Annotated in this window: 40 protein-coding genes and 1 other RNA gene (2 of these 41 running past the window's edge); 27 read left to right on the top strand and 14 right to left on the bottom strand. The window is 61.0% G+C overall.

The features are described from left to right. The 3 genes in view from KGJ62_03685 to serA are tightly spaced (at most 52 nt apart) and all read right to left on the bottom strand, a layout consistent with a single transcriptional unit that may run on beyond the window. Positions 1–254: the 5' end (the start) of an ATP-binding protein gene (locus KGJ62_03685; protein MDE2125669.1), read on the bottom strand. Its footprint begins 1012 nt before the window's first position; 254 of the gene's 1266 nt are visible here — the first part of the coding sequence; its start codon is at positions 252–254; the stop codon falls past the left edge of the window. A gap of 52 nt (positions 255–306) precedes the next feature. Then, positions 307–1167 (bottom strand): ABC transporter substrate-binding protein, encoded by an 861-nt coding sequence (locus tag KGJ62_03690; GenBank protein MDE2125670.1) that lies wholly within the window; start codon positions 1165–1167, stop codon positions 307–309. A gap of 9 nt (positions 1168–1176) precedes the next feature. Further along, complete coding sequence (gene serA / locus KGJ62_03695; protein ID MDE2125671.1) at positions 1177–2757, bottom strand: phosphoglycerate dehydrogenase; 1581 nt, start codon at positions 2755–2757, stop codon at positions 1177–1179. Between the two features lie 130 nt (positions 2758–2887). Here serA and KGJ62_03700 point away from each other — a divergent pair, with 130 nt between their 5' ends. Next, on the top strand, positions 2888–4114 hold the full coding sequence (locus KGJ62_03700; GenBank protein ID MDE2125672.1) for a glycerate kinase: 1227 nt from the start codon (positions 2888–2890) through the stop codon (positions 4112–4114). 7 nt (positions 4115–4121) lie between these two features. Here KGJ62_03700 and KGJ62_03705 read toward each other — a convergent pair whose 3' ends face one another. The 4 genes from KGJ62_03705 to KGJ62_03720 form a co-directional block, all read right to left on the bottom strand. Then, positions 4122–4559, bottom strand: coding sequence for a hypothetical protein (locus KGJ62_03705; protein MDE2125673.1), 438 nt, complete (start codon positions 4557–4559; stop codon positions 4122–4124). Between the two features lie 29 nt (positions 4560–4588). After that, positions 4589–4879 (bottom strand): YtxH domain-containing protein, encoded by a 291-nt coding sequence (locus KGJ62_03710; protein MDE2125674.1) that lies wholly within the window; start codon positions 4877–4879, stop codon positions 4589–4591. 110 nt (positions 4880–4989) lie between these two features. Further along, a complete protein-coding gene (locus tag KGJ62_03715) occupies positions 4990–5664 on the bottom strand; it encodes a VWA domain-containing protein (protein MDE2125675.1) in 675 nt (224 codons plus the stop codon). Beyond that, positions 5661–6770, bottom strand: a complete 1110-nt coding sequence (locus tag KGJ62_03720) for an A/G-specific adenine glycosylase (GenBank protein ID MDE2125676.1) — start codon at positions 6768–6770, stop codon at positions 5661–5663. Before KGJ62_03720 ends, KGJ62_03715 begins: the two co-directional genes overlap by 4 nt. A gap of 144 nt (positions 6771–6914) precedes the next feature. On the opposite strand from KGJ62_03720, the gene KGJ62_03725 reads away from it, so the two are divergent. Together KGJ62_03725 and KGJ62_03730 are read left to right on the top strand one after the other, a co-directional pair. Next, the gene (locus tag KGJ62_03725; protein MDE2125677.1) at positions 6915–7892 is read left to right on the top strand and encodes a hypothetical protein; all 978 of its coding nucleotides are present in this window, start codon (positions 6915–6917) and stop codon (positions 7890–7892) included. Continuing rightward, positions 7889–10267, top strand: a complete 2379-nt coding sequence (locus tag KGJ62_03730; GenBank protein ID MDE2125678.1) for a response regulator — start codon at positions 7889–7891, stop codon at positions 10265–10267. Before KGJ62_03725 ends, KGJ62_03730 begins: the two co-directional genes overlap by 4 nt. A 28-nt stretch (positions 10268–10295) precedes the next feature. Here the strand turns inward: KGJ62_03730 and KGJ62_03735 are convergent, their stop codons facing one another. Both KGJ62_03735 and KGJ62_03740 read right to left on the bottom strand, forming a co-directional pair. Further along, positions 10296–11255 (bottom strand): ornithine cyclodeaminase family protein, encoded by a 960-nt coding sequence (locus KGJ62_03735; GenBank protein ID MDE2125679.1) that lies wholly within the window; start codon positions 11253–11255, stop codon positions 10296–10298. Positions 11256–11260: 5 nt separating this feature from the next. Next, on the bottom strand, positions 11261–12097 hold the full coding sequence (locus tag KGJ62_03740; protein ID MDE2125680.1) for a LarC family nickel insertion protein: 837 nt from the start codon (positions 12095–12097) through the stop codon (positions 11261–11263). A gap of 52 nt (positions 12098–12149) precedes the next feature. Between KGJ62_03740 and KGJ62_03745 the strand changes: the two genes are divergently transcribed. Both KGJ62_03745 and KGJ62_03750 read left to right on the top strand, forming a co-directional pair. Then, the gene (locus KGJ62_03745; GenBank protein MDE2125681.1) at positions 12150–13472 is read left to right on the top strand and encodes a histidine--tRNA ligase; all 1323 of its coding nucleotides are present in this window, start codon (positions 12150–12152) and stop codon (positions 13470–13472) included. A gap of 1 nt (position 13473) precedes the next feature. After that, on the top strand, positions 13474–13860 hold the full coding sequence (locus KGJ62_03750; protein MDE2125682.1) for a hypothetical protein: 387 nt from the start codon (positions 13474–13476) through the stop codon (positions 13858–13860). 17 nt (positions 13861–13877) lie between these two features. Here the strand turns inward: KGJ62_03750 and hemW are convergent, their stop codons facing one another. After that, on the bottom strand, positions 13878–15035 hold the full coding sequence (gene hemW / locus KGJ62_03755; GenBank protein MDE2125683.1) for a radical SAM family heme chaperone HemW: 1158 nt from the start codon (positions 15033–15035) through the stop codon (positions 13878–13880). Between the two features lie 184 nt (positions 15036–15219). Between hemW and secD the strand changes: the two genes are divergently transcribed. The 9 genes from secD (at position 15220) to KGJ62_03800 (ending at position 38111) form a co-directional block, all read left to right on the top strand. Beyond that, positions 15220–17757 carry a protein translocase subunit SecD gene (secD, locus tag KGJ62_03760; protein MDE2125684.1) on the top strand — a complete coding sequence of 846 codons (2538 nt, stop codon included), beginning with the start codon at positions 15220–15222 and terminating at the stop codon, positions 17755–17757. A gap of 252 nt (positions 17758–18009) precedes the next feature. Beyond that, positions 18010–19662, top strand: a complete 1653-nt coding sequence (locus tag KGJ62_03765; GenBank protein MDE2125685.1) for a S1 RNA-binding domain-containing protein — start codon at positions 18010–18012, stop codon at positions 19660–19662. A gap of 8 nt (positions 19663–19670) precedes the next feature. Then, a complete protein-coding gene (gene coaE, locus KGJ62_03770; protein MDE2125686.1) occupies positions 19671–20333 on the top strand; it encodes a dephospho-CoA kinase in 663 nt (220 codons plus the stop codon). Between the two features lie 208 nt (positions 20334–20541). Next, on the top strand, positions 20542–26433 hold the full coding sequence (locus tag KGJ62_03775; protein ID MDE2125687.1) for a carboxypeptidase regulatory-like domain-containing protein: 5892 nt from the start codon (positions 20542–20544) through the stop codon (positions 26431–26433). Positions 26434–26510: 77 nt separating this feature from the next. Beyond that, positions 26511–28835 (top strand): hypothetical protein, encoded by a 2325-nt coding sequence (locus KGJ62_03780; GenBank protein MDE2125688.1) that lies wholly within the window; start codon positions 26511–26513, stop codon positions 28833–28835. Positions 28836–28960: 125 nt separating this feature from the next. Then, the gene (locus tag KGJ62_03785) at positions 28961–32098 is read left to right on the top strand and encodes a S8 family serine peptidase (protein ID MDE2125689.1); all 3138 of its coding nucleotides are present in this window, start codon (positions 28961–28963) and stop codon (positions 32096–32098) included. A 193-nt stretch (positions 32099–32291) separates the two neighbouring features. Next, entirely contained in the window at positions 32292–35357 is a 3066-nt protein-coding gene (locus tag KGJ62_03790; GenBank protein ID MDE2125690.1) for a hypothetical protein, read from the top strand. A 72-nt stretch (positions 35358–35429) separates the two neighbouring features. Next, a complete protein-coding gene (locus tag KGJ62_03795; GenBank protein MDE2125691.1) occupies positions 35430–36059 on the top strand; it encodes a hypothetical protein in 630 nt (209 codons plus the stop codon). A gap of 84 nt (positions 36060–36143) precedes the next feature. Continuing rightward, a complete protein-coding gene (locus tag KGJ62_03800) occupies positions 36144–38111 on the top strand; it encodes a hypothetical protein (GenBank protein ID MDE2125692.1) in 1968 nt (655 codons plus the stop codon). Here KGJ62_03800 and leuD read toward each other — a convergent pair. Genes leuD through KGJ62_03815 form a run of 3 tightly spaced genes read right to left on the bottom strand, consistent with a single transcriptional unit; the run spans position 38108 to position 40492 of the window. Beyond that, positions 38108–38752 carry a 3-isopropylmalate dehydratase small subunit gene (leuD, locus tag KGJ62_03805; protein ID MDE2125693.1) on the bottom strand — a complete coding sequence of 215 codons (645 nt, stop codon included), beginning with the start codon at positions 38750–38752 and terminating at the stop codon, positions 38108–38110. The genes KGJ62_03800 and leuD overlap by 4 nt on opposite strands. A gap of 48 nt (positions 38753–38800) precedes the next feature. Further along, positions 38801–40204: a 3-isopropylmalate dehydratase large subunit gene (gene leuC / locus KGJ62_03810; protein ID MDE2125694.1), complete on the bottom strand. Its 1404-nt coding sequence runs from the start codon at positions 40202–40204 to the stop codon at positions 38801–38803. Positions 40205–40261: 57 nt separating this feature from the next. After that, positions 40262–40492: a hypothetical protein gene (locus KGJ62_03815; protein ID MDE2125695.1), complete on the bottom strand. Its 231-nt coding sequence runs from the start codon at positions 40490–40492 to the stop codon at positions 40262–40264. A gap of 208 nt (positions 40493–40700) precedes the next feature. On the opposite strand from KGJ62_03815, the gene KGJ62_03820 reads away from it, so the two are divergent. The 11 genes from KGJ62_03820 to rpoD all read left to right on the top strand — a co-directional run bounded on the left by KGJ62_03820 (position 40701) and on the right by rpoD (position 53632). Continuing rightward, positions 40701–41885 (top strand): aminotransferase class I/II-fold pyridoxal phosphate-dependent enzyme, encoded by a 1185-nt coding sequence (locus KGJ62_03820; GenBank protein MDE2125696.1) that lies wholly within the window; start codon positions 40701–40703, stop codon positions 41883–41885. Further along, the gene (locus KGJ62_03825; GenBank protein ID MDE2125697.1) at positions 41882–43093 is read left to right on the top strand and encodes a hypothetical protein; all 1212 of its coding nucleotides are present in this window, start codon (positions 41882–41884) and stop codon (positions 43091–43093) included. Before KGJ62_03820 ends, KGJ62_03825 begins: the two co-directional genes overlap by 4 nt. 90 nt (positions 43094–43183) lie before the next feature. Beyond that, a complete protein-coding gene (gene shc / locus KGJ62_03830) occupies positions 43184–45250 on the top strand; it encodes a squalene--hopene cyclase (GenBank protein ID MDE2125698.1) in 2067 nt (688 codons plus the stop codon). A gap of 94 nt (positions 45251–45344) precedes the next feature. Further along, an RNA gene (ffs, locus tag KGJ62_03835) (signal recognition particle sRNA small type) lies at positions 45345–45445 on the top strand. A 90-nt stretch (positions 45446–45535) separates the two neighbouring features. Further along, positions 45536–47179: a DNA polymerase III subunit gamma/tau gene (gene dnaX / locus KGJ62_03840; GenBank protein MDE2125699.1), complete on the top strand. Its 1644-nt coding sequence runs from the start codon at positions 45536–45538 to the stop codon at positions 47177–47179. A gap of 10 nt (positions 47180–47189) precedes the next feature. Continuing rightward, a complete protein-coding gene (locus KGJ62_03845) occupies positions 47190–47552 on the top strand; it encodes a YbaB/EbfC family nucleoid-associated protein (protein ID MDE2125700.1) in 363 nt (120 codons plus the stop codon). A 29-nt stretch (positions 47553–47581) separates the two neighbouring features. Further along, on the top strand, positions 47582–48178 hold the full coding sequence (gene recR / locus KGJ62_03850) for a recombination mediator RecR (GenBank protein MDE2125701.1): 597 nt from the start codon (positions 47582–47584) through the stop codon (positions 48176–48178). 14 nt (positions 48179–48192) lie between these two features. Then, a complete protein-coding gene (gene pdxS, locus KGJ62_03855) occupies positions 48193–49089 on the top strand; it encodes a pyridoxal 5'-phosphate synthase lyase subunit PdxS (GenBank protein MDE2125702.1) in 897 nt (298 codons plus the stop codon). A gap of 12 nt (positions 49090–49101) precedes the next feature. After that, entirely contained in the window at positions 49102–50610 is a 1509-nt protein-coding gene (locus KGJ62_03860; protein MDE2125703.1) for a carboxypeptidase M32, read from the top strand. A 26-nt stretch (positions 50611–50636) separates the two neighbouring features. Further along, positions 50637–52520 carry a DNA primase gene (dnaG, locus tag KGJ62_03865; GenBank protein ID MDE2125704.1) on the top strand — a complete coding sequence of 628 codons (1884 nt, stop codon included), beginning with the start codon at positions 50637–50639 and terminating at the stop codon, positions 52518–52520. Positions 52521–52558: 38 nt separating this feature from the next. Continuing rightward, positions 52559–53632, top strand: a complete 1074-nt coding sequence (gene rpoD, locus KGJ62_03870; GenBank protein MDE2125705.1) for an RNA polymerase sigma factor RpoD — start codon at positions 52559–52561, stop codon at positions 53630–53632. 12 nt (positions 53633–53644) lie between these two features. Here rpoD and KGJ62_03875 read toward each other — a convergent pair whose 3' ends face one another. Beyond that, the gene (locus KGJ62_03875; GenBank protein MDE2125706.1) at positions 53645–54979 is read right to left on the bottom strand and encodes a DUF2088 domain-containing protein; all 1335 of its coding nucleotides are present in this window, start codon (positions 54977–54979) and stop codon (positions 53645–53647) included. 305 nt (positions 54980–55284) lie between these two features. On the opposite strand from KGJ62_03875, the gene KGJ62_03880 reads away from it, so the two are divergent. Beyond that, the gene (locus KGJ62_03880) at positions 55285–56346 is read left to right on the top strand and encodes a Gfo/Idh/MocA family oxidoreductase (GenBank protein MDE2125707.1); all 1062 of its coding nucleotides are present in this window, start codon (positions 55285–55287) and stop codon (positions 56344–56346) included. Between the two features lie 33 nt (positions 56347–56379). Beyond that, positions 56380–57671, top strand: partial view of a DUF1501 domain-containing protein gene (locus KGJ62_03885; protein ID MDE2125708.1) — the 5' portion only. Its footprint extends 154 nt past the window's final position; the window shows 1292 of its 1446 coding nt (coding positions 1–1292); the start codon lies at positions 56380–56382; the stop codon falls past the right edge of the window.

The following is a 57671-nucleotide window of genomic DNA, read 5'->3' on the forward strand; positions in this document are numbered from 1 at the left end:
CCATCGCGGGCGGTTTCATCAAATCCCAGCACATGCGCGCCATACGCAACCGCAAGGTCGGCCAGCGTGGGTTTCTCAGCTTCAGCCAGGTTCCAGAGTGCCCAGCCAAGCCGGAATCGTGCTTCAACGTTCTCGGCATCGGCAGCTACGGCCCCTCGGAAAAACTCAATGGCGCTATTCCAGTTGTACACGCGGGCGCGCTGCATGCCTTCGTGCAGCAGGTCTTCCAGCGGTACAGGTGGTAAATCGGCCATTATTGGTCGGTTGCAGATTGTAGCAGCCGCGCCGCATCCGCCAACGCCGGGTCTATTCCACGAACTCCACCATGCCAACAGGAGCCGAAATGCCCTTGTCGGCGCCCCGCTGAAGGAACAACTCAATACTGCGGCGGCCGGCGTCGCCCATCTCAAGCGTCCAGTCGTTTACATACATGCCTACAAACCGGTCGGCGGTGTCGGTGTCCATATCTCGCGCATATTGAAGCGCATGCTGCAGACCGGCTGCTCGATGCTGCAACGCGTATGAAATACTGGCCTTGAGCGCCCTGCTAACCTTCTCCTGCGTTTCGGCGCTCAGGTCCTTGCGGATCGCGTTCACGCCAAGCGGCAGCGGCAAACCGGTGTCATCCTTCCACCATCGGCCCAGGTCGGCGCTGCAGTGCAGACCAAGCCGACCGTGCGTCAGTTGTCCCTCATGGATCAACAGACCGGCCTCGTGCTCGCCGCTTGCCACCGCCTCCATGATCTGATCAAACGGCATCACCACGGCTTTGAACGGACCAGGCAGAAAGAGCGAAAGTGCGAGAAATGCCGATGTCATCCGACCCGGTATCGCGATGGTGAGGTTGCAAAGCTCTTCCGGTGAACATGGCTTGCGAGTAACGACGATCGGCCCGTAGCCGTCACCCATGCTGGCGCCGTGCGTCAGGATCGCGTAGCGGTCACTCACCTGCGTGTAGGCGTGTACCGATATCGCCGTACACTCGAGCCGGCCATCGCGCGCCCATTCGTTGAGCGTTTGAATATCTTGAAGCGTGTGGTGGAACTCCAGTCCCTCCGAATCCACAAGATGGTTTGCCAGCCCGTAAAACATGAAGGCGTCATCGGAATCCGGACTGTGGCCAAGTTGAATGAGAGTTGGTTGGGCCGATGCGGAGGAAGTGTGCATAGAGTCCTTCTACAGCGTTACGGACTGAGCCGTTTCAATGCCCGGCAGTTTTGATATGGCATCCAGTGTGCCGGCATCGACGGGACTATCCAGGACCAGCGCCATTAGCGCGGCTCCACCAACCCGTTCCCTTCCGAGGTGCATGCCGGCGATGTTGATGCCATGCTCACCCAGTAGCGTACCGATCCGGCCAACCACGCCGGGCCGGTCACCGTGCCGGGTCATAAGCACAGCGCCTTCTGCGCCGATATCCAGTGTGTACCCCTCTATACTCGTCACCCGTGGTTCGCCGTCGGCAACCCGGCCGGTTACGCGCCGGTTTGAACCGTTGAACTCCACGCGCACCTCAATCGACGCAGGCTCGGAACTGCGCCGGTGCGATGTTGAGAAGGCAATGCCCTGTGCCGCAAGCATGCCGGGTGCATTCACGGCATTCACCGGAACGTCGCCGTGGCCCTCCAGCAATCCCTCCGCGGCCGCACGCCCAAGCATCTCCGTTGGAAGATTGGCGAAGTCGCCAATGCATACCACCTGCATAGCGGTCGCAGAACTGCTTCCGGCAAGCTGGCGCTGCAGGCTGCCGAGCCGCTTGGCGAGTACGAGATAGGGCGTAAGTCGGTCCATATCCTGAGGAGAGACTGCCGGCAGGTTTACCGCGCTGCGCGCCGGCTGCCCCTGCAAAACGGCAGCGATCTGTTCGGCAATGTCGATGGCCACGCCGATCTGGGCCTCCTCCGTGGAGGCGCCGAGGTGTGGCGTCAACACGTTCTGTGGAAGCGCCAGCAGCGGGTTGCCGGCATCCACGGGCTCGCTGGTGAAAACATCGAAGCCGACGCCGGCAACCTTGCCACTCGCCACCGCCTCAGCGGCTGCGGCCTCGTCAATGATGCCGCCTCGGGCACAATTGATCAGCCTTACACCGGGTTTCATTCGGGCAATCTGCGCTGTACCCAGCATTCCGCGAGTTTCCGCCGTGAGCGGCACATGAACCGAGATGTAGTCGCTCTGCTGAATCAGGTCGTCCAGCGTCACCAGCTCGGCGCCAATGGCTGCCGCTGATTCGGCATTGCTGAACGGGTCAAAGGCGATGACGCGCGCCTCAAATGCCGCGACGCGCTGTGCCACCGCCTGGCCGATTTTGCCGAGACCGATAATTCCCACCGTCTTACCGAATATCTGGGCGCCCATGTACTTTTTGCGGTCCCAGCGGCCCGCCTTCATGCCGGCATCGGCCTGCGGTATGTTGCGGGCAAGCGCCAACATCATGCCAATCGCCATCTCCGCCGCTGCCAGTGTGTTGCCACCGGGCGAATTCACGACGACGACACCGCGCCGCGTGGCTTCCGCCACGTCGATGTTATCGACGCCGACACCGGCTCGGCCGATGATCCGCAGGCGCGGTGCGGCGGCTAGAATCGCCGCCGTAACCTTGGTTTCACTGCGAACCGCCAACGCGTCAAACTCACCGATCACCTGGATCAATTCGTCCGGTGTCATTCCAGTACGGACGAGCACGCTGCAGTCGGGTATAGCCCGCAACAGGTCGATACCCTGTTCCGAGATTGGGTCACTTACCAGCACGCTGGGCATAATGGATTCGTCGCTCCCCGGGCCGGCGGCGGTGCAACGGAACGGCGAACGACGCGAAGCGTGAAAACCAACCGTTTTAGCGCCTGGCCGCAGGCAAAGTGGGCTTGCAGGCGGAACTGAGATTACCAGAATGGCCGGCTCAGTGTCAACCAATGTGGATAGCCCTAATAACCTCACCGGTGAGCTCGCCATTCTTGCCTGCCCCAATGCATTCAAGGGCAGCCTCACTGCATTGGAGGCGGCACACGCGATCTGCTGCGGCAGCGAGGTCGCTCGCGAGCATGGAGCGCGAGTTACGTGCCGGATGCTGCCACTGGCCGATGGTGGCGACGGCACGCTCGACGTGCTGGTTGCCGCCTCACACGGCGAGGTTCGCTACTGCCGGGTTACCGGTCCACTCGGCGAGCCGGTTGAAGCACGCTGGGGGCGGCTCGCCGGCCGCCTTGCGGGCACAGCAGTTATCGAGAGTGCCGAAGCCGCGGGCTTGCGCCTGCTGCAGCCGAATCAATATCAACCGCTGCTCACCACAACGCGCGGTGTAGGTGAACTCATGCTGGACGCATTGGAGGCTGGGAGTCGTAGGCTCGTCGTGGGGATCGGTGGCACGGCGACAAATGATGGAGGCGCCGGGATGCTGCAGGCGCTGGGCGTTCACCTGCGCGATGGTCAGGGAAGCGAGCTTGTCGCAGGCGGTGCTGCTCTCGCACAACTGGACTCAATAGATACGTCCTCAATCCGCCTGCCGAGTCGCGTGGAGGTGGTGGTAGCGTCCGATGTTACAAATCCGCTCTGTGGGCCAGACGGCGCGAGCGCAGTCTACGGACCGCAGAAGGGCGCCACACCGGCTATGGTGGCTCAGCTAGACAGCGCGCTCATCCGCTTCGCGAGCATTGCCGAGGCTGCGCTCGGCATACCGATAGCCGCCAGACCGGGTGCCGGGGCGGCCGGCGGGATGGGCGCTGCCCTAATGGCCTTTTGCCACGCCAAACTGCAATGCGGTTCGGACCTGGTGCTTCAACTCGCAGGATTTGACGAAGCGGCTCGTACGAGCCAGGTCCTGATTTCCGGCGAAGGTCGCCTGGACGCGCAAACGGCGCAGGGCAAGTTGATCAGCGTTATCGCCCGCAGGGCCGCTGAGCTTCGGCTGCCCCTCTATGCATTGTGTGGCACGGTGGAAGCCGAAGCTGCCGCCCAGCTGCACGAGATCGGCGTTACCGACGCGGTCGCCCTCGCAGGACCGGCCACGTCCACGGAAGAAGCGATGGAGTCTGCCGGCCCCCTTCTGACTGCGGCTGCGGCGGCGCTGATACGCCGCCTTGCGTCGCCCCAGAGCACGAGCCGGCCGGCCGGCGCGTGACGTTGAGCTAGCCGCCCGCCTTCTTTACGTTGGGATTTGGTTTGACGTTGACTTCCGGTAACACCTTGCGAAGATGCCGTACCCAAATTTGCGCTAACTGAAGCGGAGTGCTGGTATTGAACTTGGCCGTTCGCTCATCCAGAGTCACCAGGAGCCGGTCCTTGACCATGATCTTCGCATTGTTCTTGTCGATCGAGACCGCCTGAATATCATCGGGCCGCAGGTTCGGATCGCTAAGTATCGGCACCAGACGGTCGGCGATGGCGCTGGCACGCTGCTCAACAGTCATACCGGCCGCAGGAAAGCGGATGGTGAACAGATGCTCGCCGCCAACCGATACGTCGCCATCGCCCTGAGCGGCGGCCGACAGCGGCGAAAGAAGCGCGGCACACCCCAGCACACCAGCAAAGACTGTAAATCCGCGAACACAACCTCGCCAGGTCATCAGCACTCTCCCTCGGTTTCTGGAATTGCTCAATCGGAATCTGCCGCAGGCTCGGCGCCACCCGCGGCGCCGTTTGTACCACGCTTCTTGACCATGGTCTGGGCACGCTCACTCACTGAGGAAACCGTTTCACGCGCCCGCTGGCCGGCTGCCTGGGCGACGTTCGAGGCGCGGTCACGCGCTGTGGTTGCCTTTTCACCAAGAATACGGCGTGTCTCCGTGCCTTCCTGAGGTGCGTACAGCAGCGCGATGGCCGCGCCCGTAGCGGCGCCCAACAAGAAGAAAACCAGATTGCCTCCGGCGGATGAATCGCTGCTCATTGTAATCTCCCTCGCCATTGGTCAGCACGACGCCGACTGCGACTGGCGGTCACTGTGCATTGAGCATACCTTTCACCGCACAGCAACTGCTATTCGTTCCATAAACCGTCCTAGACTGCTGCCCATCCAGGAGGCGGAAGCGCAATCTGGTCGTCGCTGGTTTGGCTCTGCGACACGCGCTTCATACTCGCTGAGAGCCACTGAAACATCTCCACAAAGTTCAGGCCGCTCAACTTTACCGGTGGCCTGGGCGATATGGCCGCAAGGCGTACCATATTCGCACCCTCCACTCCCACGGCGAAGAATGCGATACGCTTGTTACCGACCGCATCGTGCAGGCGACGCTCAGCGGCGGATACATCCGCATCCGATTCGCCCTGCGGCTCACCGTCGGTGATCATAAACACCCAGGGGCGGTAGTAGGCGATCCCGTTGGCCTTGTACTCCTCTTTGCGCGCTTCGATCAGGTCGAGCGATTTTTCAATCGCCGCTCCCATGTGGGTCAGGCCACTGGCTGCCAATTGCGGCGGATCAAACGCGTCCACGGTCACGAAATCCTCTTCGACGCGCACCGCGTCATTGAAGGTCACAAGGGCGGTTTCGACCCGACGGCTGGCGAGGGCATCGCCGGAAAGGTGAGCCTTGTAGGCCACCAGGCCCTCGTTCAGCGCAGCAATGGCCGCACCTTGCATCGATCCCGAAACATCCAGCAGCAAAACGCACGGGCACCGTGGCTCGGGGTTTTCGGCGAACTCTACAGAATCCAGTTGCCCGTGAGTGATCATCTCGCCATACCTTCTTTACTACGGTTCGGCGACGCCATTGAGGCCGCAAGTTCCAACAGTCGCTTCTGCGGTGCAGGAAGCGCGCGCGACGTGGCGTCCGCCAGTGGAATCCACTCGGAGGAACGCGGAGATACCGGTGCCCCCCGGCGCATTTCGGACTGCTGCAGTGCTACACCGGTCAGAGTGATGCGACAGTTCATTACGCTGTGCTTTATCGTGCCAAACGTCCTCACCGGCTGCGCTCGAATTCCCGTCAGCTCCAATACGGCGCGCGCAGCGGCATCATACGGGGATTCGCCAGCCTCCTGCACCGCCCGTGGTAACTCCCACATTCCGCCCCACAGACCATCTTCCGGGCGGCACACCAGCAGCGCTCGGCCCGCTTCATCCTGCAAAAGCCCGGCCGCGTGCATCTGGTGCGATGTCTTCTGCCGCCGGCCTACCGTCGGATAGTGTGCGGTCTGTCCCGCAAGATGGGCCCGGCAGTATTCGCTCACCACGCATGAGGTGCAGACCGGATTCTTCGGACGGCACACTCGCGCTCCAAATACCATAAGCGCTACATTGAACTGGCCCGGATTCTCATCCGGCACCAAGTCTGCAGCCAACCGCCAAAGCTCACGTGCGGTCCTGGGCGTTTTGGGATCGCCATCCACAGCGTACAGACGGCACAGCGCTCTCGCCGCGTTTGCATCCACGGCGGCCGCCTGAACACCGAAAGCTTGCGAGGCTACCGCACCGGCGGTATATGCGCCGACACCGGGGAGGCGACGAAGAGCCGCGAGGTCTTCGGGAAGTCTGCCGCCATACTCCCGCCAAACCTGGCCTGCCGCCGCATGCAGCTTCCGAGCACGCGCATAGTAGCCAAGACCGGACCACACTGCGAGCACCTCTTGAACCGGCGCTGTAGCCAGGGCGTCAACGGTGGGAAATCGCGCCATGAAGCGCTCGTGGTACGGCAGAGCAGTTTGCATCTGCGTTTGCTGAAGCATGACTTCGGATACCCAGATGGCATAAGCGCTCATCCCGGCAAACGGAGACTTGAGGCCGGATGCATCGTACCAGGCCGTCAAGCGCCTGGATATGGCAGTTGCGGATTGTATCATGTGCCAATTGGGTGTCGAGTTGGCAGCGACACTACGATCAGGTCGTCCGGTCAGGCAAATGCAGCGTGTTAGCGGGTTTACTGTACCGGATTCTGCGCGGTCCCGGCTGATCGTGTTGACCTATAAACCACCAAACAGAAAAGCATGACGGCACCTGCGTCTTCATCTGCAGTTACGGTTCTTGCCCTCCAGCAACTTCCCGACGTTGGCGACCAGACGATCTCGCATGTGCTGCGATTGATGGCACAACGGGGCTGTGCCTGGGATGCACTATGCCGAGTGTCGCCGGACGACCTCGTGCGCGAGTGGCGCCTTAAACCGGCCGCAGCTGCCCGGCTTGTATCTGGAGGCGAAGCGTTGGATGCCGCCGCGCGGGCTTTGTGGCGGCGCTTGACGTTGGCCGGCGGCCGCATCGTGACCTGCACGGATGCCACCTGGCCCGACCGAATTGTGCGCTGTTACGAGGAGTCGCCACCGGCCGCGCTCACGCTCGTCGGTCGCGAAGCGCTCCTGGCGCCCTCCGCCGCCGACAGATTTACATTCGGTGTTGCGGTATCGAGCGCCGTGCCGGGATCCTCAACCCGGGCCGCGCAGGCTGGCACGCTGCAGCGCTGTGATGAAGCGACTTCAGCGCTTGCGCGCCTTGGAGGCGTTGTGGTTACAGGGCACAATCGACTACCGTACCAACGGGCGGCACTGGCAGCCCAGCGTATACGAACCCCGGTGGTTTACGTGATCGATAAAGGCTTGACGAACGCCCTCGGACCCGAGCTCAACCATCCGCTCTTTCCTGCTGCCCGTATACGCGATGCCGAGTTTCAGGCGAATATAGATCTTGCGCTCTCTCCCTTCGCTCCGAGTGCGCCGTTTGTGAAGGATAACAATCGCCGGCGCGATCGAGTGCTGTTTGCCCTCTGCGACCTGGTGGTGGCGGGCGACGTAAAGGAGGACGGCAACATGCTGGAAGCATGTCTATCGGCGCACAGGCAGCGGCGCTGTGTTGTGGTGCTGGACGGCGGTGGGGGCGGGAACCGCCGCCTGCGCGAAGCAGGCTGCTTACGCCAACCCGACTCGGATCTCGGCTGGCGGCAAATTGTCAGCACGTGTGTGTCTGCATCATGAGTTCCGCCGACGTCAAGCGCTCGCACGATGCCGCAACCGCTCCCGCGAAGCCCGGCCGTGCGATAGGTACGCCGCTATCCAGTTTTGAACTGGATGCAGCGACTGCCGCAGCGATGGACGAACTCGCGGATGCCCTCGGCCTGGATCGCCTCATTGCGCTTTCGGTGGTTGACAGGGAGCGGGTTCTGCTGTGCGCCAGAGCCGTCGGCATCCCGGATTCTTCGGTGATGGGCATGCGGATCGAGCTCGCAGATGCGCCTGGCCTGGAAGCCGTTGAACGCTCTGGGGAAATCGTTACCTGGCAAGATGCGGAGAGGATTCCAGCGCCGTTGAATCGCTGGCTGAATGGCGAGAGTGTTGTGATACCACTCCGCCTGGGTGGTCGGTCGCGAAGCTTGCTGGTCGGGCAGCTGCGCCACGGTATCTCGTCTCGGTCGGAGCGGTGGCTGGCTCGCGCTCGGACGGAAGCTCGTTTCGCCACCATGCTGGTCGAATTGGTCCGCACCGCGGCCGCATACCGGTCGGAAGTCGATCTCCGCCAGAATACGCGCGAAATTGCGGCGCACATTCTGGAAGGTCGCGGCCTACCGGACGTAGCGTCATTGGTTATAGATGCTATATGTAAACAGCTTGCCGTGTCAAACGCTGTCTTTCTGCTTCGTCGCGATGACGGGACGTTTGAACCGATCCGCAGTATTGGTGTCGTCGACGCCATCGCAGAGCCGTTGGGGCAGTTCATACTGGGTCCCACTTCCGGCTCGCGCGAAGTCGCCACGCGCCTGCCGGTGCGTGTCCACGAAGTGGCCACCGACACGCGGGTGCCGGCCGCGCTTCGTACGCAGATGGAAGCGGAGAGCCTCCAGTCGCTGTTGGCGCTGGTGATGCACGTCGGAAGTACGGTCAATGGCGTCGTTGCGGTGTTCTCTGAAACGAGCCGTGTCTTCACACCCGCCGAACTGACCACGTTTCAGATTTTTGTCGATCAGGCGACCCTGGCAGTAGAGTTCGCGCAACTGCTGAGCCGGCAGCGTGAACTGGCAACCATGGCTGAGCGCAGCCGGCTGGCGCGCGAAATGCACGACACAGTCGCGCAGTCGATAATTGGCGTCCTCACGCATTTGCAGACACTTCGGACAGACTGCACGCAATTGCATTCTGAGCCACCCGCAGCTCTGTTGACGGCGATACGAGAGGCACAGAAGGCGCTGGCAGAAACCCGTCGCGCCATCCAGGGCCTGCAGCCGCAGGAACTGGAACAGATGGACCTGACGCACGCCATTCAGGCTGCAACTCGCGGCTTTGAACAGCGGACCAGCATGCCGGTACTCATGAACGTTGATGGCCGCGAACCGGATTTGCGGCCCGAAGTTAGAAGTACGCTACTGCGCATATGCCAGGAGAGCCTGGCGAACATTCAGCAGCACGCACACGCGCGGCGTGTACGGCTTCGTCTGGAGTTCGGCGCAGCAGGAGCGCATCTTACCATCGAGGATGATGGCGTAGGCTTCGATCCGGAAGGGAATGCGCCGGGCGAACGAGAGCCCGGCTACGGCCTGGAAGGTATGGCGGAGCGTGCCAGGCTGACAGGTGGCACCTTGCAGGTAGAGAGCAGGCCCGGCTGGGGGACACGAGTCACCTGCGTTATCCCGTACCGCAATACCCCGTCGGTGCCGCTGCGTGGTGCGCAGCATCCTCAAACACGAAACGATGTGACGAGCCACGAAACGCACCCGGCTGGCGCAGTGGTGCGCGTCATTGTTGTCGATGACCACACCGTAACCCGTGAAGGGATCCGGTCGCTCATCGAGACGAGCGGAGATATCGAGGTAATTGCCGAGGCGGAGAACGGCCTCGAGGCTGTCGGCCTGGCCGAGGAGCTTGAACCCGACCTGGTGCTGATGGACCTTCAGATGCCGGTGATGGACGGTATCGAAGCTACACGTCGTATTCGGGCGCTGAATCCAAACCTCCCAGTCGTGATTCTAAGCACTTTTGCAGGAGAAGCCCGTATACGTGACGCGTTAGCGGCCGGCGCCATCGGCTACCTGCTGAAGGATTCCGAGCCCGAAGAGCTCGTCTCGGCGATTCGCGCCGCCGTCCAGCGCGAAGTGGTGCTGTCGCCGGAGCTCGCCAGCCGGATCGCCAGCCAATCGGAGCCGGAGATACTTCTCAATCCCCGTGAGACCGAGATTCTGTCTGAACTGGCAAAGGGCGCTCGCAACAAGGAGATCGCCGGCCACCTCTTTATCGCCCCCAGCACCGTGGAGTACCATCTGAGTAACCTGTTTGCAAAGCTCGGCGTAACCAACCGGACCGAGGCCGTACGGGTTGGCATGCAGCGCCGTCTGCTGGCCCCGCCGGAAGCGGACGGATAGCCTGGGCCGCCCACGGCAAAACAGGTTATTACGGTGGCGCGATCTCGGTGCCGAGTCCGCGCTGCCGGGCCATTTTGAACGCCAGCGTAGCTGCGGCCGTATCCTCCAGCGCAACTCCGCACGATTTGAACAGAGTTATATCAGTTTGGTTCAGGCGGCCGGTCTGCTTGCCGCTGACAACATCTGCCAGCTCGCTTACCGTGTCCCAGCGCAGAATGCCACGCTCCGCGGGCTCAAGCAGGTCGCCGGCCTCGAGTTTCGCCTGCTCGACCGAATCTACCGTCACGTTGTCGCATCGCCTTACAGCTTCCAGGTCCAACTCACGCCTCGAGAGTATGTTGCTGCCAACTGCGTTGATATGTTGCCCGGGTTTCAGCCATGCTCCAAACAGAACGGGATCCCGCGCGCTTGTGGCTGTAATCAGCACATCGGCGGCGCTTACAGCCTCCTCCGCATTCAATCCCACTCGTACCGGCAGGTCAAGCTGGCGCTCCATTCTCAGAGCGAAGTCGGCCGCGCGTTCGGCGGAACGCCCAATGCAGACCACCGAGTCCACGCGGCACGTGCAGCACACCGCGGCCAGTTGCGTGCTCGCCTGAGCGCCGCATCCGAAAATGGCAAGGCGGAGGGAGTCGCTCTGCGGCGCCATCGCAGCTGTTGCGATGCCTGTAGCGGCTCCTGTTCTGAGCCGACCCAGCAGGTCCGCCTCCATGAGGCTGAGCAGCTCCCCGGTTTCGCTGCTGTACAGTAGAACCAGAAAACGCACACCGTCGCGAAATGCCGTATAGCACTTTTGGCAAAACATGCCGGTTTGCAGATCAACCGCTGCCATCTGATGATAGGTGCCACGCGGCATGCGGAGGCGCCGCCGCGGCTGGCAGATGGTCTGTCCGGCCGCCGCGTGGTGCACCGCATCACGGACGGCTGTCACAACGTCCGGCATCGTCAACACCGATCCAACGTCAGCCTCGGTAAGATAGAGGGCCATTAGCGTCAGTGGTCCACAGCGGGCGCATCGCCGGCGTGCTGGCCGGATCCGTGGGGCCGCTTCCTCGAGGTCGGACCGCCGCCGGAGGGAACTCGTTGCTCCACGGCCACCTCCTCGCCGATCATCATTCGCAGCAGGTTCGGTATCCAGGTGTCGCGCTGGCCGGCGCCATAGCCCGTGAGCTCCAGCCGGAATACAGGTGGTGGCTGTGCCCCGCCCAGAGGGTCACGTACGGCGAATTCTGCCAATACGGCTGCTCCGGTTGGCGTCACGAGCTCCATTCGTCGTTCATCGGGCCGCAGGACGAAGCCCGCCAGCAACTCCAGCGCGGCCGGTGCGGGAGAGGGCATAGTGCCGTGCGCACACTCTATCCAGCCCCGGTTCATCGGGATATCGGTAACGTACAAGCGCTCGATGCCTAGCAGGTCGAAGCCAATGCATGCGCCGGTGATGTCGATAATTGCATCAACAGCGCCGACCTCGTGAAAGTGAATATCGTCTACCGTGGCGCCGTGAATTCGCGCCTCCGCGCCGGCGAGCCGTCGAAAGGTACTCACTGCACGCGCCACCGTTTTCACCGGCAGAGAGCTGGATGCAAGAATCGATTCGATATCGCTTAACCGCCGACCGTGGCCTTCGTCGCGCTCCTCCAGCAAAACGCCGGCGCGCACACCGGAGATCCCTTCCTTCAGAACATGCTCGCAGTGGAGTGACCAGCCTGGTACGTTCAATTGACGCAACTGTGCCTCCAGTGCGTGCTGTTCCACACCGCAATGGAGCAGCGCGCCCAGTAGCATGTCTCCGCTCACGCCACTAAAGCAGTCAAGTACGCCGATCCGCATTCACATGCCTCCTGCCGGGTCTCCCGCACCGTGGTGTACAATAGTACCGCCCATGCGCTATACCGCCCCGCCGTACATGAACGACGTGCTGCCGCACGAGCCGGTTCGTGAGCCATGGCTGCATACGGCCCGGTGGCGTGCTGCCGAATCGCGGTTTCGGGCAATCTGCCAGCAGTGGGGCTACCGCGAGATCCGTACGCCCATTGTTGAGCAGACCGAGCTCTTTACGCGCAGTATTGGTGGCGAAACCGATATTGTAAGCAAGGAGATGTTCTCCTTTGAAGATCGCGGCGGCCGGGGACTGACGCTCAAGCCGGAAGGCACTGCGGGCGTTGTGCGCGCCGCGCTGGAGCATGGCTTGCTGAATGTCGCGCCGGTGACCCGCCTGTGGTACATCTCGCCGGCATTCCGGTACGAACGCGGTCAGCGGGGCAGGTATCGCCAGCACCATCAGTTGGGCGTTGAGGTATTTGGTGCCGGCGGCCCGGAGATCGATGCGGAAGTCATTCTGCTCGCTTTGGCGTTTTATGCAAGTGTCGGCATTCCCACCCTGCCGGTGCGCATCAATTCGCTGGGTACACCGGAGTCCCGCGCAATCTATCGGGAAGCGCTTCGCGACTTCATCCGGCCAAACCTCGACAAACTCAGCGAAGAGGGTCGCAGGCGTTTTGAAGTAAATCCGCTTCGGATGCTCGATACAAAGAGCGCCGGCGACCTGGAGCTTCTTCAGGGCGCGCCTGCCCTGCTGGATTGTCTGGACGCCGGCAGTCGAGACCACTTCGATGAACTCCAGGCGTTACTGCGCGCAGAACAAACGCCATTCATTGTGGATCCGCATCTGGTGCGCGGCTTCGACTACTATACGCGCACCGCATTTGAGATAGCCGGCGAAGGGCTGGGCGCACAGAATGCTCTCGGCGGAGGAGGGCGCTACGACGGACTGGTTCAGGAGTGTGGCGGGCCGCAAACGCCGGCGATCGGGTTTGGTTTGGGGCTCGAGCGCTTGTTGATCTCGCTCAATCAACTTGATATTTCGCTCCCGGTGGAAGACGAAAACATCGATGCCTTCATCGTAGTGCTAAGCGAGTCACAGGAGGTCTGGCGCGCTGCCTTTGGATTGCAGCAGGCAATTCGGCGCGCCGGGTTGGCCGCAGGAATGTGTTACCACGCCCGCAAGTTCAAGGCACAAATGAAGGCGGCTGACCTTGCCGGCGCCCGCTATACGGTACTGTTGGGTGACGACGAGTTCCGTCGCGGTACCGTAGCGATAAGGAAGCAAGAGACACATCAGCAAGCCGATATTGCGACACATGAGGCCGTTACGGAACTCAAACGGCTGCTGAGCAAACCGGGCAGCCAAACGGAGGGCAGCTGAAATGAGCCTGCATGTCCACCTCGGGTTCGTCACCTCGCAATCACGCGACTACTTTTCAGAAAAGTGGCTCTATCGTCTGCCTGGTTGCAACGTGCTGGTGGACGGCGGCGATCCTCCGGCGGCCGGTGATGAAGGCGATGCCGAGCGCTCCATGACCCTGGATGTGTCGTCGCCCACCGCCGCCAGGGCATTGTGCCACGCACTGCTCTCCGCAGTGCAGCACGCTAAGGCGACGGTCTCAATCGACTGGGTGGCCGCCGGCGGCGAGCCGCAACAGGTGCGCATCACCAGCCAGAACACCTCAGACGGAGACATTGCCGCTACCCGGCTTTCCGCCGCTCTGCACGCAGCTAAACCTGCCACATCGAATCCGGAGTCGCCGAAGTGACCTGGCGCGAGGCACTGCTACACAAACTCGAGTGCGACCACGTTCGCCAGCATGATGCCCTGCGGTGTTGGAAGCAGACGCGTCCCGACCTGCCTGGCCAACCCGCGTGAAACGATGCGGTTGATTCCGTCGCGGTAGACCAGGCGTGGATCCACTCCGAACCGCTGCGTCAGGTCGGCAAGGTCCACCCCATCCACGGTCCGCAGCCCCACCATCAACGTCTCGCCCAATGCGCGTTCTGGTGGCAGCATCTCACTCTCCGAGATGATGCCGATTCCGCTCCGTGTCGCCTCCACGTAGTGGCGGACGCGCGGCTCACGCTTGAGTCGGCGCCCGCGGATGTAACCGACGGCGCCGGGGCCGAAGCCCATATACTCACCGTTGTTCCAATAGGTCATATTGTGCCGGCACCTGTGCCTACTTTTCGCGAAGTTGCTCACTTCATACTGCAGCAGACCGGCGTCGTTCAGGCGGTCTCGCGCCATTTCGTACATTTCGGCGTCACAATCCTCATCGGGCAACGCTATAGAACCCTGGCGCGCCAGGCGCGCGAAGCGGGTATGCGGCTCTACGGTGAGCGAGTAGCACGAGACATGCTCCGGGCCAAGCTCAACGGCCGTGGTCAGCGCGGCGGACCAGTCAGAGAGTGACTGACCTGGCAGGCGGTACATCAAGTCGAGGCCCACGGTCTGGAATCCGGCCGCACGCGCGTCATTCATCGAGCGAACCGCGTCGCTGCCGGTGTGATCCCGTCCAATGGCCCCTAGCAAGCGGTCGTCGAAGCTCTGGACGCCGATGTTGATGCGATTGAAGCCGATCGACCGGATTTCCGCGAAACGGGCCCGGTCTGCGCTCGATGGGTTGGCCTCGAGGCTGATCTCCGCATCGTGCGCCACCTCGAATCGAGCGAGGACGGCAGCCATAACCTGCGCCAGTTGGTATGGCGCTACGTAAGATGGTGTGCCGCCGCCGAAGAAGATCGTATCGGCTGCAACAGGTTCACTGCTCTCCATCTGCGTCGCCCCGATATCCGAGCAGATGGCATCAATAACGCCTTCAATGAAGGAAGACCCCGGCTTTGCCACATAGACGTTGAAGTCGCAATAGGGACAGCGGCGTGAACAGAAAGGGATGTGTACGTATACGGCTCGGCGCGGTTTGCGGGGCGGAAGCATGGCCTAATACTACCAGCGCGAGTTTGCGACACGGGCACACGGGCATGCAACGCTTGACAATACGGGGTAGCCCGTATATAATGCTCCTCCCGGGTGGCATCGTGAAGACCGGATCGGTCTTTGCCCTTGTTTGCGTCGCCTTGGGTTTGCCGCGGCCGCCCTGGCCGGGGGTGGAGGATTCACTTTGCCGAAAACGCAGCACCGCGCGCTCCTGGTATTCATCCTGGCGCTGGCGGTTGCATCGATATGGGTTTCATTTTCGAAGAAAATACGTGTTTGGTACGGCCTCGATATTCAGGGTGGTGTTCGCGCCGTCCTGGCGCCCGAAATCGACGTGTTCAACAAGGAGCACCTAAAGGACGGCAAGACCTGGAGTGCGGACAATCTGGAGGCGGTGCGCCGGATTCTGGAGAATCGCGTCAATTTCCAGGGCGTCTCCGAACCGGTCATCACCACAAGGCCCCAGGATAATCAGATCGTCGTTGAGCTGCCCGGCCTGAAGAATGAGCAGCAGGCGCTGCAGGAGCTGCAATCCACAGCCAATCTCCAGTTCTACCTGCTGCCGGAACTCGGCAACAAAAACAACACCCGTCCCGCTACGTGGAGCGTCCGCGATCAGGCCGACAGTACCGGCCAAAAGACGGAAACCCTCATCGACAATACTACCGGTCAGCCGGTTACCCCGGCGCAGCTGGATGCGATGGTGTTCAGCCGCGATCCAATTGTCACGGGCAGCGATCTGCTGCCGAATTGCCGGGCCGAGATCAATGCAGCCTCAGCAAGCCCGGATATCACGTTTCAATTCAACTCAAAAGGGTCCGGTATATTCGAGCAGACTACCAGGGCGCACATTGGCGACTACCTCGCAATCTTCCTTGATAAGAAGCTGCTCACAGCACCAACCATCGACAGTGTTATTCCCGGCCAGGGCATCATCCAGGGTAATTTCACGCTGGAGAGCGCCAAGGCGCTGGCAGATCAGCTGAATGCCGGTGCACTGCCTGTTCCGCTTCAATTGCTCGAGGTGCGCAAGGTAGAGGCTACGCTTGGCCGCGAAGCAGTGAAGGCCACGGAAATGGCCGGCCTGATCGGCCTGGGTCTGGTACTCCTGGTTATGCTGCTCTACTACCGCGTGCCGGGCCTTTTGGCGGATGCCGCGCTCATTCTCTATACGTTTTTCTCCTTCGCGCTCTTCAAGCTGTGGCCAGTGACGCTCACCTTGCCGGGCATCGCAGGGTTTATCCTCTCCATTGGTATGGCTGTGGATGCCAACATCCTTATCTTTGAACGCACAAAGGAGGAGTTGCGCGCCGGCAAAACACTCAACAAAGCCATTGATGAAGGCTTCCGCCGCGCCTTTACCGCGATCTTCGACTCAAACACCTGTACGGTAATTACATGCCTCGTGCTGTACTACTTCGGTACCGGTCCAATTCGCGGCTTCGCGCTCACCCTGGGCCTCGGCGTGGCGCTGAGCATGTTCACCGCCATCACCGTGACGCGGACGTTCCTGTTTACGCTGGTCTCGCTGGGTATCGGTCAGAGCGAACGGGCGTACGGTCTGAATGTGCACTGGGACCCGGGCTGGCGCGTTATGAGCCGCAAATGGCTCTGGCTTGGGTTCTCCGGTCTCGTCATCATCCCGGGCCTGGCTTTCTGGGGAATGGGCGGTATCAAGCGCAGTATCGACTTCCAGGGTGGCACCGAGTTGGATGTACCATTTGCTTCACGCCACTCCCCAACGCAAATCGAGCAGACGCTGGCGAAACTCAGTCCGCGGTACAAAGACTGTCGCGTCGTGGTGTCGGACCAGGGAGTGGGCTCGGCAGCCGGTTCGATTCTGGCGTACGTAACCATCGAGAAGGTCAGCGATGCACAGCGCCAGGCGATTATCGACACGCTCACGCAGCAGGTAGGTCCGCTGGTGGCGGGGCAATCCGTTCAATACGCAACGGTTAGCGGTGTCATCAGCCGGCAGCTGACCATCGATGCCATAAAGGCTGTTATCGTGGCCTCGCTGCTGATCGTACTGTTTCTGGCATTCCGGTTCTCGATCGGTGGGTTCCTGGAGGGCCTCAAGTACGGTACCTGCGCAATCATCGCGCTGCTCCACGATGTATTAGTGGTATGGGGCTCGTTTGCGATCCTCGGCTATTTTCTGAATTGGCAAATCGACAGCCTCTTTGTTACGGCGATGCTCACCGTCATCGGGTTCTCGGTGCACGATACGATTATCGTCTTCGACCGTATCCGCGAGAACCTTCACAATCGGCAGAAGGGTGAGACCTTCGGAGAATTGGCGGATCGCAGTATCAACCAGACGATTGCCCGGTCGGTGAACACTTCGTTCACGGTAATCTTGACCCTCACCGCCCTGTTTCTTTTCGGCGGCAACACAATCCATCAGTTTGTAGCCGCGTTGATTATCGGAATAATCAGCGGCACCTACTCGTCCATCTTCAACGCCAGCGTGCTGCTGGTGATGTGGAAACAGCGCGATGTGGCTACAGCGGCTGCAGCCGCTTCGGCGATCTCGCGCACCGTTGGCGGCAGATCGGGCCGCTCCACGGTTGGAGACAGGGCACTGGTAAGTCCGCAACGGCCCGTGGATCCACGCGTGGCTCCAGCAGCGGATGACGCAAACGGCGAGCCACGGTCCGACCCGGGAGCCGGATCGCGGCTGGGGTCGCGCAAACAGCCCGTTCGGCGACGCAGGATGTAAATTGCCCCGATGCAGCTAGCCTGTACCGGCTGCTGCTGGCGCGGTGTCGCTCCGGCAGGGGCTGGCGTTGGCGCGATTGGCGTGGATTGCGAGTGATAAAGAAGGAATCGGTGGTTTGCCGCCGAATGTATGCCGAACACATCGGAGAACCATGATGGCAACGCACAGGCGGATGTCAGTCGGTTGTTCGGCGGGATCAGCGAACGGAATGAATCATCCGAGATGCGCTGACCCGAGAGGAGCGGATTGGATATGTCATCGGAAGAGATGGTCGGAGTGCCGGATGGTACCGAGCCCAACGCCGGCAACGGCGCTGAGGCGCCCGAAGCCGTCGACGTGGGCCAAACGCATACCGTCTCGAGCTTAGACCCAACAAGCGCGGCGCCGGCGTTCGAGACCAATGTATCGCAAGCGGCAGCCGAGGAACCGACCCAGGAAACCACCACCGCAACCGTTCCGACGGATTCGGAACCTACGCTTCAAGCGCCGCCGTCCGAGGCTGTGCCCGCTGCCGCGCCGCCGGCGGAACGTTCCGGCAAATCGGCCGACGACTTCGATGCGGCTTATAGCCAGTCGATGAGCTCTTTGCGCGATGGACAGGTGATCACGGGCACCGTGGTCCATGTGGACCGCGAGGGCGTGATGGTCGACGTCGGAGCGAAGTCCGAGGGAATCATCCGTCCGCACGAGCTTTCCCGCAGTTCCAGCGCGAACATGCACCCGGAGTCGCAAGTTAAGGTCGGCGACGTGATCCGCGTCGTCGTTATCCATGCCGAGAACGAGGACGGCCACCCGGTCCTCTCGAAGAAACGTGCCGATTTCGAACAGGCATGGGAGCAGATCCAGAAGCTGCGAGACGACAACGAAACCATTGAAGCACTCGTCACGGAGCGCGTGAAGGGCGGCCTTACCGTAGACGTAGGCATCCGTGGCTTCGTACCCGCCTCACATGTTGACAACGGTAACCTCAAGACGAATCTGGATCGATACGTCGGCCAAACGCTTAAGCTGAAGGTCATAGAGGTCGATCGCGAACGGCGCAAAGTGGTGCTGTCCAACAAGCTCGCTCTGGTTGAAGATCGTGAGGCGCGTAGCGCCCAGACACGCGCCGACCTCACTGAGGGACAAACGCGTGTCGGTACGGTCCGTCGACTCACCACATACGGTGCGTTCGTCGATCTTGGCGGCATTGATGGGCTCCTCCACATTTCAGAAATGGCATGGACCCGCGTAAACGATCCTCACGACGTACTGCGCGAAGGACAGCAAGTGGAAGTCCTCATCCTCAAGGTGGATATTGATCAGAACAGAGTATCCCTGAGCATGCGGCAGATCCTTCCCGATCCATTCGTCACGCTGGCCGAGCGCGTGCACGCCGGCGATCTGATGGAAGGCACGGTAACGCGCATAGCCCCGTTTGGAGCGTTTGTGCAGGTAGATGGCGGCGTTGAGGGCATCGTCCCAAACGCGGAGCTGCCAAGGAATCACACCAAGGCTACGCCATCTGTGAATCCTGGCGACAAAATCCAGGTTCGTGTCATCCAGGTACGGCCGGATGAGCGGCGGCTGACACTCTCAGTTCGAGGCGCCATGCCGGATGAGCCCGAAGCGGAAGCTCAAGTCGTTAGCCCGCGCGAGCCGCATAGCAAGCGCAGCCGGCCAGACCGCGATGGTGAACCCAGGGATGAGATGCGCCACGCAGCCGGTGCACACGAAGAACCTCGCTATACAATCGGAGACGCAATCGAGCATAACCGCAAGGAGCGCACGCGGAAGGAGAAGCGCGGTCGCCAGGTTGAGGAAGATGCCGATGACGACCTTACCGACATCACCGCCGACCTTGACCTCACGTCGGATCCCGACGCCGAAGCTGAAAGCGGCGTCGACCCAATCGAGGAGGTCTGAACGCGGCGTTGACTCCGCGCCGCCGCCGCCGTCGGCATGGTTGCCCGGCGATCCTGGTTGGCATAACGGGCAGCATTGGCGTCGGCAAGTCTACGGCACTGGCTGCCTTCCGTTCGTCTGGTGCGCGGGTGCTTGACGCCGACGACGATGCGCGCGCCGTTGTGCGTCCCGGCGGCCGCACACTCAGGGCGATCTCAGACGCCTTTGGTTCCGATCTTATCGCTCCCGACGGCACGCTGCGGCGTGGAACCCTGGCCGAACGCGTGTTTGGTAAACCGCTGCTGGTTGAACGCCTCAATCAAATCACGCATCCGGCCATTCGCCGCCGCTTGCGCCGCCGAATTCTTCGCCTGTGCGCTGATTCGCCCGCTGACAGCGTCATTGCCGTTGAGATCCCGCTGCTGTTCGAGAGCGGTCTTGAGTCGTGGTTCGATACGGTGGTGGTCATCGGCGCCGACCGTCAAACGCAGATCCACCGCCTCGTAAACCGTGACGCTTGCTCCGCCGAAGTCGCCGCGATCCGGATAACGGCGCAGTGGTCGTTCGAGCGGAAGGCTGAGCTTGCCGACCTGGTTGTGAACAATAATGGCAGCCTCCGCAAATTCGAACGCTCAATCCAATTGCTGTGCAGGAATCTCGTGGAGGCGCGCCGAACGGCTTCGCAGGAATAGAACGATCAATTGGTGAAAGCGTATTCGACGGCTGTTTCGTACTTGCGCAATGGCATACCGTGTGTTATAATCTCCATACCGTTGTTGCGGCGGCTTCGAGTTCGACAGATCGCATCAGTTTCCCGTTGGCACATCCCCCCGTGCCGGCGGCGCGCAGTTTCCCCCTGTTTGGTGCCAGTGGCCTAACACTCTGGAGGTAGGACGCGCCTTGAACAGAGCCAGATATCGTTCGATCAACCGGGTTATACTTGCTGCCGGAGCCATGTTGATGGCCGCAGCAAGCGCGTCGTTTGCTCAAAACCGATCCAAAAACCCGCGAGGATCGCTGTCGAACTTCTTTGGAGCTCAAAGCGGAGCCAGCCGCGCCGTGTCACCACACGTGCTGTATGGGCGGCTTCAGCAGGTGCCGGCATGGATGACGCAGCGGAAACTGCCGGCCAGTGTGCTTGCAAAACTGCGGTCCCGTGCGCCTGGCGACCAGGCGGTGATACGACAAACCATCCTGCTCACGTCCGCGCAGCCCGGCTCCGGAAACGACGTTATTTCACAAGCGCAGGAATCTCATCCATTCTGGACAGCGGATGAGAAGTTCATCTACTTCGATAGTGACCGGAACAGCGCGGCAGATGCAACTGAGAGCGCTTCGCATACCTACCACATCTACTCAATCTATCCAGACGGCTCCGGCGCCACGCAGATTACCGCCGGCGCCAATAACGATATCGAGCCCGCCATCTCGCAGGATGGTGGCACAATGGCCTACTGCACTGGCGGCAGCATGCAGTACCCAAACAGTCTCGACAATCTTCAGACGAGTGGCTTCCAGCTTGTTATAGTGCCTATAAGCCCCGGACTCGGGACAAGCGGCCAGCCGTCCAGCCCTACGCTGACCAACCCGCAAGGCTTCAATTTTGCCGACGTAAGGCATCCCACCTGGTCACCGTCCGGCGCGCAGCTGGCCTTTAGCGGACGCCTGGTTACCGATAGCACCTACCACATCTTCGTGGTTGACGTTCAGACCAGCAACATCACCCAGGTTACCAAGGGCACGTCGACCGACTCCGCGCCTGCGTGGTCGCCTGATGGCAATCTGATAGCGTTTACCACCAATGCCGCCGCCTGGCCCAATACAGCGGCGCCGATTTCCGCGACGAGCCTTGCCACAACCACGGATATCTGGGTACTTAATCCGAACCGCTTCCGCCCCGACGTACGGCGCGTAACCGGCATAACGATCGGCGGCGTACCAACCACCAACAAGAACGCTGCGTGGAGCACGCTCCGCCCAGACCCGCTCGGCGTGGTACCGGAGCAGCCCACCGGCACCGGCTCGTCAACCGCCGACGAACTGCTTGCGTTTGCCAGCAACCGCGCCGACACCGATCCCAACAACCCTGGTATCCCGAACGCTGTCAAGAACACCTTCGATATCTACTGGCTGCATGCCACCGTCCAGCCCGATATCGGCGTCCCGGGCGATTATACGGTCTCAACGCCCGAAGCGCCCGGTAATCCCGGGTTGAAGCTGCGGACCAGCACGCCGGACACGTCGATCGATCCAACCGAACCCAGTCACGCGTTCGATCCCAACTTCACTTCCAACGAGGATTATCCGGTTTGGCCACAGTACATCGACTCGTACCGGATCGCGTTTCAGAGTGATCGTGGTGGCAACCTGAACCTGTGGGCCTCCACGATTTTTGATATCAACGCGCCAACGCTGTTGAACTACGATGCCAACAACATTGTTCGTATCTCGGAGGATAACAACCCGCTCGTACCGATACGTGAGGCGCTGCCGGGAGACCGGCTGCGCATCGCAGCGCGTGTTGCGGATTATGAAACCGGCGTGGAATCGGTATGGGTGCAGATCAAGTGCCCGGATAGCGCAGAGCAGTCGGCAGACGGCCAGGAGCATAAGACCTATTTCGTTGGGCCAGGCCTGATAAACACCGCCGTTTTTGCCGTCAACCCACCGTATGAATGGGACTCGCAGGCAATACAGCCCAGTTCATCACTCGGCGTGCCAGTGTTCCGAACGCCCGGCTTTATGCCGAAAACCGCGCAGGACCTTTTCGGAACCATCCCAGCCTCCTGGCCTGGATGGAACTGGTATATCCCCGGCGTCGACGATGAGAACGCGTTTTCGGGCTCGCTCAATCCGCCCGACTCCGACGCAAACGACCCGGAAGGTGGCTTCTGGCTGCAACTCTGGGATGACGGGCCTGTATCCAAGGGCGGTCACGAGCCCGAGGGTGAGATCGCCGGCGACGGACTCTACACGGCAGACTGGACGGCTCCAGTTTCGTTCGCCAGCGACTGGATCGTGGACATCATTGCCCGCGATCGCGCGGTGGATCCATTCGACACCGGCCTCCGGACCAACTGGAAAATCTACGATAACGTATGGGGCTTCTCGACGCGCCCATTCACCACGCAGGGTCGCGTCCTTTACGTAAACGACTACGACGAGGGGCAGAAGTTCTTTCTCGGTCGTAACGGAAACGGTGGCACCAACTTCCCCGGCGCGTTTTCGATGTGGCCAACCGAGAGCTGGATGACCGAGCTCAGCACGCAGCTGCTGCCTACGCGCTACGTCACCACCACCTCAGGTGGTCCGCTGCTGAACGTGTTGAACCCGCTAGGCGTCGACTCGTACGGCTCCGGCTTCGCGTATGATCCACTGACGGACGACGGCACCGGCATTCCCGTCACCGGTCGGTACGACCAGTGGCGCGTTCTGTGTCGCGGGCCGATTCCCTACAGCATCCTGCAAACCTACGGCGGTCATCAGCAGACCGATCCCAACGATGTACTCAACGGCAATGCGGCGGTGCAGGTAGATGTGGCTGATCGGTGTGTCATCTGGCACTCGCCATATTCGGGCGACCTCTACGTTGGCCCCGGTACCATCCTGGACAACTCCACGCTCACCAACCTCCTTCAGTTTGTCAACAATGGAGGCCGGCTCTTCCTGGACGGCACCGACATCGGCTGGGCGATTACGAATAGCCAGAGTCAGAACGGTCTCGCATTGCTGGGCCTTGCCGGCACGTCCTACGTCCAGGACGATCCGTTCCAGGGCACGATCGGCGAATATCAGATCAACCTGACTGCCGGCCACTTCACGCATCCGGTCTCAACCGAGTACTGGGCCGCGCCGGCCTACCACAACTATCCCGGCCCACCGCCGTTTCCACCAGACCACCCGCCGTCGGAAGGGCCCATCTTTGTGGCGCCCTCCACAGTTCCGGCAAATCGGGATTGGGGCTGCCTGGGCTCGGCAGCGGCATTTATGGATGTGATGGCGGCGCCCGCAGCAACCACCGACGCAACCTATATCGGTACCTACAACGGGAATCCGGGAGTTGCAGTATCGTGGAACATACCATCCACGAATAGCCTTGGCGGGCGTGTCGTTTACAGCGGCTTCAACTGGGACGGTATCAACCCTGAGTTCTTTACCGTTACCGTGGGAACCGTAACCGAATACATTCTCAAGAACCGCCGCGCCGAGATGATCCACAACGTTCTGGACTTCCTCCGGACGGGCCGCATCTTCGGCACCGTGTTCGCCACACAGGGCAACGGCACCTCGGTACCGCTCTCCGGCGTGTTTGTAAGCGCCACCGGTATCAACATCGCCACCGGTAAAGCCATGACCATGGCGACCACCGTCAGTCAAACCGATGGCTCCTTCTCCCTCGATGGCCTGCCGGCCGAGGGCGCGGACATCTTCACACTGAACGTCGCCAAAACGGGATACCTCCAGAGCTCCCACGGCTCCGGCGCCGTTTTCCATGGCGGCTACCAGGGCCGCACCGACATCTTTATGACGGAAGCGCCTCCTGGCGGAATAAAGGGGCAGATTACCAACTACAGCAACGGCGTGCCGGTACCCGGCGCGGTCGTCATAGCAACCGACATCTCGTCACCCGGCGCCACTAACCCTGCCAGCTTCAGCGGCACCAGCGACTTCAATGGCATCTATACCATTGCATGTCCCACCAGCGTCTATTCCGTGGTGATCAGCAACCTTACTACGCTGGGTTACGGTAGTTCGATTCCCGTCGGCTACGGCACCACGGATCCAACCTACAAAGCCGTGGTTGTCAATGGGCCAAACCTTACCACGGGAGTCAACTTCAGCGTTAAGCCGATACCTGGCTCGATCTCCGGTAAGGTCACGGACCAAAACACCGGTAAACCAATCCAGGCCGCTATCGTAACGGCCAGCTTTACGTCTGGTGGCACAACAACGTCCACAACCGCCCTTACAGCCGCCGATGGCACGTACAGCATCGCCAACCTCAGCCCAGGATCCTACGGCGTCACGGCAAGCGGTCTCGGCTACCAGACCAGCGGATCGCTTACCGTAACTGTGGCGAGCAAGGCGAACACGCCGAACGTCAACTTCGCTCTCGCCGAGCTGCCTCCGGGAGCAATCTCCGGGTTGGTCTCCACATCCGAGGGCATACCGATCTCGGGCGTCAGTATCACGCTCACGGATCCAGCCGGTAATCCGGTGAAGAGCCGGCAGGGCAATGTGCTTTCGGCAGTTACGGGCGCACCGCAAACCGTGGGAACCTACACCTTTAACTACAAGGTGCAGAATGTGCCCGCGGGCGGTCAGGTAACCGTTACCGCTGCCAAGCCCGGCTACAACCCGCCGGCGGGCACCACGCCCTCGCAAACCGTAACCGTGGTGACCGGTCAGGAACTGCAGGGCATCAACTTCACGCTGGATCCGCTGCACGTATTCACAGCGGGTGAAGCGCTGGTGTCATCGCCGTACCTGTACAACGTGCCGATAACAACGCTCCTCGGCGTACCGTCATCCGACGTCGCCTCCGGAGCGTTCCTCTTCGCCACATGGCCATTGAATTCGTATCTCTACTATCCGGTAGCACCTGCCGACACATTCCATCTCGGTGTCGGCTACTGGCTGGCGGATACATCGGGACAGGCCTCGCTTGCGCTGACCACACCAGGCACGCCGGCGCCGCTGACCGGGCCATTCAACATCCAGCTGCATCCCGGATGGAACCTGATTGGCGATCCGTTCCCGTTCCCGATCGACTTCCTCGAGCTCAAGATCACACTGGCCAATGGCACGCAGGAAGATGTGATCAGTGCGATGAGCGGCAACACGCCCGCTCTCGGCTCCGCGCTGTGGACCTACGGTACCGGCGCCTACGAGGTTGCGTTCACGCTGGATCAATGGCGTGGCTACTGGCTGCAGGCATTCACGCCCTGTACCCTCGCAGTAGACCCGAACGCCATCCAGACCCGAGGGGCATCGATATCGCCGGCGAATGCAGAGTTAATCACCAGTGGCAATGCCAATGGTGATGGCTGGCGCCTGTCGCTCAATGCCGTGGCTGGAACGGTTCACTCTGCTCCGGGGATTGTCGGCCAATCGCGCGCCGCAATCGATACTTACGACCGATTCAAGCTGCAGACGCCGCCGGGTATCGGCAAATCTCAAGTCGCCCTCACGTTTAACCACGCCGACTGGGGACGGATGGCGGGTCCATACAGCGTGGATGTGCGGTCGCAGTCGGAGACGGCGCAAAAGTGGAACTTTACAGTAAGTTCCAGTGCGCTCAATACGCCTGTGGTACTCACGTGGCCCGCCCTGGCAGCGGTACCGGCTCGCTACCACATCGCGCTGACCGATCTCGACAGTAACACGTCGTTCGATCTCAGAACGCACGGCGTCTATACGATCCCGGCATCCGCCAAGCCGCTGCTTCGCCACTTCCAGCTGGTGGTGACCCCTGCGGTGCGACAGTTCCTGGCCATTCAGGGCCTGGATGCACGCCTCAACACGACACGTGGCGTGGGCACCTCCGTAGCAATCGATTACGCGCTTACGGCCGACGCCACGGTTCAAATCCGCGTTCTCGCCAATGGCCGGTCACTTCGCACGGTACAAACCGGGCAGACGCGGGCCGCTGGGCAGTTGAACGCGATATGGGATCTCAAGACCGATGCCGGAGTAGCCGTGCCGGCCGGCACCTACATGGTCGAGGTCCAGGCGACCGACACAGGTGGACACGTAGTACGGAACATCATTCCAGTGGTAGTCTCACGCTAATGGAACCAACAACAAACTTGCGCCCGGGGACCCGCCCCCTGCATCCGGCGCGGGACTTTCAGGGAGGAGTCGATAGAGTGAAAGCTTACTGCAGGCCTGCGGCAGCTCGCGCGGCCGTCAAGTTCGCCACTACGGCACTGGTTCTGCCTCTTCTGCTGCTCACCTTGCCTCTGCAGCGCGCGCACGCGCAGCAGGTGCTCCGGGTGGTGCTCGCAGAGTTTACAGACAAGGCGACCGGCACATCGGACGCGCTGGCGCGCACCGCCACGGATGCCGTTTACAATGAGCTGGTAAACACGGGGCAGGGCAAGTTTGACGTCTTGCCGTCTACTGAAGTCACTACGCAGGCCAAGAGCCTGGGTATCCGTGTGCCGAGCCTGCCAGGTGAAGCGCCGTCGTTCAGTGACTTTGATCTGACGCGGCTGGCGCGCGCACTCAACGCCGACGGCATAATCCAGGGAGTTGTGGAAGGCGCGCCGCCGATGAAGGGCCGGCCCGCGACGGTGGTCATGAGCCTTACGGTGAAGGACACGACAACCGGCAAGCTCATCAATGGTGGCATCGGTCAGGCGACAGCCGTGCCGGCGCCGGGCGAAGTAGGGGACCCACAGGACCTGGTCACGACGGCGGCGGAGCATGCCGCTATGGATGCCGTGCGGCAGATTGTCGAGCGCCAGTTGGTCACGGCCACGGTGCTGAACATCAACGGCAACACGGTCATCCTCAATCGCGGTCTTCGCGACGGTCTGCACGTGGGTGACGATGTGATGATCCTCCGCGACGGCGCAAACGGTGCGCAGACGCAGGAGGGCCTCGTTCGCATTGCTCGTGTCTACGCAACGGACAGCGAAGCCGACGTCATTCAGAACGTTGGCGGCATTCGTCCAGAGGACCTGGGCCGCGTTCTCTATCGCCCCAACTACGTAATAGCGGCGACACCCGGCCTGATCAAGGCCGAGCGCGTGACGCGGCCGAACTTCTCCGCGATCGGTTCGACGCTTGCTGCAATCGGACTCGGCGTTCTTCTCGCCGGAGCCAACAAAGGCGGCCAGCAGTCAGTGACGAACGTGACGGCGCAACCGTTTGCCTCAAGCGGTTCGTCTGCGGTCCAGATCAACTGGAGTGACAACATCTTTGGCCAGGCCGGTGTCCAGCAGTACCACATCTGGCGCTTGCCGGACTATCCATTCGATAACAACCTCGGTGTAACAACGGGTGGAACCGGTGGTACGGGCGGCACCGGCGGTACCGGTACCACCACATTTATCGGGCGTATTCCGATTGGAACCACATCCGGTAACACGCATGTCTTTGTCGACAGGCCCAGCCCATACGCGTTCTATCAGAACGGTGGCACAATCACCGTTGGAGTGGGCAACGGCAGCAACGGCACCGGCAGCGGAACGAGTGGCACAGGCAGCACCACGGCAACCTGCGGCCTGATCTCGGTCACCGGCAGCTTTCCAACTGGATTCACGCCAGGCAACACCTACCAGTATCAGGTCTCTGCCGTTATACTAAGGCAGGTGCCGGTCGTCTCGAGCAGTTCCAGTGGTGGTGGCACCGGCGGAACCGGTGGACTTGGCACCGGCGGCACGGGTGGCACCGGTGGTGTCGGGGGTACGGGAGGCACTGGCGGTACCGGCGGCACAGGCGGCACAGGCGGCACTGGTGGCACTGGTGGTACCGGCGGCACGGGTGGCAATGGCAACGGCGGCAATGGCAACGGCGGTTCCTACATCTGTATCGAAACCGACCCGGTCACGAGCCAAAACGCCACTCCGGTCAACCCGGTTCTGCTGCTTACGCCGACTGCATCGGCGCAATCGGTGAATATCACCCAGTTTGCGCCAACATGGACGAGCCGCAACGGCGCCGACGTCTTCCAGCTCGAGATCTCCACCGACCGGTCGTTCTCCAACCCGAAGACGATCTTCCTGGTGACACCGATCTTTTCCAGCGCCCCGAACGCCGATGGCGTCTCCGAGACTGTTAGTGCTCCAATCGACCTGCGCGGTGTACCACAGCTACTCGCGGATCAGTCGTTTGCGAACTTCGTCAATGGTGCCGCGGGCGCTGCAGCGCCACCGATCTATTGGCGTGTCGGGGCGCGGCACGATGCCGATGTGCCCGGCCCGCTAAGCTGGTTTGGTGGCTCGTCCGGTCCCATCGCCGATCAGTTCCGATGGGTCTACAGCTCCATCCAGTCGTTCACTCCTGCGCCGGCGCCGCCGCCCCCACCTGGCAAAGCCGCAGCTATTCTGAACAAGCTGAACAGTGGCCGTGCGGCAAACTGGGTGCTGCCCCTGCCGGGCGACACTTCGCTTGGCCACGCCGTGGCTGCAAAGCGCGTACCGACCATCCAGCAGATCCTCACGGGCGCTGGGAGGCCGCATCACTAGAAGCCGGAGCGCGGCGATGGCCGCGGAGCCGGATGGGCTAACCGGACTGTGCGCAGCCACCAATACTGTGGCTGCGCACACCGGCGAAAGAAGTCGGTTCTATGTTTAAAGGAGCAGTGTCAATTATGAAGCGCGCTCAGCAATCTGCTCGCTGGGCGTGGGCGCCACTCGCGGCAGCCGTTTTCGGACTGTCGATTATGGCCGCCTACAGCCAAACGCAACCCAACACAGTCCCGGGCGAAATCATCCTATACATGCAGCCGGGTACGCCGCAGGACACCGTGAACACGGTGGCGGCGAGCGTGTCGCCGCTCTCGGTTACACCACTCCTGATGAAGGACTGCTACGTCATCTGGCTCCCAACAAACCGTCAGACACCCGCGGAGACGTCGTCGGCTGTGGCCACTCTCAAACAGTTCCCCAGCGTTCGCTACGCCGACATTTCGCATCTCTATACACTTTACGGTCAAAGCTCGGGTGATATTCCGAACGACCCCGATTACGCGCCCGATCAGTGGGATATGCCTCTGATCAACATGCCGCAAGCATGGGCGCTTGAAAAGGGAGCTCCGAATGTGAACGTTGGCTGGATCGACTCCGGCTACGACTTGACACATGTGGACACAAAGGGACAGTTCCTCCCCGACAGCTACGACACCGCGGATAACAGCACCAACATCAATGCGGATGCCGGCGCCGATCACGGCGTCTCCACGAGCGGTATTGCGATCGCGCTGACCAACAACGGTATCGGCGCCGCCGGCATCGACTGGGAGAACATCAAGTGCCTCGGCATCAAGGCGCACAAAATTGGCGCACCGGCTGAATCGGTAGATACGCCCGGCATCCTGTCCGGTTATGCTTACATCCTGTCGCGCGTACAGCAGGACCACATCGTCGCTGTCAATATGAGTTATGGCTACTCTGGCGGCGACCCGAGCAATACGAACGACCCGCAGTATCAGGGGATTCTCGCGCTGGTAAACGCAGGCGTTGCAATGATCGCGGCCGCAGGAAACGACGGTATTGAAGATAGCGGAACGAACCTTCCTGCCGCTTATCCGTTTGTCGTAAGCGTTTCCGCTATAGGACCAACAAAGGCGCTCGCCTACTACTCATCGTACGGCAAGGTGGAACTTGCAGCCCCCGGCGGGTCTCAGATTACAGGTCCTAATGATCCCAATGGCTGCTTCGTTCTCAAACAGGGCAGCCTGTATGCGTTTGAGCAAGGCACCTCCTTCGCCGCGCCGCACGTAACTGCTGTGACCGCTCTGCTGATGTCAATTCCCGGTGTCACGGCGGCCAAGGCGATCAAGGTGATGGAGGAGACGGCGAATTCAACCGGACTGGGCACGCTGCCCGATGCGCACTTTGGCTATGGCATCCTGGACGCTTATGCGGCGCTAAACAAAGTTGCCGTTCAGGCATCCATCGTCAACCCGCAGGGCGTTGATCCCGCGACCGGTCTCCCCACCGATCTGAGCAACACGGCACCGCCTGTTGCTACGTTCAAGCCGAGACTCACCTTCTCGCTCGTGAATGTAGCACCGGCCAACGTCACCATCACCATCGATGGTACTCCGGCGCCTGCCTCCGATATCCAGAATGCGACGTTCGTCGGCGACTCCACCTCGGCAAACCCAAACTACACGATGCAGATCCGGCATCAGTTTCCTCTGTCGGCGCCATTTCAGCACACGATTACGGTGACCGGCGTTGGCGTGGGTGGCGGAGCAACCGTGACAGCATCTCGCATCATCACGCTGACCCCGCACGTGTTCCTGCCCGGAACTTCACTCGTCTCCATACCCTACTTCGAGTCGGCAGCCGATTCGCCGACCGGGGCGTTCCGGCAGCCGAAACAGCTGCTCGGCTCAAGTTCCGGACTTGCCCGGTGGGTAACACTACCCACCAGTACAGGCAATGCCGGCCAGTACGCCACGTATGGACCCGGCGCCTCTGGTGAGAACCCGGCATATTCATCCTTCACTCCGCCAGACGTCACAACCACGATCGACCAGGCGGAAGCGCTCGGCCTTCCCACGGACGTTCGCCCGTTGGGATTGGGCTACTTCCTTCAGTCTCCGGCAAGCATCGAGGTCGATACAAACGGCAAAACGTACGATAACCGACCGATCGTCATACCGCTCCATGAGGGCTGGAACCTGATCGGCGATCCGTTCAACTACGTGGTGCCGTTCAACGCACTGCAGGTGCAGATGGCCGACGGCAGCCGGGTGTCCATTGGCTCGGCGGCCGATCAGGGCAGTATCCTGCCCGACATCTATACACTGTCCAATGGCAGCTATACGTTTGCCACGCTGCCCGGCGGTTCACTGCTCCCATGGCAAGGACACTGGGTCTACGTCTATCCGAAGAACCCGGCCTCGCCAAGCCTTGCGCCGACGATCAGCCTCGTGGTACCGCCCACGGCGCAGGCCGGCAGCGGCACCGGCAACGCGGTGGTACTGCATCCGCAGACTGCGGGACAAACGCTCGGAGCGCCTGTGTCAACAGGCTGGAAGCTCCAACTTGACGCCACCTCCGGTACGCTCCACGATGCAAACAACTTCATCGGGATGTCTGGACAGGCGACCGTCGGACGTGACATCACCAAGGTGCCCAAGCCGCCGATGCTGTCACCAAACGTAACACTGGGAGTATTGCGGCCGAACGACGGCTCGGCGCTCTATGCGCAGGATCTCGAGCCATTCGGCGCCGCTCACACCTGGAACGTCATCGTCAGCTCTACGCAAAAGAACGCAACGGTAACGGTAACCTGGCCCAACATCCAGTCGGTGCCCCGGTCGTACTCGCTCCTTCTCACCGATAAAACCAGCGGTGATCAGGTGCAGATGCGCCATGCGGGTTCCTATCAGTTCAACACCGGCCCGCAGGCGGCCAGCCGAACGTTTACCATCACTGCCGCGCCGGTAGCTCCCGGCGCTCCAATGGCGATAACGTCGGTGTTCGTCGATCCCGCCCGCATGGTCAATGGCCGCTCGGTCGGTCTCTATGACATCAGGTATAATCTCACCCGGGCGGCCCAGGTGAGCGTGACCGTAATGGCGAACGGCCGCACCGTTGCCCAGGTGGCTCCGGGGCGGGCCGTTCTTGCAGGCAGTAACGACACAACGTGGAACGGCCGGGATAGTGCAGGTCGCACCCTGCCTGCCGGTCTCTACATGGTCCAGATCAGCGCCGTCACCAGTGACGGTCAGGTCGCCCGCACCGTTGCGCCCATGGTAATCACCGGTCGGTGAGCGTAGCCGAACTACCGGCAGCCTGCAGATGGAGCGGTTTGCGCCATCTGCAGGCTGTTGAATACGTCGACAAGGCAATAAGCGCGATATTAGTAGAGAATCCGCAACCCAGCGGCCAAACGAAACTGCGATGTGCGGCGAATCCCCCGGCCGCGCAGTGCATTGGATGCAATTCGAGAGGGAGGCGTTCCTGATGGAGCGATTTCAACGGATATTCGGAAACCGCATGACTCTTGCAGCAGCCGTGTTGGCTGTTGCAGCGCTGATCGGAATTTGCCCGGTCGCCGGAGCTCAAAGCGGCGGGGGCGGAGGCGGCGGCGGCGGAACTGTAACGGTGCCCTCAGCAGTGCTGACGAACGGCAACGTCACGCTGACGCTGAATGGTGATGGCTCATTCGGCCTGACGACCACCGCATCGAATAGCAGCGACCCGAGCAATACGCTGATGGTTGCTGAAGGCGCCACACTTACCGGCAGTCTGTTCCATATCGGCGGCTCGTTTCTCTATCTGCGCATAGATGGCGGCCTGGACAACTTTTTTGCCACCAACAACTCCGGCTGGGACGATGTGTTTGGTAGCGGCTCCGCCTTTGCCGGCACTACCGGCAGTGGTGGTGGCGGCGGAACCGGAGCCGGCGGAACCGGTGGAACCGGCGGCACAGGCACCACAACCCTGGCGGGTGCCTGGATCGAACCGCCGAGCGTTATCGGTAACCATATCGAAGCCGTTTACGGCACCAATCCCCAGCTTTTCACGACTACCAAGAACGGTACCACCACGTATACCGTGGGCTACCTGCTGCAAGTAAGTTTTATCGGCAATATCATCCACGACACCGCGCGCTTTCAATTCACCGTCAAGAATCTTGATCCCGGCAATGCGCATCAGGTAGCCATGGATTTTGTTCAGGACGTGCATGTTCTGCCGTCCCCGACCACTGTCACGAACGCCAGCGCGCCGGACGGCCCACTGATCGTACCGGGGCAGCCATACCTGCATCACGAAACGGAGTTCTACGCGTCGCAGATTCCTCAGTACTGGCAGGCGTTTCACCTGATAACACCGGCAACCTCGACCACGCCCGAGACGCTGCACTCCCTGATGGGGACCCTTCGTCCGACGAACTCGTTCGAAACGGATCCGACCCCTCCAACCCGGTTCGCCTATGGCCGGAGTGACCGCCTGAACGGCGAGGACCTCGCCTGCCTCAGTTCGTTCACCGGCCTGGCTGGACCATTCGACTGCATCTGGAACTTCACGCCGGATCCCAGCATTGTGTTGGATCAGACCTCGGCGAGCCCGCTTGGTCCAACCGACGCATCCGTGGCGCTCTACTGGGACCCCAGCGCAATAGCTCCGGGGGGCACCCAAACGTACGTAACCTATATGGGTCAGGCCGATGCCACGAGTGATTTCGGACAGCCGATGTCGCTCAGCGTAAGTGGCCCGATCGCTCTTAGCCTCGTTAACAACGTCAGCAATCCGTCGCTGGGCCCGCAAGTGACGCCCAATCCGTTTCTGGTCACGGCATACGTGCAGAACCTTACCGACCTTCTTAACAGCACCGGTGTGGACGAAGGTCCTGTGAATGTGTTCATCAATCCCGGTCCCGGCCTGCAGTTGGCCAACGGTGATCAGGCGAGCCAGACCATATCCTCTCTCGGACCCGGTACGGAGGGCGTTGTGAGTTGGCATCTCCAGCCAACAGGCGCGCAAGGCGGCAGCCTCACCTATTCGGTTACCGCGACGCCAAGCCTCGGCAACGGAAAGATCGTGCAGCGATCCGTACTGGTGCCTTCACCGCAGCAGTTCACTCTGGTAGGCAACAGCCTTGCCAAGGGCCTGTTCCAGATGGTCTCGATTCCTGAGGCCACGGGAACCACGCTGCCATCAACCATCCTGTTTCCAGGGATAGCCGCCAATCCGCCGCTGTTCGACCTGGTTCGCTTCGATACACCTTCCGGCAACTACCTGCCGGTCAACAGTTTCGTGCCCGGTCAGGCGTACTGGATTCGCAGTCGACTGCCGCAGAACCATACGGTAACCATCAACGTGGCGCAGTATCCGCCACTACCTGGTCAAACGCAGCCGAATAACCAGACGTACAAGATGCAGTATGGTCAGGGCTGGAATCAGATCGGGAACCCCTATGTGTACCCGATACGTTTTTCCGAGATCCAGGTCTTCGATCCGTCCACGGTGACGCTGGTAAACATGGCGGAGGCTGCAGACAGCATCCATCAGTGGGTCGTGCCGGTTGTCTACCCGTACAATACATCGGATCCCAATCCGGCCAACTGGCACTATGACCTGGTCGATAACTTTGGCTTCGACATGCAGCCGTTCACGGGCTACTGGCTTTACGTCAACAAGCCCGGCCTCGACTTCATCTACAACGGTGTGGATACACCTGGAGCCGGCATTATCACGCAGGCCGCCCTGCTGGGCTCCAGCCTCGGCGCCACTCTCGGACGCGACAAGATGACCAACTGGAGGCAGCAACTGTCTGCCCGTGGCGCCGACTCCAGTGACACCGTGAACTATATCGGCGTGGCGCCAAACGCCACGGACCGAGCCGACATCTACAAGTATCCGAAGCCGCCCGTCCTGGCGCAGCACGTTGCTCTGGATATCGTGCACAACAGTTGGGGCGCAGCGGGACAGAGATTTGCGCAGGACTTGCGATCACCAATGCTCACCAAGAAGGTATGGAACCTCATGGTGCACAGCAGCGGTCCTACGCAGCCCGTCACAATCTCATGGCCCGGTATCGCGTCATCCGTTCCGCGCGGATGGTCGCTCGAGCTAGTGGATACAACCACCGGCGCTCAGCGCAACATGCGCAGCAGCTCCAGCTATACCGTAACGACCAACCAGAACGGAATGCAGCCGCTCGAGATTGTCGCCACACCTACAACGGCGAATGGCGCCGTTTCGATTACGTCGTTCGACGTTACCAGCGGGCCACGCTCCGGCCGCGCGGCCCTGGCCGGCTCGGTGCAGATCCACTACGCGATGACGCGGGCGACACAGGCGCAGATCACCATCAAGTCCAGCGCTGGCCGCACCATTCGCACCCTGGAAGCTACCACACGGGCGGTTGCTGCCGGTGGGGTTGCCACTGGCGATGCCGTCTGGGATCTGCGGGATAATCGTGGCGTATCGGTGCCACCGGGCCTCTATAACGTAGAGCTGCAGGCGCTGGCCTCCGATGGGTCGCTCACTCGCCAGATTCGGCCATATCTGGTAGTTCGTTAACCCTCCGCACAACGTCCCTATATGCAGGAGCGCCTCCGACGGCGCTCCTGCATATCCGGTATGGGGGATAACATGACGCTCAAAATCGGCCGCGGGCTCTCCATTTGCGCGGCGGCAATTGGACTACTGTTGCTCGTGACACCCGGCGCGCAGGCACAAAAGTCAGGACGAGTTGGATCGCATGCGGCGAAGCTCAGGGTGATGGTGATGCCGCTCGACACGGATAACGCCGACGCAGCCGAGTTGTCGGATACTATCTCGTCCGTGGAAGTGAGCCGGCTTCGGCTCACGCACAGGTTCCAACCGTCGATCTTCACCGCTGGTCTGCCGTCGATCCGTCGCGCCATACTGGAAGGGACGCTCACGGCGGCGGATACTTCTGCGCCGTGGAACGATGACGTCAAGCTGAAGAAACTTGCCGCCTATCTGACCGCCGACGGTGCGCTGGTAGTTGCGTTAAGCGACTACAGCTACGACCCCGACAAGCACCAGGTGAGCCTGATCATGTCGGCGCGTTTAGTCACCTATCAGGGTAAGAAGCCCGTGGCGAAAACGGGTGCGGAAAGCATGTCAACAGCCGCTGGCGCCGTACACTCGCCAGACGATGTGCTGGCGGTGGTAGCCACTGCCCGGGCACTTACCGACAAGCTGATGACCGACGTGTTGAAGCCAACCAAGCCGAAGGCTGCCCCGGTCAAGTAGTCGCAGCCGGCGTCGCGTGCGCACGCCAATATCGAACTCGTGACGGACGCGACCCTCCAGCGGGTCGGTCCGCGCATCAACCCTATGAAAATCGTAACGGCGGCTGCACTGTTTGTGTTGATCGGGCTATTCGCCGCACACAGCGCCGTGGCAGCGCCGGGAGCTCCTAACGGCATCACGCTGCGCGCGACGCGAACCGCGCTGCTGGCCGACGGTAAGTCGTTCACCGACATCATTGCGCAGGTTTACGATAGCTCCGGTTCACCGGCGAACTACGTCAACGTACAGTTTCAGACCACCAGCGGCACCCTCTCGGAGCCGGTGGTGCAGACTTTCGCCGGTGTTGCGCGAGTTCGCCTTACCAGCTCCCCGGTCGCGGGCGTAGCGCACGTGACCGCATTTACGGCGGGCGCGGCAAGCGCGACACTCGACGTGGTTTTCACAAACGATCCTGAAGCCACATTCGCTGGCAATACCTATATATCGGTCTCTGCCAAAGGCTACCTGGCATATAGCGCCACGGATCGCGCCATTGAAGCCCTGGGAGCGCCGGCTAAAGCCAGGTTAACCTATCGGAATCTGGATCTCACCGCAGATCGTATTCAGTTGCGATGTGATGACCTGATCGTTCGCGCACAGGATAACGTCACGCTGAAGCGCGCGGGCAAGGCGGTCAAACTTACGCGCCTGTACTACAGCATCCCTCAAGGGCTCGGGTATGGTATCGCTGTGCTCGGCGGGCGGCTCCAGCCAGTGCAAATCGCGGGCCAGCCGCCGGTGCTTTCTCCCAGCCCTACGCCGATTCCCAGCACATATCTGAACCTGCCGCAGTTGCAGGTGAAGCTGGTTGTGGTGGCGCGCGGCATCACATTCTTCCCGGGCGACCGGCTGCAGTTTCAACGGCCGCAGTTCTACCAGGACCAGGTCCGGATACTCAGCCTGCCGTACTACGAGTTGGCGCTCAACTCGCGCCAGCTGTTCTCCGATCAGTTCGTGAGTGTTGGCACCAATGGCTTCGGCCTCGAATTACCGCTCTACTACAACCTCACGCCAACCTCCAACGGCATCCTGTATATCCGACACCAGCAGCAATTGGGTCGTAGCTACTACGCCACTCAGCCGGGCTGGGCCCTTGACCTCATTCAGGGATACTCATCGCGTGGCGGTCAACAGTATCAGGGCTCGGTGGGCTTTACAGGTTTGACCCGTGGCGACTGGGGATTTCAGTGGAACCACAATCAAGAGTTCAACGCCGCCACGCAGGGGTCGCTCGATCTGGAATTCCCCAACCATAACAGCATGTTCTTTTCGAGCAGCCTTACGCAGGATTTTCACCAGCTGCGCTGGGGGCTCAATTTCGGTTCCGGCACCACGTTTATCGCGCCGACGGAGGCAACATACCGGACCGATATGTTCGCGGAAACACAGCCGAAGCCTCTGGCAGGCTCACGATCGCTGCTCTACACGCTGGGCACCACGTTTTCCGATGGCCACGTGCTGGCCGGAACCGGCGTGCAGTCGTTTGGTGAGACGTCGGAAGGCGTGAACCTGCGCGTCTTTTCACATCCGCTTTTGCTCGGCTCGCGTACCTCCCTCAACGACTCGTTCTCAGTGGGTCAGTCATTCGGCAGCGGCGGCACGTCCGGCTTTACCGGCCTTGCCACGCTGGGCCTCGATCAAACGTTCAAGGGCGGCGGCACCATGACGCTCACCTACGACTTTGTGACGCAGCCATCCGGATTGTTCAATACCGATGGGCATCACCGGGTTGGGGCAACCTACAACTTTGCCACAGGCAAGCGGGTACAGGCGCTGCTGGTTGCCAGCACCTATCTGGATGCCGCCGATTCCAGCGTGCTCGGCGACTTCATCTACCGGATCGATCCAAATTACCGGCTGCTCTTCTCCGCTACGATGCAGCGTTTTGAGGGTGAGACGTACAACGATGTTGAGTTCACATTCGGGCGCCGGATTGGCGCGCGGGAGCTTGAACTCACCTACTCAACGTTCCTGAAGCGGGTTTCCGTAAACTTTACAGCCACCAGCTTCTAGTGCCTGCGAGGTTGGCTGCGGGCAGAGCCTCCATCCGCTGCGTGCGGGAGCCACGCTGGCCGGCGGGCCTCATACTGCGCAATCTCATCGGTGTGCTCCAGCGTGAGCGCGATCTCGTCCAGGGCGTTCATCAGGCAGTGGCGTCGAAATGGGTCCACGGTGAATGTGGTGTGGAGCCCATCGGCATCCACAATACACTCGTGTTCAAGATCTACCGTTGCCACGTATCCACCGGCAGCGCCGGTCTTCTTTGCGAGCTCCTCAACACGCTCCTCGGGCAGGATTACCGGCAGTAAGCCGGTCTTGAAGCAGTTGTTGTAGAAGATGTCGGCGAACGAGGGGGCGATGATTGCGCGGATTCCATAGTCGCGGAGCGCCCATGGAGCATGTTCACGCGAAGAGCCGCAGCCGAAGTTGCGTCCCGTTACCAGGATGGAAGCGCCCGCGAATTTCGGCTGGTTCAACTCGAAGTCCGGATTCGGTGTACCGTCGTCCTTGTAACGCCAGTCGAAGAAGAGCACATCGCCAAAGCCTGTGCGTTCGATGCGCTTCAGGAACTGCTTCGGAATGATCTGGTCCGTGTCGATGTTCGATCGACACAGCGCGGCAACGGTTCCCTCCAACCTGCGAAACGTCTCCAATACAGGTCCTCCTCCATTGCCGGACCCGGCGCCATGGCCCAACGGAGTTTACGACAGGTAATCGCGCACATCCGTCAGCCTGCCCGCTAACGCTGCTGCCGCCGCCATTGCCGGGCTGCAAAGGTGCGTTCTTCCGCCCTTGCCCTGTCGGCCCTCATAGTTTCGGTTTGAGGTGCTGGCGCAGCGCTCGCCCGGCAGCAGGATATCATCGTTCATGCCCAGGCACATCGAGCATCCGGCTTCCCTCCACTCAAACCCTGCATCCAGAAATGTGCGATCCAGCCCCTCGCGCTCCGCTTGCAGCCTTACAGGAGTTGAACCGGGTACCACAATCGCATGGATCCGCTGGTGAACCTTGTGCCCGCGAACCACCTCCGCCGCAGCCCGCAGGTCCTCGATCCTGCTGTTGGTGCACGATCCGATGAAAACGCGGTCGATCAAGAGCCTGTTCAGTGGCTCGCCACCTTCCAGGCCCATGTATGCAAGCGCTCTCGCCGCGGCCTGCCGCGCTCCTTCGTCGGCAAACTCCTCAGGTAGTGGTGCGGAACCTGTTATTGGCGCAGCCATCCCGGGATTTGTGCCCCAGGTAACGTAGGGTGCAAGTTGAGAAGTATCCATCTCAACGGTCCGGTCGTAAATGGCGCCCGCATCGGACGGCAGCCGCAGCCACGCCGCCGAGGCTTCTTCCCAATGAGCGCCTGCGGGCGCCGCAGCTTTGTTCTTCAAGTAGGCCAAAGTTGCGCCGTCGGGCGCAACCATCCCCGCTCTGGCGCCGGCCTCGATGCTCATGTTGCAAACCGTCATGCGTCCTTCCATGCTCAAGCCGCGAATGGTGTCGCCGGTATACTCCACGACAAACCCCGAAGCGCCATCTGTGCCCAGCGCGGCAATAACGCTCAGCACCAGGTCCTTTGCAGTAGTGCCGCGTGGCAAACCACCGTTCAGCCGCAGCTCCATGGTCTTCGGCATCTGCTGCGGCAGCGTCTGCGTGGCAAGTACGTGCTCTACCTCGCTGGTGCCGATTCCAAAAGCGAGTGCACCGAACGCGCCGTGCGTACTGGTGTGGCTGTCTCCACAAACGATGGTCATCCCCGGCTGCGTCATACCCATCTCAGGACCGATGACGTGCACAACGCCTTGCAGCGGCGATCTCAGGTCGTGCAGAACGATTCCGGTTTCGCTGCAGTTTCGCTGCAGCGCCTCCAATTGCTGACGGGCCACGGCATCCACTACCGGGGCCAGCCGATCCCGCGTTGAAACGTTATGGTCCATCGTCGCCAGCGTCAAATCCGGGCGGCGTACGCTTCGTCCGGCCATGCGTAAGCCTTCGAATGCCTGGGGCGACGTGACTTCATGCACCAGGTGCAGGTCGATGAACAGCAGGTCGGGTTCACCTGCTGTGCGGCGCACAACGTGCGCATCCCAAATCTTCTCTAGTAGTGTTCTCGGCATGCTTGCCAGTCCGCCTTGATGCAGTATAGCCGATTGTCGGATGACGGCCCGGCGAGGCTATTCGTCCTCGCTGCTGTCGTCGAACTCCATCAGCCGTCTCAGCTGGTCGGCGCGGTTCGAAGCGCCGGCTTCGCGCGTGCGTAGCGCATCAATATCCTTTACGGCTACATACACCTGCTTGACGCCGTCCAGGTCAACTCCGCCGATATTCAGCACCAACCATCCGTCGGTACTGCTGTGGCCCGGCATTGTGCGCGAAAACTGCATGCGACCGGAAGGAAACAGCATGGCTAAACTCCTTTTTAGACCGGCGGCCCGGTTTGACAGTCTTTTCGAACGTGGTCTATACTAGCCAATCTCGGCTTGTTGCCGTTTGGCCCGGTTCGTCCCACATGGTGCCGATCATCCTGCGCGACGCGCGCCACATCAACCTCGTCGCTGGCGAACCGGCGGTATCCGTTGACGGCTCACACCGTCGCTTGCCGGATTGCGGCCGATGACAGCGCCGGCCATGCCGCTGAATGTAGCGGTTGAAGCCTGTCCGCCCTCCGGCATCCGACGCTACTTTGATGTTGAGCGGCGAATGCCGGGCAGCATATCCCTTGGAGTCGGCGAGCCGGACTTCAGCACTCCGGAGCCAATCCGCAACGCCGTAATCGCATCGCTTCAATCGGGTGAGACCTCGTACACCGCAAACAGTGGCCTGCCGGAACTTCGCGACGCCATCTGCCGGATGACCGCATCCTCCATCGATGTGGAGTACGATCCGGAAACGGAATGCCTGGTAACCGTTGGAGTCTCTGAGGGGCTGGACCTTGCCCTCCGCGCACTTTTGAACGCCGGCGACCAGGTAGTTGTGGCCGAGCCATGTTACGTGTCGTATATACCCTGTATCCGCTTTGCTGGAGGCGTTGCAGTAACCGTGCCGACCAGCGCGTCGGAAGGATTTCGTTGCGATCCTGAGCGCGTTCTGGGCGCGATAACACCGCGCACCAAAGCCATCCTGGTTGCATCACCTGCCAATCCCACAGGCGTCACGCAGAGTATTGACGATTTGAAAGCGATTGTTGATATCGCGGAAAAGTACGGTTTGTACATCATTTCCGATGAGATCTATGCGCGGCTGCGGTACGAAGGAGTGCACTCTAGTGCGGCTCAGTTCAACCGCGAGCGAACCATCCTTCTCAACGGATTCTCCAAAGCATACGCCATGACCGGATGGCGTGTTGCCTATGCCTGCGCTCCGCAACGCGTACTTTCATTGCTGGCGCGCATCCATCAGTACACCATGCTGTGCGCTCCCCGAGTTTCTCAGGTCGCTGCGTTGGAGGCCCTTCGTGTTGGCGAACCGTTCGTTCAAGCTATGCTGCAGGAATATGATGATCGGCGCCGTTTCGTGGTGCAAGCGCTGCATACCGCGGGTTTGCCGTGTGTGACGCCGACCGGCGCCTTCTATGCTTTTCCCGACATTCGACCAACCGGCTTGACGTCGGACCGGTTTTGTGAGCGGCTCCTCGATGAGCAGCAACTTGCGGTTGTGCCCGGCAGCGCCTTTGGAAGCGCTGGCGAAGGCCATATACGCTGCTCATACGCGGCGTCAATGCAAAAGCTGCAAACCGCTATGGAGCGGCTGACGCAGTTTGTCCAGCCACTGATCCCACGCGAGGCAATTCCGCAATGACCATTATCGCGCCGGATGGCGCAACCGACAATCGGCGCGTCGTCCTCATTAAGAGTATTGCAACACATAATCGCTTTTACGCATTGGTCGAGCCCGACAGCGGCATCCATAACGCCGATACAGTGAGTTCCATTCCCGAACACCTGGTTCTGGGAATCGCCTATCCGTGCCTGGAGGATGGGCTGAACGATTTTGCCGTTATCCGCACCACATTTGAAACGCTGGATGTATTTCCCGCCGACGATCCCATCCGCCCGGAGATGTTGGAGATCATCGACGATGCAAAGGCCAACCTGCTGCGGCGTCTCCAGGAACTGGCAGACAAGTTTCGAGATCGAAAAGCACACTTTTTGGGTACGGAATACACCGAATTCAAGCGCTCAGCTATCGATATCATTCAACGTGGATGCCCGCGCCGGAATCTCGACAGCATGATGAAGCTGAACGTGTTTGGCTCGGTCGCCGCCTCGGAAGCAGCGCTTGGCTCCGGCGGCGATGACCTGATGTATCGGCTTGAAATTCAATACCGTGATGCCGCCGAGCTCGTCGGACTTTCGCCTCGCGAGTTTATCGTCGGCCTGTTCGGCGAGATCATTCAGAGCGTCATTGACACGGCCAACTACCAGAACCGATACCTTTTCGACCGCAACGTGTTCCAAAAGTTCATCGCGGTGATGTTTATCAACTACGCAACCACCGACCCGATGTTCTATGGCATTAACAAAAAAGACTACGCCGTGTCCGGCGATCGCGATATGGACGATACGCCTCTGTATGTGGCGATCGGCCGCGAACTGCGAGATATCGAAGCCGGTCGTATTGACGTTTCATCCGCGGAACACGGCGGACTTGAGGGAATAACCCAACAGCCCACATCCACGACACAAAGGCTCGACACGATCCAGCTGCCGGCCCAGGAAGAGCCTGCCGCGCAGGTCCTGCGCGCGGCATTCACCGATTTTGACACGGCATCGGAACTGCTGCCCAGCGAACTGGTGCTCGAGGATGTCCTTCTCGGTCCGCTCACTTCTCTATGCTCGGCGGCATCCTTGCTGGGCAGGAAAAACGACCCGGAAACGCAGCGGTTTGCTCGCGTGGTTCTGGCAGATGCATCGCGTATTGTGCAGGAGTTGAAACGCCTGGGCACCATATCGGAATTGGTAAATGACCCGGCTGCCCGCGAATTGGAGAGGCTCGGTAATCTGTGACACAGCGGCGCTCGCCAGCGGCGTATTGCGGAGGTCTCCGTTGAGCGCACCGGCGATTGTGTTGAAGTCAATTGGAAGGACAACTCGCCGTTGACCACGCATGCAGACCACACCAGCGCCGCACGTTTGCAGGAGACCTCGGCAACTGTGCCGTGGCGGAATCTGGCGAACAGCGGCTCGGGGGTGTTGAATCGCGTCCACGCTGCCATCGCGCACGCCACCCGGCGCCTGCTGGACCAGCAGCGGCCGGAGGGGTGCTGGGTGGCGGAACTGGAAGGGGACACAATCCTCGAAAGCGAGTATATCCTTCTCCTGCAGTTCCTCGGTAAGCGAGATCCCGAGAAGTTCCGCAAACTGGCGAACTACATCCGCCGCTGGCAGCATGCCGACGGATACTGGCCAATTTACCCCGGCGGTCCACCGGACGTAAGCGCGTCGGTCAAGGCATACTTCGCGTGCAAGCTTGCCGGATATACCGGAACCGAGGCCTTTATGCGCCGCGCCCGCAAAGCTATTCTCAAGGCCGGCGGCGTTACCACCTGTAACACGTTCACCAAGCTGTATCTCTCGATGTTTGGGCAGTACGATTGGCACGGCGTGCCCACAATCCCGCCCGAAACCATCCTGCTGCCGCCCTGGTTTTACTTTAATATCTACGCCATGTCATCCTGGTCACGCGCAATCCTCGTTCCGCTGGCCGTGATGAACGCGCGCAAGCCGTTTCGGGCCGTACCCCGTGATGCCTCAATCGACGAACTTTTCGTCGGTGGCCGTGATAAGCGGCGGATGAAACTGCACTGGGACCGCCATCCGTTGAGCTGGCGCAACGTCTTTCTGGTGGTCGATAGACTCCTCAAGTTATACGATGCCAGCCCGGTGAAGCCGTTCCGGAAGCTGGCCCTGCAGCGCTCACTGCAGTGGCTCATCACCCGTGAGGATGGTAGCGGCGGCTTGGGCGCCATCTTCCCGGCAATGACGCATGCCATCATGGCCTACAAATGCATGGGCCTGGCTGACGACCACCCGGTCGTCAAAAAGGAGTTGGCCGAACTTGCTGCGTTCGAAATTGAGCACGATGACACGATCCGCCTCCAGCCATGCGTCTCTCCGGTCTGGGATACAGCCATCTCAGTGAATGCATTGATGGATGCCGGCGTTCCAGCCGACCATGACGCCATCCGTTCGGCCCGAAGCTGGTTGATCTCCAAGCAGACCAGCACCAAAGGTGATTGGGCCGTCTCGGTGAGGAACGTGGAGCCCGGCGGCTGGTTTTTTGAAGACGAAAACGAGTTCTATCCCGACGTGGATGACACCGTGATGGTTCTTATGGCCCTGTACAAGAGTTCCTGTCCCTCCGGAGAGCACTGGTCCGATGCGCCGGCGGAAGTCCGTGGCGCCATGGAGCGGGCGCTGAATTGGGTGTTTGCGATGCAGAACCGCGATGGCGGGTGGGCCAGCTTCGATAAGAACAACAACAAAACTCTTTTTCAATACGTGCCGTATGCCGACCACAACGCGATGCTCGACCCGTCGTCCGTCGATATCACGGCACGTACGCTGGAGATGTGCTCATTCTACAGCTTGGGCCGCTCCGACCGGCGCGTGCAGCGGGCGCTCAACTACATCTATCGAGAACAAGATGCCGATGGTTCGTTTTTTGGCCGTTGGGGCGTGAACTTCATTTACGGCACGTGGCAGGCGCTGCGCGGTTTGGCGCTCATCGGCGAGGACATGGATGCGGAGCCCGTACAGCGGGCTGTGCGCTGGCTTCAGAGTGTGCAGAACGACGACGGAGGGTGGGGCGAAACCTGCGGCTCCTACGATGACGGACATCCCAAGGCCACCGGTCCCAGCACACCTTCACAGGCCGCGTGGGCACTGATGGGGCTCTTCAGCGGTGGCGACTACACGAGCGATACCGTCCAGCGCGGCGTCGATTATCTGTTGCGCGGGCAAAACGCCGATGGCACGTGGGAGGAAGACGCATTTACAGGAACAGGCTTCCCACGCGTCTTTTATCTGCGATACCACTACTATTGTCACTACTTTCCACTTTGGGCACTTGCACAGTACTACCGCGTACGCTCCGGAGGTGTCCCGGATCCATTGATCCCGGAGCTGCCGGCCGGCGAGAGGTTTGCGAACCTCGAAGTCTGACGCGTTCCGCACTCCTCCGGCCCACGGTTTACTGCGCTCCGTGCCTTTGTGCGGGCGGCTTTGGTATAATGGAGCCGTGCGCCGCGGCATTGAGAGCCGGGCCAGACGCAGCAGCAGGCCGACGAACCGTGTCAGGATCGGAAGGTAGCAGCACTAAGCCGGACCTCCTGTGTGCGCTCTGATAACCCGGCTCTGAATGCCGCGCGCCGCAATCCGGAAATATGGCCAAACTGCCGTGAATGGAGCGCCAGCCGGCGTTCCATTCACGGCAGTTTCCCTTATGGCATGACCTACGTAGCCCTATACCGCAAATACCGATCGCAAACGTTCGATGAAGTGATGGGCCAGGAGCACATCACCACCACGCTTCGAAACGCCATCCGGCTCGGCCGAATCGGGCATGCATACCTCTTCTACGGAGCGCGAGGTTGTGGCAAAACCAGCACGGCAAGGCTGCTGGCCCGCGCCGTGAACTGCGCGGCCGGCGATGGTCCCACGCCGGATCCGTGCGGCGTCTGCTCAATCTGCACATCGATCCGAGCCGGTAGCTGTATGGATGTTATGGAAATGGACGCTGCCAGCGAAACGGGCATCGACGATGTGCGCGAAAAGGTAATTGAGAATGTGCAGTATGCGCCTGTAGAGGCGCGCTATCGCGTGTACATCATCGACGAAGTCCACGACCTCTCGGCGAAAGCCTTTGACGCGCTCCTCAAAACCCTTGAGGAGCCACCGCCTCATGTCATATTCATTCTTGCAACCACCGAACTTCAGAAGGTTCCCGTTACGATACGGTCGCGCTGCCAGCCGTTCCATTTTCGCCGCGGCGGTATCGATGATCTTGCGAGAGCGGTACAGCGTGTCGTGGATGCTGAAGCGATCACGGCCGACGCGGCAGCCGTTCGCGCAATTGCTCGGGCTGCGGACGGCTCGTGGCGCGACGCTCTCTCCATCCTCGAACAGGTGCTCGCTTACTCCGACGGCGGCATCACGCTCGAGACGGTGGAGCGCGCCATCGGCGCCGTAAGCGCCGATATGTTGGACCGGATCGCCGATGCCATTGTCGCGGCCGAGTGGGATACGACGCTGGCATTATCAGCAACTCTGGTTGACGGTGGCCGCGACATACGGCAACTTATCTCGGGCCTTGCATTTTATCTACGCGACTTGATGTTGGTGGCTGTCGGCGCCCGGGGCACGGCGGAGGCGGAACTGGGAAAGGAGCGCGTCGATGCGCTTGCCGCGCGGGCGGCAAAACTGTCGCCTGCCATCATCCTGAGGATGATGGATCAAATCGCACAGGCCGAACGTGACATGCGCGTTACCAGCCAGCACCGATGGCTCTTTGAGCGCACGCTGCTCGAGATGTGCGTACTCGTTCAGGCGGATCCCGGCGCCGCTGCATTACCTCGCGACGCGAACAGCCGTAGCGAAGCGCCGGTACCGGCAGATCGGCCGCGCGCGACCACGGGCGCCACGCATCCACCGAGCTCACCCACAACGCCCGCCCCTGCTCCAATGGCGCAGTTCGCCGAACCGATTACGGCGGCCGCGCTTACACGTGTCTGGAGCGACTTCGTAGCTGCATTCAAGACGGTCAGCAAGCTGGGCGCTGCCTATCTCGCACACGCAAAGGTCGAGTCGGCGGAACAGCAAGTGATCCGCCTGGCGTTCGACGATCCCGCCATTCTGGAGCGTGTTGTGCTGAAGCGCAACCTGGTGGAAGAGCGCCTTAATGCCTTCCTGAACGTGAACGGTTGGACGATTGACTGCGTTGCTGCCGCAACCTCCAAACTTCCGGTGAGTAACTCAGGCGCGCACGGCAAGTCCGACACGGCCGTACCGGGCGAGGCCGATCGGCCGGAGGTGGTGAACTCGGCGCTCCAGCTCTTTGGCGGCGAAGTGGTATCTTCACATCAACTGGAATAAGGAGGCGAAAATGACGCGTTTCGGCGGCCTGCCCGGCGGCTTGGGCTCACTTGGCAACATGCAGAAACTGATGCAGCAGGCGCAAAAGATGCAGCAGGACGCCGCACGCCTGCAGGATGAGATGAAAGACGCAAGGTACCAGGCCAGTTCCGGTGGTGGTGTCGTAACGGCTACGGTGGATGGCTTCGGCCACCTCATCAACCTGGAAATCAAGCCCGAAGTGTGTGATCCGGATGACGTCCAAATGCTGCAGGATCTGGTACTGACGGCGGTTACCGATGCCGCACACACCGCGGAAACCGATCAGCAAAACAGGATGTCGGCAATAACGCAGGAACTCGGAGATCTTAAGTTGCCGCCGGGTCTGGTTTAGCGGACCGGAAGCAGGAGGGTTATCCGTCTTTGCACTATGCGCGACCGCTTGCTCAACTGGTGGCGGAATTGGAGCGTCTTCCGGGCGTGGGGCCAAAATCCGCTCAGCGACTTGCGTTCCACATCTTGAAACGCCCTCAGGAGGAAGTTGACCGGCTGACACAGGCGATGATCCTGGTGAAACAGACGATTCATCTTTGCGATGAGTGCTACAACTTCACCGATAGAGCTACGTGCGAAATCTGCAGCGATTCCCGGCGAGACAGGTCGGTGATCTGCATCGTGGCCGATCCGCGCGACCTCATTGCGATGGAAAAAACGAATGAGTTCAAAGGTCTGTATCACGTTCTACAGGGGGTTATCTCGCCCATGGACAACATCGGGCCCGATGCCCTGCGCATCCGGGAACTCTTTCCACGGGTGGCCGCGGGAGTCCGCGAAGTGATACTGGCTTTGAACCCTACAACCGAGGGTCAAACCACGGCGCTCTATCTTGCCGCGCGCCTCCGCAGTCTTGACGTTAAAGTAACGCAGATATCCCATGGATTGCCGGCCGGTGGAGATCTGGATTATGCCGACCAGGCCACCCTGATTGCCGCCCTGCAGTGGCGGCGCGAAATGAATTAAGGAGGCGAAAGAGAATGAACGACTTCGAAACACAGAAATCTACCTGGCGGACCAAGGTTGGCCTGGCGGAGATGCTCAAGGGCGGCGTGATCATGGACGTGGTCACTGCAGAGCAGGCGGTCATTGCCCAGAAAGCCGGTGCCGTGGCCGTAATGGCACTGGAGCGCGTACCGGCAGATATCCGGCGGGACGGCGGTGTGGCGCGAATGTCGGATCCGCGTATGATCAAGGCGATCATGAATGCTGTTACCATCCCGGTGATGGCCAAATGCAGGATTGGCCACTTTGTGGAAGCGCAGATACTCCAGGCAATTGGCGTGGACTACGTGGATGAGAGCGAAGTGCTGACGCCCGCTGACGAGGAGAACCACGTAGATAAGCACGGATTCAAAGTGCCCTTTGTCTGTGGCTGCCGGAACCTGGGCGAGGCGCTTCGTAGAATCGGAGAAGGCGCCGCGATGATCCGCACCAAGGGTGAGGCCGGCACGGGCAACATTGTGGAGGCGGTACGACATATGCGCTCGGTTACCGGGGAGATGCGTCGCATCCAGAGTTTGCGGCCGGAGGAACTGATGGTGGCCGCCCGTGACTTGAAGGCTCCATATGATCTGGTGGCCGAGATTCACAAAACCGGCAAACTTCCGGTACCCAACTTCAGCGCAGGCGGCGTCGCTACGCCGGCCGACGCCGCTTTGATGATGCAGCTTGGAGCGGAAGCGGTATTCGTAGGTAGCGGCATCTTCAAGTCGGCCGATCCAGCCGATCGAGCGCGCGCTATCGTTGATGCGGTGGCTCACTTTGCCGATGCCGACAAGTTGGCAGAAGCGTCGGACGGCCTTGGCGACGCCATGCCCGGGTTGGATGTGCGAAATATGGACGAATCCGAGCGCATGGCCGTGCGTGGCTGGTAGGTGGCAAGCGAAATGACGACGAGCCTCTCCGAACTCAAGGTCCGCTCAAAACGCATCGCCGATATCAGCGCGGCGCTTGGGCTGCTCGAGTGGGATCAGGAAACCTGCATGCCGCCGGCCGCATCCGCGGCGCGCGGCGACCAGCGCGGCGCGCTGGCCGAGATTGCGCACGAAATGCTTGTTGCGCCTGAAACTTTACGCTTGCTGGAAGGCGCCGAGCGGGAAACTGCCTCCCTGCCGGAGGATTCCAATGACCGGCGTCTGACCGCCGTAGCCCGACGCGACTACGATCACGCCGTAAAAGTGCCGGCGGAGCTGGTCGCCGAGATTTCGCGAGCCAGCAGCATCACGCATGAAGTTTGGGCACGAGCACGCGAAGCCTCAGACTTCGAACTCTTCGCACCGCACCTCGAAACGATGTTCGGATTGGCACGACGCATGGCCGACTGCCTCGGCTATAGCGGCCACGTTTATGACGCGCTTCTCGATCTCTACGAGCCAGGCGCTACGCACGCGGCGATCCGCACCCTGTTTACCGAGTTGCGGCCGCGGCTGGTTGAGCTGACACATGCAATCTCCGCTCGCCCGCCGGTGGACGACTCGCCTCTCCACGGTAGTTTTCCCGTGGATGCGCAGCGTGCGCTCACGCTCAGCGTTGTAGCCGCGCTTGGTTTCGACCTGGCGCGCGGACGGCAGGACGAGGCCGCTCATCCGTTCTGTGCAGGCTTCTCGCATAACGACGTACGGATCACCACACGCTTCAGCACGGCCTATCTTGGCCAGGCCTTATGGTCCTCAATGCATGAAGCGGGTCACGGCATGTACGACCAGGGGTGGCCCGCGGATTGGGAGGGCACGCCGCTTGGTGGTGGCGCCTCACTGGGCATCCATGAAAGCCAGTCGCGGTTGTGGGAGAACGTGGTCGGCCGCAGCCGGCCGTTTTGCCGATGGCTTTTGCCCAAGCTGAAACAGGCCTTTCCAGACCGGTTCAATGCTACCGGCGCCGAGGCGCTCTACCGAGCCGCCAACCGCGTTGTGCCGTCGTTCATTCGCGTTGAAGCCGATGAAGTCACGTACAATCTGCACATCCTGCTGCGGTTTGAACTGGAATCGGAACTGTTGGCCGGCACGCTTGCCATCAAGGACCTGCCGGATGCCTGGAACGACCGAATGGAGCAGTATTTTGGCATCCACCCACGCAGTGCGGCGGAGGGCGTTCTGCAGGATGTGCACTGGTCGGAAGGCCTCATCGGCTACTTCCCGACGTACACGCTTGGCAATATCGTCTCCGGGCAGCTATGGGACGCGTTGACACGTGACATTCCCGCTGTGGATGCCCACATCGAGAACGGGAACTTTGCACCGATCCTTGCCTGGCAGAACAGCCATGTGCACCAATACGGCCGCAAGTATCTGCCCGGCGAACTGGTCCAGCTTGCCACCGGTAAGCCGCTTTCGTCAGAACCGTATGTGGCGTATCTGGTCGGCAAGTACTCCGAACTGTATGATCTGCCGCGATAGCCGACGCGCATCGCACTGGGGTTCACGTGGCGCTTGAGAGCCTGCAGGATGTAAAGGAGAGGGTTCGCGAACGCACAGATATCGTGGCGCTGATTGGTGCGTGCACCAGTCTCAAGCGAGTCGGCCGCTCGTTCGTCGGTCTCTGCCCGTTTCACGATGACCAACATCCCAGCTTCCACGTAAATCCGGACGGCTTCTACAAGTGCTTCGCCTGTGGCGCTTCCGGCGACGTCTTCACCTTTGTTGAGAAAAGGGAGGGGTTGGAGTTTCTGGACGCGCTGGAATGGCTGGCGAACCGGGCCGGTATCGAGTTCAGCCGTGTTGGCCATGCCGGCGCCCGGACCGGTTCTCGCGAGCAGTTGTTTGCGCTCAATAACATTGCTGCGGCATTCTACGAGCAGCAACTGCGTGGCGCATCCAGCGCGCTGGCCTACCTGGAGGGTCGCGGCGTTACCGCGGAGGTTCGCCGGCGCTGGCGAATTGGCTATGCTGCGGAGGGTTGGGAGACGCTGGCCGACCATCTGCGCAGCAGCGGCGCCGATATCGGCGCGGCGGTGCAGGCCGGCCTGGTCCGCAGGCGCAGCAGTTCCGGCTGCTACGACGCGTTTCGTGCCAGGATCATCTTTCCAATCCACGATGTGCTTGGGCGCGTTATAGGCTTCGGTGGACGCGCTTTGGGCGATGAGCAGCCAAAGTACCTCAACACCGAGCAGACTCCCCTGTTTGACAAGTCGCGCACGCTCTACGGCCTGGATCGAGCTCGCTTGCACATCGGCCCCGAATCGCCGGCCGTGCTCGTAGAAGGCTATCTCGACGTCATTGCGGCACACGAAGCGGGTATAGCCCGCTGCGTGGCGCCGCTCGGCACGGCGTTTACAGCCCAGCATGCACTTACACTCGCCCGTTACGGCCCGCGGCTGGTGATATGTTTTGACGCCGATTCTGCAGGCATCAAAGCCGCTCTGCGCGCGGCCGACACCTGGCAGGCGTGCACGGTGGAGCATGAGGCGCCCCTAATTGCATGCCTGCCTCCCGGAGACGACCCGGATACGCTCGTTCGTTCCGGCCGGATTAATGAACTGCATGCGGCAATCGGCAATGCCGCGCCAAGCGTACAGTTCGAGCTTGATTTGCTCCTGGGCCAGCCTAACGCCGGACACACGGCCACCGCGGAGCAGCGTCGGCGAGCCTTCACAGACGCCATCCGGATACTGCGAACGGAACCGTCGGTGGCCGAACGGTCGCGTTATGCGCAGCAGATAGTGCGCCTGCATCCGCTAAACGGCCGCTACTCCACGCCGCAGGTCATCGCGCTCATTCTCGAAGAGATAGCCGGTAGGAGCGCTGCGGTGCGTCCGGCCGGCCGTACGCCCCAACAACGGGCGGCAACGGATGGCGCCGCTGGTCGCAGCGCAGCCGTCGAGCCTGCGGCGCGTCCATTGCCGGGCTGGGAGCGCGCCGAGCGTTGTCTGTTGCGGGGTCTGCTCGATCCGGTACGTCGCCCGGGCCTGCTCAAGCAGCTCAAGCCCGAAATCATGGCCACCGACGCAGGTCGGTACGTGATGGAGTTCGTTGCGAGTGTCGTGCCGGATGGTGCCTCGCTCAGCCTTCAGCAGCTGGGAGAACGGCTGCAGCGCCACGGCGCCGATGGCCACACGGCAGAAGCGGCGTGCAGCCTGGTTGAATCGATGAAGGAGGAAGATGCGGCGCCGCTCGCGAATGAGCCGCTGACGGACGCAGCGCTGGCCGGCTGCATTCTACGACTTCAACAGCGAGCCAGTCAGTGTGAGGCCGAAGAGCTCCGCATTCGGAGCGGATTCGTCGTTACCGGTGCCGACGCCAGGGAGCAATTGGCGCGGGCGCACCAGGTTATGAAGGCGGCCAAACCCTCCGGAACCGCCGAACCGTAGCCCATACTGAACAGCCGCGCTTACGTCTGCGAGAGAGCATGGCATCCCCCATCCCCATTCCCACCGTACCTGTACCGGCTCTCCGTACGCATGGCCATCGGACGCCGGCAGGAGCTGCACTGGCCGTTTGCGTAACCGCGGTGTTGGCGCAGCCCGAGGCCGATCGAGAGGACCTCGAATCGCTGCGCCCGGCCAAAAGCGAACTTGACGATGCTGATTCTGCGCCGCTGGAGGATGAGGACACGGTTGTGGCGGATGTGCCACTGGAAGACTCAGTGCGCGCATGGCTGCGGGAAATCGGGCGCACACCTCTGCTCACGACGGACGACGAGATTCGACTGGCACAGTGCATTGAAGGTGAGTGCGACGCGCCCGTCGCGGCGCGCCAGGCTCGCAACCGTCTTACCGAGGCCAACCTTCGCCTTGTCGTCTCCATCGCGAAGCGTTACAGCGGCCGTGGCCTGTCGTTTTCCGATCTGATTCAGGAAGGCAACATTGGCCTTATTCGAGCCGTTGAGAAGTTCGATTATCGCAAAGGATACAGGTTTAGCACCTATGCCACCTGGTGGATCCGGCAGGCGATTACCCGAGCTATTGCAGACCAGGCTCGAACGGTTCGCCTCCCGGTGCATATGGTTGAGACAATCAACCGATTGATCCGGGCAACATCCAGCCTCCGCCAGTTGACCGGTCGCGAGCCTACACCGGACGAATTGGGTCGCGAACTTGGTGTTTCCGCGGTGCGCGTGCTCGAGATCCAGCGAATTGCCCCGGAGCCGTTGTCCCTGGAAGCACCCGTAGGCGACGACGACGACGCGCGCCTGGCCGATTTTCTGGAAGATCGCGACGCCATCTGCCCCACAGATGCCGCCTGCGCCACCCTGCTGCGTGAACAGATTGACGACGCGCTCAATCACCTTACCAGCCGAGAGCGCGAGGTAGTAGTAATGCGGTTCGGTCTGGCGGATGGCTGTCAGCGCACGCTCGAAGAGGTTGGCAGCCACTTCAAAGTTACGCGGGAGCGGATCCGCCAGATTGAAGTAAAAGCTATCAAGAAGCTACAAAGCCCGCGCTGCAGCGGCCGCTTGCGCGCCAGCCTGGAGTGGCACTGACAGGGCAGCCCATCAAGCATGCTGGGGCAGCAGCCGGTTGAGGTCCAGCGTGCGCGATTCGGGCGAGACACGCAGGGCTGAGTTTGCCCTCGCCTCATCCAACAGCGCAGCGCTGACCTCCATCCACCGTGTGCAGTTGGTATTCCGTATGCGCACCAGACGTACCCGGCGCATATCTCCGCGACCGCAGGAGCCCATCGCCGTCCGGACACAGTCGTCGGCGCTCTCCAGTGGTACCGGAATGCGGCTCTTCAGGATGCCTCCTTCGCCGCTGGTACGCGTATTGGTGAGTGTTGCGTTGAAATCTACCGACTCCAGCAGCGCCCGCGTGGTAACATCGGCCAGACCCAGGCCGGAAGCGTTCCCATGCGAGTCACGGCTCAGGCTCAATACCGCGATCATCCGGACAAGCGGACCGTCCCAGTCGGCCTCCGGAATGCTGGGCATCAGGGCTCGACCGATCACGTGCGTATCCATTCCGGTGCCGCTGATGTTCTTACCCATCTCATCCACCACCAGCACGTCGATTTTGTCGAACGGCAGATGCGGACACATCTTACGGGCGCGTTCCAGTAGTGCCGCCTCGCCGGCCCTTCCGATGTCCGTGGCGCGCAGGGCGTGCACCTCGGCAGTCTCTCCCGCTTGATTCTCCAGGATGGCAATCCCGCCCAGCACGGGAAGTGCGGCCGCCATGTGCCGTGCCACCCGGGGCATTAGCTCGCGAAGACCGTAGGCGCCGTGACGGTGAATGGCCTCTGCCCCGTGCCGCTTGCCGAGGCCAATCGCCAGCATTTTGGCGATGCCGCTCTCAACCGGTCCGCCAAAGTCGGTGTGTGGCTTGATCCTGTTGATCAGCAGTATCCCGTCCGCGCGCGCGGCGTTCTCGTCACACCACACGCTGTGCCCGGCGAACTCACCGGAATCGGTTCCCTCCAGCCTCCCGAGTTCTTTGACGTTCATCGTTGCATGCACCGGCGCACGCACGACATCGGGTAGAATCCCGTAGTCACGCAAAATGGCCTCTTGACCGTCAGCCGTGGCGCCACCGTGGCTGCCCATCGCGGGCACGATAAACGGCACGGCGCCCAGTTCCCGGATGGCGTCTACGGCCGTCGCGGCGATGGCGGCCAGGTTGCGGATTCCGCGGCTGCCGAGGCCAATGGCCACAGATGCGCCGAGTGGCAAGCCGGCTGTTTCCCACAATGCCCTCACAGCGCGAAGTACCTCGTCGGCCACCTCAGATAGATCTGCGCCCCTGGCAGCGTTCGTTTGCTCGACCATCCATACCGGCGGCAGTTCAACATCTGGGTAGGTGAACAATCCGGTGGGAAGTTCCAGTCGCATCATCCGTTCTCCATTTTGAAACACCGATCGATGGCGCCATGCTGTGTTGCCGATCCGGCACGCCTCACGATCACTGCAGTCTTTCGTACATCATATCGCAATATGACGCGCAGGTCGGAATGCGCATGCTCAAATCGGTTAGCGCAGGGCACTATCACCGGATGAGCGACGCGTGGCAGGTTCGGTACGAGCGGGCAAAGCAGCCCTGATAAATCGATATATCACAACCCGAAGGGAAAGCGTATGTCGATGTTGAATTCCTAACATCGGTTAACACATCCTTAAGGTTATCGGAGGCACTTGCAAGGATGCGAGTCATTCAAGCGGGCGTAGGTGGATTCGGCGTGACCTGGCTATATGCGGTGAAGGAGTGCGACGGTTTTGACCACGTTGCACTGGTCGATCCGAGCCGCGAGGCTCTGGATCGGGCCGCCGAGATCGTTCCGGTGCCGCCCGACCGGCGCTTCACCGAGTTGGATGAAGCGCTGAACAGCGTGGAGGCGGATGGACTGATCGATTGCACACCGGCCAGCTGCCACAAAACCACCAGCATCGCAGCGATGAGCCACGGTCTGCACGTGCTGGTGGAAAAGCCAATGGCGGAGGATCTGTTTTCCGCCCGGGCTATTGTTGAGGCTGCAGACGCGCACGACCGCAAACTGATGGTGACGCAACAGTATCGCTACCAGGATCAGCCGCGCGCCGTGCACAAGCTTATCCAAGACGGTGCAATTGGCGAGGTCGATCACGTACTGGTCGAGTTTCAGCTGCAGGGTTTGCTCTCCGGCTGGCGGAAGCAGATGCGCCAGCCGTTCATCATGGATATGGGCATCCACCACTTCGACATGATGCGGTACCTTCTCAAACGTGATGCGGTATCGGTGCGCTGTCGAACATGGAATCCCAGTGTCAGCAACACTCTCGGCGATATGTCAACCTTTGCCTGGATCGACTTCGAGGGTGGCATCAAGGTGAACTACACCGGATCTTACGGCTCGCCGGGTCAGGATACCGGCTGGAATGGCCGGTGGACCATAACGGGCTCACGCGGCACAATCGTCTGGTTTGCGCGTGACGAATGGGGTCCAATTCGGCTCTTCCAGCAGAATGCCGATCTCACGCAATACACCGACATGCACTTCTTTACGCCGTTGCCGGAGCCGTGGGGCGCCGCGATCTGGGCCGAGTCGATCGGTGCAACCGGCCACCAGTTTGACCTGTACCATTGGCGCGCTTGCATCGAGATGAACGTCCAGCCGGAAACCAGCGGCCACGATAATCTGAAAACGCTGGCGATCGCCGCTGCAGCGGTTGAGTCGGCCGAGACAGGTCGCGAAGTTCAACTGGAGCGGATGGCAGTACCGGTATAGTTCAACCTGGGCGTCCCGGAAAGTGAGGGCAGCGTGAGCCACTCCGATTTCTCGCTGGAAGATCTCTTCCTCACTCGCCGACAACTCATCTCGCGGCTCGGGGCGGGGTTTGCCGGCGTAAGCCTGGCCGGTCTGCTTCAAGCGGAAGCTCAAGCCGCAACGAAACCTGACCCGGTCAATCCGCTTGCTCCGCGAATGCCACCCATGAAGGCGACGGCAAAACGCGTCATCTTCCTGTTTATGAACGGCGGCCCGTCGCACGTGGATACGTTCGATCCCAAGCCGATGCTCACCAAATACGATGGTCAGCCGTTGCCGTTTGCCAACCTGCCCACGGAGCGGAAAACCGGCACGGCGTTCAAGTCACCGTTCGGAACGCGCCGATTCGGCCAGAGCGGTATCGAGATTGCGGACATCTTTCCACATATCGGCTCGAGCATCGACGATATCGCCGTTATCCGGTCGATGCATGCCGATGTGCCAAACCACGAACCGTCGCTACTACTGATGAACTGCGGCGATGGTCGCTTGATCCGTCCCAGTATGGGATCCTGGTTGCTATACGGCCTCGGAACGGAGAACCAGAACCTTCCCGGTTTCGTTGCCATGTGCCCAAACGGGTATCCCATCCAGGACACACAGAACTGGGATGCCGGGTTCTTGCCGGGCATCTATGCGGGAACGTATATCGATCCGTCACAAACCGATATCCAGAAGATCATCCAGTACATTCGCAACACCAGTCAAACGCCGACGGAGCAGCGGCAGCAGCTGGACCTGGTGCAGCAGTTGAACCAGCAGCACCTGGCAATGCGTCAGCACGATGCCCGTCTGGAAGCTCGAATCCAGTCATTTGAGCTTGCATTTCGCATGCAAACCGAGGCGACAGACGCGTTTGATGTGAGCAAAGAACCTGAAAGCATTCGCAAGATGTACGGCCCCGGCGTCTACGCGCGGCAGGTCCTCATTGCGCGCCGCCTGCTGGAGCGTGGAGTGCGATACATCCAGCTCTATCAAGGCGCTGGTCAACCCTGGGACGATCACGACGACATTGAAGCAGGTCATCGGCAGTTGGCGCGAGACACCGATCAGCCAATCGGCGCCCTCCTGCGTGATCTGAAACAGCGCGGCATGCTGGAGGATACGTTGGTGATCTGGGGTGGTGAGTTTGGCCGCACACCAACCGTTGAGTTACCAGCCAAAGGGTTGAACGCGGGCAAGAAGAATGGACGTGACCACAATCACTATGGGTTTACCGTGTGGTTGGCCGGTGGAGGCGTGAAAGGCGGACAGGTATGGGGCGCAACCGATGAGTTTGGCTTTCG

The sequence above is a fragment of the Armatimonadota bacterium genome, assembly GCA_028871815.1.
Taxonomy (GTDB): Bacteria; Armatimonadota; Chthonomonadetes; order Chthonomonadales; family Chthonomonadaceae; genus REEB205.

Bases quoted from the DNA above. Each gene is read 5' to 3' on its own strand.
- KGJ62_03690 (MDE2125670.1), bottom strand. From the start codon at position 1,167: ATGCACACTTCCTCCGCATCGGCCCAACCAACTCTCATTCAACTTGGC.
- serA (MDE2125671.1), bottom strand. From the start codon at position 2,757: ATGCCCAGCGTGCTGGTAAGTGACCCAATCTCGGAACAGGGTATCGAC.
- KGJ62_03700 (MDE2125672.1), top strand. From the start codon at position 2,888: ATGGCCGGCTCAGTGTCAACCAATGTGGATAGCCCTAATAACCTCACC.
- KGJ62_03705 (MDE2125673.1), bottom strand. From the start codon at position 4,559: ATGACCTGGCGAGGTTGTGTTCGCGGATTTACAGTCTTTGCTGGTGTG.
- KGJ62_03710 (MDE2125674.1), bottom strand. From the start codon at position 4,879: ATGAGCAGCGATTCATCCGCCGGAGGCAATCTGGTTTTCTTCTTGTTG.
- KGJ62_03715 (MDE2125675.1), bottom strand. From the start codon at position 5,664: ATGATCACTCACGGGCAACTGGATTCTGTAGAGTTCGCCGAAAACCCC.
- KGJ62_03720 (MDE2125676.1), bottom strand. From the start codon at position 6,770: ATGATACAATCCGCAACTGCCATATCCAGGCGCTTGACGGCCTGGTAC.
- KGJ62_03725 (MDE2125677.1), top strand. From the start codon at position 6,915: ATGACGGCACCTGCGTCTTCATCTGCAGTTACGGTTCTTGCCCTCCAG.
- KGJ62_03730 (MDE2125678.1), top strand. From the start codon at position 7,889: ATGAGTTCCGCCGACGTCAAGCGCTCGCACGATGCCGCAACCGCTCCC.
- KGJ62_03735 (MDE2125679.1), bottom strand. From the start codon at position 11,255: ATGGCCCTCTATCTTACCGAGGCTGACGTTGGATCGGTGTTGACGATG.
- KGJ62_03740 (MDE2125680.1), bottom strand. From the start codon at position 12,097: ATGCGGATCGGCGTACTTGACTGCTTTAGTGGCGTGAGCGGAGACATG.
- KGJ62_03745 (MDE2125681.1), top strand. From the start codon at position 12,150: ATGCGCTATACCGCCCCGCCGTACATGAACGACGTGCTGCCGCACGAG.
- KGJ62_03750 (MDE2125682.1), top strand. From the start codon at position 13,474: ATGAGCCTGCATGTCCACCTCGGGTTCGTCACCTCGCAATCACGCGAC.
- hemW (MDE2125683.1), bottom strand. From the start codon at position 15,035: ATGCTTCCGCCCCGCAAACCGCGCCGAGCCGTATACGTACACATCCCT.
- KGJ62_03765 (MDE2125685.1), top strand. From the start codon at position 18,010: ATGTCATCGGAAGAGATGGTCGGAGTGCCGGATGGTACCGAGCCCAAC.
- KGJ62_03785 (MDE2125689.1), top strand. From the start codon at position 28,961: ATGAAGCGCGCTCAGCAATCTGCTCGCTGGGCGTGGGCGCCACTCGCG.
- KGJ62_03790 (MDE2125690.1), top strand. From the start codon at position 32,292: ATGGAGCGATTTCAACGGATATTCGGAAACCGCATGACTCTTGCAGCA.
- KGJ62_03795 (MDE2125691.1), top strand. From the start codon at position 35,430: ATGACGCTCAAAATCGGCCGCGGGCTCTCCATTTGCGCGGCGGCAATT.
- KGJ62_03800 (MDE2125692.1), top strand. From the start codon at position 36,144: ATGAAAATCGTAACGGCGGCTGCACTGTTTGTGTTGATCGGGCTATTC.
- leuC (MDE2125694.1), bottom strand. From the start codon at position 40,204: ATGCCGAGAACACTACTAGAGAAGATTTGGGATGCGCACGTTGTGCGC.
- KGJ62_03815 (MDE2125695.1), bottom strand. From the start codon at position 40,492: ATGCTGTTTCCTTCCGGTCGCATGCAGTTTTCGCGCACAATGCCGGGC.
- KGJ62_03820 (MDE2125696.1), top strand. From the start codon at position 40,701: ATGACAGCGCCGGCCATGCCGCTGAATGTAGCGGTTGAAGCCTGTCCG.
- KGJ62_03825 (MDE2125697.1), top strand. From the start codon at position 41,882: ATGACCATTATCGCGCCGGATGGCGCAACCGACAATCGGCGCGTCGTC.
- dnaX (MDE2125699.1), top strand. From the start codon at position 45,536: ATGACCTACGTAGCCCTATACCGCAAATACCGATCGCAAACGTTCGAT.
- KGJ62_03845 (MDE2125700.1), top strand. From the start codon at position 47,190: ATGACGCGTTTCGGCGGCCTGCCCGGCGGCTTGGGCTCACTTGGCAAC.
- pdxS (MDE2125702.1), top strand. From the start codon at position 48,193: ATGAACGACTTCGAAACACAGAAATCTACCTGGCGGACCAAGGTTGGC.
- KGJ62_03860 (MDE2125703.1), top strand. From the start codon at position 49,102: ATGACGACGAGCCTCTCCGAACTCAAGGTCCGCTCAAAACGCATCGCC.
- rpoD (MDE2125705.1), top strand. From the start codon at position 52,559: ATGGCATCCCCCATCCCCATTCCCACCGTACCTGTACCGGCTCTCCGT.
- KGJ62_03875 (MDE2125706.1), bottom strand. From the start codon at position 54,979: ATGATGCGACTGGAACTTCCCACCGGATTGTTCACCTACCCAGATGTT.
- KGJ62_03880 (MDE2125707.1), top strand. From the start codon at position 55,285: ATGCGAGTCATTCAAGCGGGCGTAGGTGGATTCGGCGTGACCTGGCTA.